This window comes from Micromonospora sp. NPDC005324, assembly GCF_040607155.1.
In the GTDB taxonomy this organism is placed as follows: Bacteria; Actinomycetota; Actinomycetes; order Mycobacteriales; family Micromonosporaceae; genus Micromonospora; species Micromonospora trifolii.
Genome location: NZ_JBEXGE010000025.1, coordinates 1 through 57,671 on the forward strand (window position 1 = coordinate 1; position 57,671 = coordinate 57,671).

The window sequence follows — 57,671 nt, forward strand, 5'->3', positions numbered from 1 at the left end:
CGCGCCGGGGCAACCGCCGCGCCGCGGCGTGCAGCCGGTGCCCGGCGCCCGCGCCGCCGTGCCGCCGTCGCCACCCACCGCTCGCCCGGGCGGGGATGACCCGGCCGGCCCGCAGGGGCCTCGCCCGGCACCCGGCCCGCCCGGCGGCCCGACCCGTGCTCGCGGTGCGGCGGCCCCTCCCGGCCCACCCGTGGGCCCACCGACCTCAGGCCCCCCGGCAGGTCGTCGTCCGGACGCCGCCGCTGCGCCGGGCCGTCGTCCGGACGCCGCTGTTCCGCCGGGCCGTCATCAGGACCCCGCCGCGCCCGGCGGTCATCCCGACGCCATGCCGCCGCTGCGCCGTCCGGACGCTGGCCCGCCGACCCGCCGACCCGGCCTGGAGCAGCCGGTCGAGCCCGGCCGTGCCCGGCCCTCCGCCGACGGCGCCCCCGTCGGTCGACGCGCCGTCGGCCCGACCTCCGACCCGGCGCGGGCCGCCGGAGCAGCCGCCGCCCCCGGGCCGGCCCGCTTCGACGGCGCACCGGCTGGCGTCGTGCCGCCGACCACTGATGGCCTGCGGCCCGACCCCGCCATCGACGGTGACCCGCGTACCGCCCGGCGTCGTCCCGGCCCGGCCGACCCCGGCGCACCCGAGCCCACCGGGCGGCGCGCCGCCGAGGCTCCCCGTCCGGCAGCGGGCGGGCGTCGCCGCGCCGCGGAACCCGACGAGCCGGTGGTGCCCCGCTCCGGCAACGCGCCACCCGTGCCCCGCTCGGGAAACGCGTCGTCGGTGCCCCAGGCAACTGGCGCGCACAGCGGCGCCCTGCCCACTGCCGGCCCCGCCGACGGCACCGGTCGCCGCCGGGTCGTCTCCGGTGAGCCGGAACGCCGAACGCCACCCGGCGGCGAACCCCGCCTGGACCGGCCGGAGCGACCCGCGGACTGGCTCCGCCAGGCCGGCCGCCTGCCACACACCGACCCTGGCCTGCCGGTGGTCAACCGCCGCGACGGCAGCCCGCAGGCCGGGGGTCGCCGTCCGGCGCCGCCCATCGGGCCGGGAGACCTCACCGACCAGGCGTCCGGTCGGCTCGCCGTGCCCGACCCGGCCGCGGAGCGCACCGCCGCCCGCCGGCCCGCCGGTCCGCCGGTCGACCCGGGCGCGGACGCGCCGACCGGTCGTCGCGCCGTCCGGCCCGACGCGTCGGGATCCACCGGAGAGCAGGCGCTGACCTACCCGACGCCGCCCGGTGACCGGCCCGCCCGAGGGCGGGGCGCTGCTGCGGTACCCACACCTGACCCCACCGGCCAGCGCGGCCGTGCCGTGGCGGGCCCCGGCGCCGGTACCGCGGCGCGGGGTGCCGCCCGCTCCGCCCCACCCGGCCGGGCCCGCCCCATCCCCGGCGACGCGCCCACACCTGGCACCGGGCGCCGTGGAGTCGACGGGCCACTGCGCCCCGGCCCGGGCGGCGAGGCCGCCCCCCGGGACGCGACCCGTCCGGACGGTCCGGCTCGTGCGGCGGTGCCGCCGGGTGTGGATGGTCCGCCACGGTCGCGTCCGGATGGTCCGGCTCGTGCCGCCGTCCGCCCACCCGGTGGGCCGCTGCCCACCGACGACCGGACGACCGCTGACCCGGGGCCGGCCGGCCCGGCCCGTGGCGCTGCGCCGTCCGGCCGACCCGCGCCGGCCGACCGTGCCGCCGGACGTGCCCTGCCTCCGAATCGGGAGCCAGGTCGTGCCGAGCCGAGCGGTGTCGCGCCCGTGCCGCCGCCCGGACGCGCCGGCGAGCCCGTCGGCGTGGCCCGCGCCGCCGCCGTGGTGCCCTCCGTGTCCGGCCCGCTGGACCGGCCGGAACCGGAGCCCACCGACGGGCCGGCGCTGCGCTCGGCAGGTCAGGACGCGCCGGACGACGACGCCGCACCGGGTGCCCGTTCCGAGGAACGCCGGCAGACCCATGAACGACGCCGACTGCGCGCGGCGGTGTTGGTGCTGGTCAGCGTCGTGCTGCTCGGCGCGGTGCCGCTCTTCTTCGGGATCCGGACGCTGAGTCGTGACCCGGTCTTCGACAACCTGGACCAGCTCGGTGTGCCCGCCTGGGCGGCCGCGAAGACGGTCGACGACGTCAGCGGCAGCCGCTGGTGCCTGCTCGACTGTCGGCTGCGTGAGCGCACAGTGACCTCGGAGAAGGCGCCCAAGGAGACGGCGCAGGCCTACGAGGACGCGCTGCGCCGCGACGGGTGGCAGCCGTGGAAGGTGAGCCGCTGCCCGGAGCAGCAGACGAAGGGCAGCTACACCTGCTGGCGTCGCGACGAGTTGACCCTCGACCTGTGGGTACGCGAGCCGACCTGTGTGCCGCCGCCGGTGGACGGCGAGCCCGCAGTCGTACCGTCCGCCGACCCGTCGGCCGCTGCGACCGAGTGCACCGGCTCGTTGGTGTCGGTGAAGGTGCGCAACGCGATCGACGACGAGCGGACCAGGCCGCAGCCGACCACCGACCCGTCACTGACCGGGGAGGATCCGTTCCCGACGGTCAGCGCGGATCCGTTGGGTGAGCTGACACCCTCACCGTCCTGAGCCGGTCTCCATCACGGACGGTAGGGTCTGGGGCTGGCGGGCCAGCCCGCTACCGGTGACCGCCGACGGCTCGGCGGCCGGTACGGGTGGCATGGTTGTGCGTTCCGGGGACGTCGGGTCCTGCGGAACTCTGCTTGAGGAGGACAGGCGTGGGCGACATTGGAGCGATCGCGGCGCTGATCGCGGCATCCGCGTTCGCGGTGCTGGTGCTCATCCTGACGCTGCCCATCCTGCGGCTGCGGCACACGGTTGACGCCACCACCCGCATGATCAACGATTTGAACGATCGGACCGGACCGCTGCTCGGTGACGTGAACACCACTGTGCGGAACGTCAACACCGCGCTGGAGCAGGTGCAGACCTCGCTCGACGGTGTGAACCTCCAGCTGGCGAAGGTCGACACCATGACCAGCCACGCACAGAACGTCACCGCCAACGTCGCCAACCTGGCCACCGTCGTCTCCGCCGCAGCAGCCAACCCTATGGTCAAGGTTGCCGCGTTCGGCTACGGCGTGCGTAAGGCCGCCGCCGGTCGTCGGCACGCCGAGACCGAGCGCGAGGTACGCGACACCATCAAGCAGCAGCGACGGGCCGCGCGACGCGGCAACAGCTGACCGCCCGGCGCACCAGGAGGTTGCGGGACATGAGGCGCTTGTTCTGGCTCGGCATCGGAGTGGCCGTCGGTGTGATCGTGGTCCGCAAGGCGACCCGGACCGCGCAGGCGTACACGCCGGCGGGCATCGCCAGCTCGCTGAGCGAATCCGCTGGCGGGCTCGTCGAGTCGCTGCGTAGTTTCGTGGAGGACGTCCGGGTCGGGATGGCCGAACGCGAGCAGGAGATCCACCACGCGTTCGCCCAGGGCGAGGCGTTCGACGACAAGTTCGCCGACCTGCGGGAAGACCCGCGGATCGGCGATCGACAAATCTTTCCGGAGGAACACCAGCGATGAAGACGGCGGAGATCAAGCGGCGGTACCTCGCGCACTTCGAGGCGAATGGCCACACCGTGGTGCCGTCCGCTCCGCTGCCCGCCATCAGTGATCCGAACCTGTTGTTCGTCAACGCCGGCATGGTGCAGTTCGTCCCGTACTTCCTGGGTCAGCAGACGCCCGCGTACCAGCGGGCGGTCAGCGTGCAGAAGTGCCTGCGCACCCCGGACATCGACGAGGTCGGTAAGACCAGCCGGCACGGCACGTTCTTCCAGATGAACGGCAACTTCTCCTTCGGTGACTACTTCAAGGCCGGCGCGATCCCGCTGGCCTGGGAGTTGTCCACGAAGCCGGTCGCCGAGGGTGGTTACGGGCTGGATCCGGAGCGGATCTGGCCGACTATCTACCTCGACGACGACGAGGCGTACGAGATCTGGCGGTCGGTGGGGGTGCCGGCCGAGCGGATCGTGCGCCGGGGCAAGGCGGACAACTTCTGGTCGATGGGCATTCCCGGGCCGTGCGGTCCGTCGTCGGAGTTGTTCTACGACCGGGGCCCGGAGTACGGCCGGGAGGGCGGCCCGGCGGTCGACGAGGACCGGTACATGGAGTATTGGAACCTCGTCTTCATGCAGTTCGAGCGGGGTCCGGGCACGACCAAGGAGGACTACCCGATCCTGGGTGACCTGCCGGCGAAGAACATCGACACCGGCATGGGCCTGGAGCGGATGGCCTCGATCCTGCAGGGTGTGGACAACCTGTACGAGATCGACGAGGTCCGGCCGATCCTGGCCCGGGCGGCCGAGCTGACCGGTAAGCGCTACGGCGCGCACTCCGGGCACGTGGCCAGCGAGTCGCACCCGGACGACGTGCGGCTGCGGGTGATCGCGGATCACGTGCGCACGGCGCTGATGCTGATCGGTGACGGTGTGACCCCGTCGAATGAGGGTCGCGGGTACGTGCTGCGCCGGATCATGCGCCGGGCGATCCGGTCGATCCGGCTGCTGGGCTGGCAGGACCGGGCGCTGCCCGAACTGCTGCCGGTGGCCCGGGACTGCATGGCGCCGTCGTACCCGGAGCTGGCGACCGACTTCGACCGGATCGCGGATTACGCGTACGCGGAGGAGGAGGCGTTCCTGTCCACACTGCGGGCGGGCACCACGATCCTGGACACCGCGATCGCGGAGACCCGCACGGCGGGCGGCTCCGCGCTGTCCGGGGCGAAGGCGTTCCAGCTGCACGACACCTACGGCTTCCCGATCGATCTGACCCTGGAGATCGCCGCGGAGCAGGGCCTCACTGTCGACGACGAGGGGTTCCGGCGGCTGATGGCCGACCAGCGGACCCGGGCGAAGGCGGACGCGCAGGCCCGCAAGACGGGGCACGTCGACCTGTCGGCGTACCGGTCGGTGCTCGACGCGGGTGGTCCGGTGACGTTCACCGGGTACAGCGAGGTGTCCCGCGAGTCGACGGTGCGGGCGCTGCTCGGCGCCGACGGCCCGCGCCAGGCGGCGACCGAGGGCGACACCATCGAGCTGGTGCTGGACACCACCCCGTTCTACGCCGAGGGCGGTGGGCAGCAGCCCGACCAGGGCATGATCACGGTTGGTGGCGGGCAGGTCGAGGTGCTCGACGTGCAGCAGCCGGTGCCCGGCCTGATCGTGCACCGCGCCCGGGTGATCCGGGGCGAGGTACGCGCTGGCGAGGCCGGCTTCGCCGAGATCGACACGACCCGGCGTCGGGCGATCTCCCGGTCGCACACCGCCACGCACCTGGTGCACCAGACCATGCGCAACTTCCTCGGTGAGTCGGCCACGCAGGCGGGGTCGCTGAATGCCCCCGGTCGGCTCCGGTTCGACTTCAACACCCCGACCGGGGTGTCGCCGAGCGTCCTGCGGGACGTGGAGCAGCAGGTCAACGAGGTGCTCCTGGCTGACCTGGAGGTGCACGCCTTCATCACGTCGTTGGAGGAGGCGCGGCGCATCGGCGCGATGGCGCTCTTCGGCGAGAAGTACGGCGAGGAGGTGCGGGTCGTCGAGGTGGGTGACTACGCCCGGGAGTTGTGTGGCGGTACGCACGTGGCCCGCTCGGCCCAGCTCGGCCTCGTGAAGATCCTCTCCGAGTCGTCGATCGGCTCCGGTGTCCGCCGGGTCGAGGCGCTGGTCGGCATGGACGCCTTCGGCTTCCTGGCCAAGGAGCACCTGCTGGTCTCCCGGCTGGCCGAGCTGTACCGGGTGCCCAACGATCAGGTCGCCGACCGGGTGGAACAGACCGTCACCCAGCTTCGGGACGCCGAGAAGGAGCTGGAGAAGCTGCGTGCCCAGCTGGTGCTGGGTGGCGCGGCGGCGCTCGCGGCGCAGGCCAAGGACGTGCGCGGAGTCGCGTACGTGGGCACCGAGGCGCCGGAGGGCGCGGCCGGCAACGATGTGCGCACCCTGGCTCAGGAGATCCGCGGCAAGATCGATCCGGCGCGGCCGGCGGTCGTCGCGGTCGCGGCGCGTTCAAACGGCAAGGCGTCCCTGGTCGTGGCGGTCAACGCGGCGGCGCGCAGCCGTGGCCTGGCCGCGTCGGATCTGGTGAAGGCGGCGTTCTCCGGGCGCGGCGGTGGCAGCCCCGATCTGGCTCAGGGCGGCGGTCTGCCGGCGGCCGAGGCGCCGAACCTGCTGCTCACCGTCGAGAAGGCGATCACTGAGGCGTGATAGATCATTACTGTGAGTCAGGGCGGGCCGTTTGGTCCGCCCTGGCTCGTATCCGGCCGGTGGTGACTGTCGGTGGCTGAGCTGACGCGTGGTGTGCGGATCGGCGTGGATGTCGGTCAGGTGCGCGTGGGCGTCTCCCGCTCGGATCCGGACGGGATCCTGGCAACGCCGCTGGTCACACTGGCCCGCGACCTCACGGCGGCGCCGGACGCGGTGCCGAGCGACCTCGCCGAGCTGGCCGCGTTGGTGGCCGAGCACGAGGCCGTCGGGGTTGTCGTCGGTCTTCCGGTCAATCTCGCCGGCAAGCACGGTCCTGCGGCCGTCCATGTGAAGGCGTACGCTGACCGACTGGTCGATGTGATAGCGCCTGTCCCGGTAACGCTCACTGACGAGAGGATGTCGACCGTGGTCGCTTCTCGTAGGCTTGCCGAGCGTGGCGTCCGAGGTAAACGTCAACGTGCGGTTGTCGATCAGGCGGCCGCGGTGGAGATCCTGCAGAGCTGGCTGGACGCGCAGCGGAGGCGGACGTAATGATCGACGATCTGGACCTTGGGTTCGACGAGCCGGAGCGGGGGGAGAAGGGTCGGCACCGGCGCGGCTTCCGCAAGGGCAAGGGCAAGGGCGGGTCCGGCGGCGGCCGGGGCAAGACATTCCTGGCTCTGCTGATGGCCCTGCTCCTGTTGGGCGGCATCGGCGGCGGTGCGTTCTACGGCTTCGACCGCATCCAGAACTACTTCGTCACCCCCGACTACGACGGCAGCGGGGCCGGTGAGATCACCGTCGAGATCAAGAACGGCGCGCTGCTTGCCGACATGGCCGACGCCCTCGTGGCGGCCGACGTGGTGAAGAGCCAGAAGGCTTTCGTCGAGGCGGCCGAAGCCAACACACGCAGCAAGAACATCCAGCCGGGCACGTACAAGCTGCGCAAGCAGATGAGCGGCGCGAGCGCCGTGACCGCGATGCTCGACCTGAAGAACAAGATCGTCAACGGGTTGACCATCCCCGAGGGCCGCACGAGCTTCAACATCTACAAGCTTCTCTCCGAGAAGACCAAGATCCCGGTCAAGGACTTCCAGGCCGCCGCCAAGGACCCGGAGGCGCTCGGCGTCCCGGACTGGTGGTTCAAGCGCGACGACGGCAAGAAGGTCGTCAAGTCCGTCGAGGGCTTCCTCTTCCCTGACACGTACGAGATCCCGCCGAAGTCCACGGCCGAGAGCATCCTCAAGCTGATGGTGAACCGCTTCCTCTCGGTGAGCGGGGAGATGAAGTTCGCCGACCGGGTGCAGGAGGAGCGCAAGGTCAGCCCGTACGAGGCGCTGATCGTGGCGTCGCTCGCCCAGGCCGAGGCGGGCAACAAGGACGACCTCGGCAAGGTCGCCAGAGTCGCCTACAACCGGGCGTACGGCGAGTTTCCGTGCAACTGCCTGGAGATGGACGTCACTGTCAACTACTACCTGGAGTCGATCGGCAAGCCGACCAAGTCGTCCAAGCAGATGACGGCGGCCGAGCTGGACGACCCGAAGAACCCGTACAACCGCAAGCTGCGGGGCATGATCCCCACCCCGATCAACAACCCCGGCAAGCAGGCCCTGGAAGGGGCGATGGACACGCCGGTGGGCAAGTGGCTCTACTTCGTGGCGATCGACAAGCAGGGCCACTCCGAGTTCGCCGAGACGTACGAGCAGCACCAGCGCAACGAGAACAAGGCCCGGGAGGCCGGCATCATCTGACCAGCCGGGTCATTCCATAAAGGCTCCCTTCCCATGACGACCGCAATTACGGTCGCCGTCGGGAAGGGAGCCTCTATTGGTCAGCGTGACGCGCAATTACGGCGTCATTGTCAGTGGCTGGTGCCGGTCCACGTGCCGGTGCGCGGGTTGAGGAACGTCCACACGCCGTTGCTGTTCTGCTTGCGCAGACCGAACGTGCGGTTGTAGCCGTAGTAGAAGTACCCGGTCTGGGTGCTCGTGTCGAACCCGGTGTTGCGGTTGACCGCGCCGTACGCCTCGCCCCAGGTCTCCGGCCCGACCGAGCCGTCGATGCCGACGTTCATCACGTCTTGCCAGGTCCTGGTCTTGGCGGCGGTGTTGGAGCCGAACTCCCCGTCGATGAAGCTGGTGCCGACGTTGCCGGTCAGGTCGTCGGCCCAGACGATGGACTGCCAGAGCCGCACGATGTTGCCGCTACGGACGCAGGAGCTGGACTGGCACAGCTGGTGGTTGTCCGACCAGCTGCCCGCTGCGGCGTCCGCCCTCGCGGGAGCGGCGGTCATCAGCGAAAGACTGAAAACCGCGGCAATCGCGATAAGGGCACGGAGAATGCTTTTGTTCAAGGTTTCCCCTTTTTCGATCGGCGCTTCCGTCCCCGGAATGCTTTCACCAACGTCGATGGGGGTCAAGCGACAACCCGGTCACCCGGGGCGGCCGCAGGGCCGGTTCTCTGGTGCCCGGGCCGGGGTGCTGGGTAGTGTCGATCCCGACGTGCGGGGGAGAGCGGGGACGTGATGTCGACCATGACCGGGCCGTCGGCTGCGACCGGCGGTGATCGTGTCGACCCGTAGGGCCGCGGTGCTGGGCAAGCCGATCGCGCACTCACTCTCCCCGGTGATCCACACCGCTGGTTACGTCGCCGCCGGGCTGACCGGGTGGTCGTACACCCGGATCGAGTGCGCGGCGGCGGAGCTGCCGGATCTGGTCGCCGGCCTGGGCCCGGAGTGGGCCGGGTTGTCGGTGACGATGCCGGGCAAGGAGGCGGCGCTCGCCGTGGCCGACGCCGCGTCGCCCGTCGCCGCCGCCGTCGGCGCGGCCAACACGTTGGTACGCCGTCCGGGCGGCTCCTGGTACGCGGACAACACCGACGTCGCCGGCATGGTGCGGGTGCTCACCGACGCCGGTGTGACCGCCGGCGCCGCCGTGACGGTGCTCGGCGCCGGCGGGACGGCCCGCGCCGCGCTCGCCGCCGCCGCGCAGCTCGCCTGCCCATCGGTGACAGTGGTTGCTCGTCGGCCCGAGGCGGTCGACGAGCTGCGGCCGGTCGCGGACGCCCTCGGTGTCGCGCTGACGCCCGTCGACTGGGCCGACGCGCCCCGACCTGTCGCCGCCGCCGACGTGGTCGTCTCCACGGTGCCCAAGGGTGTGGCCGACCCGCTGGCCGGCGCGGTGGTCTGGCGGCCGGGCGCGGTGTTCTTCGACGCCCTCTACGACCCGTGGCCGACGCCGCTCGCTGCCTCGGCTGTCACGGCCGGCCTCCGGGTGGTGTCCGGGTTGGACCTGCTGCTGGCTCAGGCGGTCGGGCAGTTCGAGCAGTTCACCGGCGTGACCGCGCCGAGGGCGGCGATGGCCGCCGCGCTGACTGCCGCTCGTGCCGCCTGACGGATCGGACAGGCAGCCCCAACCATCGAGGACGTTGACTGTAAACGGCTCCCTGAACGGTTTGCGGGCCGGCGGGCCGCGGTACTACTGCGGCATGCGGGCGAACGAGCGGGCTGAGGGACCGTACAGCAGGAGCACGATGCGAATTCTCGGTGCGGCGTCCGTCGTTCTGAGCATTCTCATCGTGGTCTGGGGAGCGGTGGAGGTGGCCACCGGCGGCGAGAGCGGTGTCCGGATGATCGTCATCGGGGGGATCTGCGCGGCGGTGACCGCCATCGTCATCCCGCTGGCGATCCGCCGCGGTCGTCTGTGGGTGCGCGGGATGGCACCGAGCAGGCGGGCGATGCAGATTCGGGGCGTGCTGGTCATCCTGGTGGCGATTGTCGTTGCTCTCGGATCGACCTTGATGATCGTGCACGCCGATGGGAGCCTGACCGCCTACCTCGTCGGCGGGGTGCTGCTCCTGCTGGCGTTGTATGCCGTCGCCAGCGCGCTGCTGCGCTGGAAGCAGGCGACAAACGTGCCCCGTTGACTCGGCGTACGCCTGCCCGGCATCGTGGATGAGACTCCGCCGGTGCCCCGAGGTGCGAGGCTGGTGGTGGCTTTCTTAGCTGACGGTTAAGACGCGCTTACGGAAAACTGTCCTACCTGCCACATGTCCTGGTCATCGATACGCTGCTCAGCGTTACGGACGCAGACACAGGGAGTTTCCTTGACCAGGCACGGACTGCACCGCATCACCCGGTTCCGCCCCGGACCCCGGCGTAAGGCGATTGCCATCGGCGTGGTCGGCGGTTCGGTGGTGGCCGGCATCGTGGCGACCATGATGCCGCTGCTGGCCAGCGACGACCTGTCGATCCGGGCGGCTGCCGACACCACCGCCACCGCAGTGGCGCAGGACGGTGACAACGCGGCCAAGTCGACGCTGGCCACCTGTGCGACGCGCTGCGACGGCAACCCGCGTGGTGGCCGCGAGGGGGTCATCGAGTTCGCGGTGACCACGGTGCCGACCACTGCGGTCAACATCCGGGCGACGCTGCGGGTGCACGCCTGGCAGCAGTTCGCCGCCACGGTGACGGCGCACGCGTCGCCGCTGAGCGCCCGCGAGTCGCGGCCTCCTGTTACGTCGGCCGGTGCCGCACTGGACAGCGTGACAAGTGTGTCCAAGGGCTTCAACGAGTGGGACGTCTCCAAACTGGTCACCGGCAACGGCACCTGGACGGTCTCGCTGGCGCAGAGCGGCCTGGAGAGCCGGATCTACTGGGCGTCGGTCGAGAACCGCAACCCGGACCTGCGACCCAGCCTGCTGATCAGCTACGACCTCGGTGCCCGGCCGTCGCCGGTGACGACCACCCGGCCGGCACCGCCGCCGTCGCCGAGCGCGTCGCCGACCACCGCCGCGCCGAAGCCGTCGCCGACCATCGCCCCGACCCGGACGGCGACCCCGAGCGCCAGCGGCACCCTCCCGTCCGGCAGGTGTGGCTCCGTCTCGGACAAGCTCGTCCCGTCCTGCGGCGCATGGTGGGGCATGTACACGCCCACCGCCGCGGCCGGTGGCTGGGACCACGGCAAGGCCGTCACCGACGTGGAGACGCAAATCGGGCGCAAGTTCGACATCGTGCACCGCTACCACGACTTCTCCAACGCCGGCAGCAACGGCGCCTTCCCCGACGTGTACGAGCAGCAGCAGATGCGCGAAGGCCGGTTGATGTTCTTCGCCTGGGAGTCCCGTGACTTCTCCGCTGGCATCACCCTCAAGTGGTCGGACGTCTACGGCGGCAAGCAGGACGACACCATCGACGCGGTCGCGGGTCGGATCAAGGCCGCCGGTGTGCCGGTCTTCATCGGGTTCGACCACGAGCCGGAGGACGAGCCGAACAAGGGCAGCGACGCCGACTTCGTCCGGGCCTGGCGCTACGTCCACGATCGTTTCGCCAGCGCCGGCGCGACCAACGCGGTGTGGGTCTGGACGATGATGGGTTGGTCCGGGCACCACTCCCGGTACGCCGGCCTGTACCCCGGTGACCGGTACGTCGACTGGGTGGCCTACGACCCGTACAACTTCCACGTCTGCAACGGCAGCACTGTGTGGAAGAGCCCGAGCACGACCATTGGCGATTTCTACCGCTGGCTGGACGACAACGGCATCGGCGCCAGCAAGCCTCGGATGCTCGCGGAGTTCGGCACCAACTTCAACTCTGCCGACCCGGGCGCCAAGCAGCGCTGGTTCCAGGAGTTCCCGGCGGCACTGAAGGCGCACCCGAAGATCAAGGCGGCGATGTACTTCAACTCGGCCGGCATGACCAGCCGCACGTCGACGTGCGACATGACGATGAACCACGACACCTCGGCGGTGGCCGGCTTCGCCAAGGCTGGCCAAGACCCTTACCTGCGGCAGCCCACCGGGGGGAGCCGCTAACTTTGGGCGACTCGGGGCGGTCGGCACACCAAGTCACCCGGACTCGGGCCCCCACCTGGTCGATGTCGCGAATCCGACCCTGTCACGACGTGTGAGCGTGGCTGACGGAACAGCACCGACAGATGTCGAAGTCTCGACGTTGGGATGACGGAGAGCGGACAGATCCGCGACTATCGCGGAGCGTTCGAGTCCCCTAACGTGTCACCTCGAATGCCATGTGGCGGTGCCAGCAGACCCTGCGAACGGGTGGTCGCTCGGTGCCCGGGTGAGAGGGGACCGATGACGTCGGCGGAATTCAGGTGGCTGCGTGCCACGGACCTGGCGTGGTCAACCGCCGGTCAGCCGGGCGACGGTGCTTTCCGGTGATCCTCATCTACGCTCTCGGGGCGTTGTCTGTGCTGGTGCCCGCGGTGCTGGTTCCTGTGATGGCGACGCGTTGGGCGCCGGCGGTGCGGGACAGCCGCCTCGCCGACCGCCTGCGCGTCGCCGTGGCCGGGCTCACCGACGCTTTCGGCCGGTTGGGTGCCGCGTTTGTCGTCCTGCTCGCCGGCTGCGCGGCCGTGGTGGCTATCTGCTGGCCCCTCGGCGAGCTGCTGTCCAGGCTTGAACCGTCCGTCGACCATGCGGTCTTCGACTACGTCCATGCCCGCCGGGTCGACGTGTGGGCCGACATCAACGCGTTCATCACCGCCATCGGGGACCGGTACCCGCTCAAGTGGGTGACGGTGGTCGCGGCCATTGCCTTCGCCATCGCCTGGCGCCGCCGCCGATGGTGGATCCCGCTGGTCGCGATGCCGTTGCAGTTCGTCATCGAGCAGTACACGCAGCAGATACTGGCGCTGACGGTCAACCGCGGCCATCCGCCGACCGACCTCGGCACCTACCCCTCCGGTGGCTGTGCCCGGGTCATGCTCACCTTCGGCACGATCGCGGTGCTAGCGGGGTTGACCTGGAACATCCCGAGGCGCGGCCGCATCGCCCTCGCGACGGCGCTGACCGTGCTGGTCTCCGTGGAGGGCTACACCCGCCTGTATGCCGAGCGGCACTGGTTCACCGACGTGATCGGTGGTTGGATCTTCGCGACCCTGCTGCTCGGTGTGATGGTGCTGACCGTGCTGGTGGCCGAGAATCGGGTGCGTCCGCCCGTTCGGTCGGTGGACGATCTGCCCATTGAGGCCACCAGTACCGTCTGAGCGATCGTCGCAGCACCGTCCGACGGCGGTGTGTCGAGGTGGGCCTGACACCCGATACGGAAGCCGTCCGTCCTTGTCGCGTGGGGTCTGGCGACAGCCCAATCGGCGGATATCGCAAATCATGATCGGCGAGGCACGCTACGCGGGTTCTCGTCCTACTTGGAGGCGCAGCGTGCCCAAAGTTCCGCTCTCTCGGTCGTCCACCGGATTCCGTATCCGGGTGGCTGCGGTCGGTCTGATGACCGTCGCCGCGGTGCTGGTCGCCCCGTCCGCCACCTCTGCCGCCGTGGTGCCGGCGCCGGAGACGGCGACCCTGGTGTCCACCAATCCCGCCGACAACACCCCGCACGGCCGCGACGGCGAGACCCGTGCCTTCGCGCAGGTCGGCTCGCAGGTGTACGTGGGAGGCAGCTTTACCCAGATCCGACAGAACTCCAGCGCCGCCTGGGTCACGCGGAGTTACCTGTTCGCTTACGACAGGACCACCGGAACCATCTCGACCACGTTCCTGCCGGTTCTCGACGGTCCGGTCAACTCCCTGATCCCTGGCCCGAATGGCACGCTCATCGTCGGTGGCGGGTTCAAGAACGTCAATGGCGTGGGCCGGTTGAACCTGGTGGCTCTGGACCCCACGACCGGGGCGACCATCGGTAGTTGGGTCGGTCGCTCCGACGGCGGCATGGTCCGGGACATGGTGCTGCGTGGCAACTGGCTCTACGTCGCCGGCGCCTTCAACTGGTTGAATGGCACCTCGCACTCGGGGCTTGGCCGATTGAACGCCACCACCGGCGCGATCGACCCGACTTTCACCATCAACGCCACCGTCGGGCGGCACGGCACCGGCTCTTACGGCTGGACGATCGATGTCACCCCGGATGGGCAGACGATGATCGCCGGCGGCAACTTCACCCTGGTTAACGGGCTGTCCCGCAACCAGATGGCGATGATCGACCTGTCCGGCACGCCGACGGTGCTGGACTGGAGCACCGAGAAGTTCGTTGCGCCGTGCGCCGCGCCGGAGACCTTCGTGCACTACGTGCAGGACCTGAAGTTCGGCCCGGACGGCAGCTGGTTCGTCGTCGGCACCAACGGCGGCGCCGGCTGGCCGGCGGCCTACTGTGACGCACTGATCAGGTTCGAGACCGCAGACCGGGGCAGCGGCAAGCTGGGTACCTGGGTCGACTACACCGGCAACGACACCATTACCTCCGTGGAGGTGGCGGACAACGTCATCTACCTGGGGGGCCACTTCCGGTGGCTGAACAACCCGAACGCCAGCGACGCCGCCGGCAACGGCGCGATCGATCGTCTTGGCATCGCCGCCGTCACCCCGGCGACCGGCCTGCCGGTCGCCTGGAACCCCGGCCGTCGCGGCAGTGCGTCCATGCCGGCCGGCACCAGTACCTGGGGCTCGCAGGTTCCCGTGCTCTGGCGGGGCAGCGACGGGCTCTACTTCGGGCACAACTCGGACGGGATGGGCAGCGAGTACCACGGCCGGCTCGGCATGTTCCCGCTTGCCGGTGGTCGCACCTTCGCCCCGAAGAACCCGCCGACGGGGTCGACCGGCAACCTCTACCTGGGCACCGGCGAGGGCCAGCTGGCCAAGGCGTCGTTCAACGGCACGACTGTCGGTGCCGCCACTACGGTCAGCCAGCCCAACTACACCGACGCCGGAGCGACGTGGCGGGTGAGCGACCGCATCTACTGGGCGCACACGGTGGCCGGCACTCCCACCGGCAGCCGGCTCGACGTGTCGATGTTCAACGGCGGTGCCATCGGTGTCCCCTGGGAGTCGTCGGGGTTCAACGACTGGTTCAACCCCGCGACTATGACCGGTGCGTTCTACCTGAACGGCCGGCTCTACTACACCCGCAGTGGTGCCAACGCGTTGTACTACCGCTACTTCGAGATCGACGGCAACTACCTGGGAGCCACCGAATTCACCCTGCCCACCACGGCGGTCACCTGGTCGTCGGTTCGCGGCATGGCCTGGGTCAACGGCCGGATCGTGTACGGCGCAGCGGACGGTACGCTACGGAGCGTGGCGTTTGATCCCACAGCTGGTCCGGCTGTCGATGGCGCGACCAGCACGGCGATCGCGCCTGCGGGCGGTGGGCTGACCTGGTCCACGCCGCGGATGTTCTTCTCTGTGCAGTGACGACTGGTCCGATCGTCACTGAGGATCGATAGCAGCACGGTCGGGCCGGCGGCGGAGCACGCCGCCGGCCCGAAGCATCACAAGGGGATGTACGAGCTGCCGCCGCAGGCGTCGCTACATCTTGGCAACTAAGAACAGACGGTGAAGTTTCATGGCTGATGCACCTCCCGGTTCCTGGCCCGCCGACGCATTCGGTGGTGGGGGCACGCCGGCCCGTACGGTGACCCTGACGGACCTGCTCCGCGTCCCGCTGCACCGGATCCGGCTGGTAGGGGCGGTCGCCGCGTTCGGCTTCCTCGCCGCCCTCGGTTATGTCCTCATCCTTCCGGGCGCGGTCACCGCGAGTGCCGTGGTGGCGGTGCGCCCGGTCGTGACCGATGCGTTCACCCCGAGCGGTGCCGCCGCTGACCGGGCAGTGAACATGAACGTGGAGAGCGGCATCGCCACGGGGACAGAAGTCGTGCAACGACTGGTGGCAGAGGGCGGGGATCAGCGCGATGTGCGCGACGCCCTGGAGGTGGAGGTCCCGACCGGCGGGCAGATCCTCCGTTTCTCCTACACCGACCACTCCACCGATGACGCGGTCCGCAATGCCAATCTTGCCGCGCAGACCTACCTCGACGTGCGCCGGACGATGTACGAAAAGCAGCGGTCCGAGATGCTCAAGCGCTACGACGAGAGCATCGTGGACGTGGAGAAGCAGCGGGACGCGTTGCAACGGCGGATCGCCAGCGCGAAGGACGGCTCGTTGGACGCAGCCATCGCCGAACTGGGCGGCACCAACAATCAGCTGACCCAGTTGAAGTCGTCCCGCACCGAGATCGCGGCGGTCGATGTCAACCCTGGCTGGATCACGCAGAGCGCGGAGAACGTCCTGGTGTCCAGCAGCGGCCACGTGCTGCTCTACGTGCTGGCCGGGCTCCTCGGTGGAGCGCTGCTGGGGGTGGTGCTGGCGTACGCCTGGGAGTCGGCGGACCGCCGCGTCCGCTCGGTGCACGACGGACGTGACGTCACGGGCCTGCCGCTGCTCGGCACAGTGCGCGGCCGAAGGTTTCGCGGCCGGGGTAAGGCGGTGGACGCCGACATCCGATACGCCGCCATGGCCATCGCCGAGCGGGTTCGCGAACCGGCCAGGGTGGCGCTGCTGACCACCCGCGAGGACCAGACCGCCATCACCGCGGGTCTGGCGGTCGCGCTCGCCGCGACAGGTCGAGACGTCTACGTAGCCGACGACAGTGGTCGGCTCGAGCGGCTGCGCGCTTCTGTGCTGGCGGACCGCGATCAACTGCCCGCTACTGCTAATCCGGCACGCCCCGTCGTGCCGAAGCCCCGCACCGCGGATCCGGTGAGCGGCAAGGACGCCACCGAACCGATCCCCACCCGTCGTCCGTCTCCGTACCCGGTCGGCACCTACTCCTCCGGAGATCCGGACGCCACAATGACCCTGCCGAGGGCGAGCCCGAGCGCGGCTTCGAGCGACATGAGCATGGTCGCAAGCAGCGCGGAGAGGGTGACTGTGGGCGCCGGTGGCGTGCGTTTCGGCACGTGGCGCCAGCGCACCGCCACGGGTGTCGTGCTCTTCAACGCGCCACCCTCAGAGGCGGACGAGCGCGGCGTCGCGGCAGCCCGTCAGGGCAGCGCTGTCGTCGTGGTGGAACAGGACAGAACGCGCCAGGTCGACCTGCGTCGGCTTGTGGAACGGCTGCTCGCGGCCGGCGTGACCCCGCTCGGGTTCGTGCTCACCCGCAGCGGGCGGGGCTGACGGTGTCCGTCGCTGTTGCCCTGGCCAGCAGCGAGCCGGACCGGTACGGGTCGCCGAGCGCCTTTGCGCCGCCGCCACCCCGGCTGCCCCGCTGGCCGCTGTTGATCATGTTTGGCCTGGTCCCCCTGTGGTGGCTGGCCGGCGCGTTCTACCTGATCTGGCCACTGTTCGGCGCGGTGCTGCTGGCGTTGCTGATCGTCCGGGGGCGGGTGCCGCTGCCACCGGCAACCGGCATCTGGTTGTTGTTCCTGACCCTGGTGCTGCTCAGCGCCACCCAACTACCCACGCCGGTCTCACTGTTGCCCTTCGGTCTGCGGCTGGGTTACTACGTCACCGCCCTCGTGGTCGGCGTGTACGTGTATGTCTACGCGCGCGAGCGGGGCGACGTGCCCGGGGCGCTCGTGCCACTGTGCATGTTCTGGTTCGGTCTGGTGGTGTTGGGCTGGCTGGGCGTGCTGGCACCTCGATTCGAGCTGACCACGCTGATGGAGATCCTGCTGCCCGGCGGTGTCGCCCACCACCCGTACATACAGGATCTGGTTCACGTGAGCGCCGCCGAGTGGAGCAAGTTGTCGCTCAGCCCGATCTACCGGCCCACGGCACCGTTCCCGTACACGAACAACTACGGTGGCGCGTACGCGATGACGTTGCCCTGCGTCGTGGCGTACACGATGTTGTGCCGTCGCGGGATCCTTCGCTGGGCCCTGATGGTGTCGCTGCCGCTGTCCCTGGTGCCGGCCTTCCTCACCCTGAACCGCGTGATGTTCGCGAGCCTCGGGGCGGGCCTGGCCGTGCTCGGGGTGCGAGCCGCGCTTCGCGGAAACGTCAGGGTCGGCGCGTCCGTCATCGGAGTGATCATCATTGGCGGGTTGACGACCCTGCTGATCCCTGTCGCTGACATGATCAACAGTCGGGTCGAGGCGAGCGACACGAACACCGACCGGTTCTCCCTCTACGCCGAGGTCATTCGTCGCATGTGGGACTCCCCGTGGCTCGGGTACGGCGCGCCGGTCACCGTGGACACGGTCACCGCCGAAGTGCCGGTCGGCACCCAGGGGCAGCTCTGGACGGTGCTGTTCAGCCACGGCGTACCAGCGCTGCTCTGCTTCCTCGCCTGGTTCGTGGTCGCCGCGGTGAAGACCGCCCGGGCTCGCTCAGCGCCGGGGCAGTGGCTGGCGGTGATCCCCATCATCTGCATGGTGCAGATCCCGTTCTACGGCATGGCCGACCCCACCATCACGATCGCGTACTACGGGGTCGCCGTCGCGATGGCGCTCACCGAGCGTGAGGCGGGTGCCAGGAGGGCCAGCCCGGAGCGTCCGGTCCGAAGTCCGACGGTGGTGACGGGTTGACCGCCGAGACTCGCCCGGCCGCCGGTCCTGGCGCCACTGCCTCCCCGAGTGCCGGTACGACCGAGACGCGGCGCAGCGCCCGCACCGGTCTCGCGGGGCTTGCCGGGGCCGCGACGAACGGGTTCTTCGGTTTCGTGCTCGCTGTGGTGATCACCCGCAGCTACGGCACCGTCGGCTCGGGCGCTTTTTTCGCGGCGATCGGAGTCGTCACGGTGACCGCGGCCATCTGCACCCTGGGCGCGGAGACGGGGCTCATCTGGACACTGCCCCGTCGGCGGGTCGGCCGGGGAGGCGACGCGGCACGACTGCTCCCGGTGGCGTTCCTGCCCCCGCTGGTGGCCGCCGCCGCCGTCGCCGTCAGCGGGGTGTTCGCCGCCGACGCGCTCGCCCCCCGCCTCCTGGACGGGCGCGGCGGCACCGACACGGCCCTCCTCACAGCCAGCTTCGTCGCGGTGCCGCTGGTGGTGGCGATGACACTCCTGCTGGCCGTCCTGCGCTGCGTCCGTCCGATCCGGGCGTACGTCGGTGTGCAGTCAGTCCTGGTGCCGGTTGCCCGGCCGGCACTGGTCGGCGCGGCGGCCGTCGCCAGCGGGGGAGTGCTGGTCGGCATGGTCGGCTGGGTCATTCCGGCGGCGATCGCCATCCTGGCCTGCCTCGTGTTGGTGACTGGTCCACTGGGCGTCGGCCGAGGTGCGGCTCTGCGCCCCGAACGAGCCGACTGGTCGACGTTCTGGCGTTTCGCGTTGCCCCGCTCCGCGTCCGCGGCTATCGATGCCAGCGCGGTGTGGGTGGGCGTGCTGCTGACCTCGGTGCTCGCCGGGCAGGCCGACGCCGGTGTGTTCGGTGCGGTCGGCCGGTACATCCTGGCCGGGCAACTGGCCATGCAGGGCTTGCGGGTGGCGGTGTCGCCCCAGATCTCCCGCCTGCTCGGAGGTGGTGAGCGGGCCGCGGCCGCGGCCGTGCACCGGCAGATGACCACCTGGGCGCTGGTGTTGTCGTGGCCGGTCTACCTCCTGCTCGCGGTGTTCGGGCTGGCGTTCCTGCAACTCTTCGGACCGGGTTTCACCGCGGGAGCCACCGCGATCACCGTGCTGGCCCTGGCCATGCTCGTCAACACCGGCGTGGGTAACGTCCAGACCTTGCTGCTGATGAGCGGCCGCAGTGGCCTACACCTGGTCGCGACGGTGGCCGGGCTGGTGGTCACCGTCTCGCTCGGACTGTGGCTGATCCCGCAGCACGGGGTGACGGGTGCCGCCCTGGCCTGGGCGGTCGGCATCGCCACCGAGAACCTGATCTCCTTCGTCTGCGCCCGGGTGGTGATCGGCGAGCCGCTTGTCGACGCGGCGTTGGCACGGGCGGCGACGGCGGTCGTCGTCGGGGTGGGGATCGCGGCGCTGGCCGGCGTGCTCACCGGCGGTCGGGACATCGCCGGCCTGGTGGTGGCACTGATCGTGCTGGTCACCGGGTGCGTCGGCTTGTTGACGGTGCCCGTGGTGCGACGCCGCATCCGGGTGACCATGAAGCAGTTCCGTCGCGATCGGGCGGCGGCGCCGGTCGCCGCAGCCGACGCCGCGACGTCGACGAAGGACAGGTGAGAACGCTGTGTCGTCCATCCGAGATCGGGTGAAGCAGCTCGTGCCGGCCCAGGTGACCAATCGGTTGAAGGACTCCCTGGTCGACTACGGGATGCGGACCAGCGACCGTCGGGCGCTTCCGGACTTCCTCATCATCGGCACCAAGCGGGGCGGCACCACCTCGCTGTGGAACTACCTCGTCCAGCATCCGCTGGTGCCGCGGCTCTTCCCGGCCTGGAACACCAAGTCGGCGCACTACTTCGAGGAGCACTGGGGTCGCGGCGAGGCGTGGTATCGCTCGCACTTTCCGACCGAGCGGCAGCGCGAGGCCCTGACCAAGCGCCACGGCGGGCCGGTCCGGGTCGGTGAGGCCGCCCCGCTCTACATGTTTCACCCGCTCGCCGCGGAGCGCGTTGCCGCGCTGATGCCGACGGTGAAGCTCATCGTGCTGCTGCGGGACCCGGTGGAGCGGGCGTACTCGCACTGGAAGGAACGCCGCACCCACGGCGTCGAACCGCTGGACTTCGCCGCCGCCCTCGCTGCCGAGCCGGAGCGCACGGCGGGGGAGCGGGAGCGGCTGATCGCCGAGCCGGAGTCGTTCAGCGAGCCGTACGACTGGTACACGTACCGGGCCCGGGGACGCTACCTGGAGCATCTGGAGCCGTGGCTGGAGCGCTTTGACTCCGGCCAGATCCTCTTTCTGCCCAGCGAAGACCTGTACCGCGACTCGCGGGCGAGCTACCGGCGCACCCTCGACTTCCTCGGTCTACCGGCGTACGACCTACCCAACTTCAAGGTCTACAACGATCGCCGCTCGGCACCCCTGGAGCCGACAGTGCGCGCCGAGCTGACCGACTACTACCGGCCGTACAACGACGCGTTGCGTCAGCGGCTCGAGCTGGACCTCGACTGGGCGGACCGGGCGGCGTGACCGCGCGGGTCGCAAGGACGGCGGATCCCCGGTCACGGACGGACGGCCTTGGCTGGGTGAGCCGGGCGGTGTTCCCCGACCGTCGGGTCGCGTTGAGCGTGGGCGGCGACCCGCCGGTCGGCCATCGCGCGGTGGCCCACTACGCCGTCGTACCCTCGCCGGCCAAGGCCCGGTTCCTGGTGCCACTGGGCGCGCCCCGCGCCGCCGCTGCGTCGCTGCTGGCGTACAACGCGTTGCGGCCTCCGAAGGTGCGGGCGTTGCGGGCCGCGGTCGGCGGGCTGGCCCGGGTCGGCGCGGTGGGCCTGGCCCCGTTCCCGACCCTGACCGTCTCGGTGCCCGCCGGGGTGTCTGCGGGCGATCTGCTGCTGACCGAGCGGCTCGCCAGCGTGCTCGGCGGCACCCCGCTGCTGGCCGCTTTCGGCGTCCGCCCGCCGGACCCCAATCACAAGCCCACGCTGCAGCTGTTCAGCGCCGACGGCCGCCCCCGCGGGTACGCCAAGATCGGCTGGAATGACGCCACCCGCGCGCTGGTCAGCGCGGAGGCGGCCGCGCTGCGGGCGCTGGGGACCGTTGCCGGTGCGGCCGACCATCCGGTACCACCCGGCCTGCTGGCCGAGCTGACCTGGGCCGACCAGGTGGTCGCGGTGATCGAACCGCTGCCCCCTGCGGTACGCGGAGTACCGGTCGACGACCCGCCCCGGATCGCGGCGCTGCTCGCGGTCGCCCGACGCGGTGGGCCGAGCACGCCACCTCGACAGCTGACCGGGTCGGCTTTTCTGGCGCGGATGACGGCGCAGGCCCGGCGGGCCGACGCCGACGTGACAGGTGGCCGGGCCCTGGACGCGGTCGAGGCGCTCACCCGCCGACATGGCACCGCCTCAGTGGAGTTCGGGCACTGGCACGGTGACTGGGTGCCGTGGAACCTGGGCGAGCACGCCGGACGGTTGGTCGCCTGGGACTGGGAGCACAGTGGCCCGGACGTGCCGGTCGGCTTCGACCTGGCGCACGACGCGTTCCAGCGGGCCCTGGTGCTGCGCGGCGATCCGGCTGTGGTGGCTGCCGGTGCCGTCGACGCGTACCTGGACCGGCACGGTGACCGGCTCGGCCTGGGCCCGGCGCAGCGCCGGTTGGTGGCCGACGGCTACCTGGTGGAGATGTGGCTGCGGACCTGGCGGCTGGCGGACGCGGGCGCAGGCTGGAACACCGCACTGCACCCCGCGCTGTTGGACGTCATCGAAAAACGACATAGCGGCTGATTCAGGGGAATCGCCAAGGGTGGCGTCGGGGGCGGCGCCGCAGAGTAACGAGAAAGACGCAGGTCGTGACGATCGTCGATGGAGTTGGGCAACTGATGAGACCGACCACCTCGCACGTGGGCAGGCGATAACCAGTCGCGCTATTCAGCGGCCGGCAAACGTGTGATCTGCTCATGCATGGCGTGGACCTTAATTCCAAGCGGACTTGTGGGGAGTCGCGTGGACACGAAAATCGAGGCCGAAGAACCGTCGGTGCTGCTGCTGGTCGGATCCAGCGGCGGGCACCTGGCTCAACTGTTGGCCCTACGGCCCTGGTACGAGAGCCGGCGTCGCTGTTGGGTCACCTTCGACACACCGGAGGCGGTGTCGCTGCTCGCTGGCGAGGACCTGGTGCCGGCACACCACCCGACCACCCGCAACCTGCCGAACCTGTTGCGCAACGCGGTGCTCGCCTGGCGGGTGCTGCGCGAGCGGCGCGTCGAGGCGGTCGTCACCACCGGTGCCGGGGTGGCAGTGCCGTTCGTGGTGCTTGCCCGGCTACGGCGGATCCCGACCATCTACATCGAGGTGTACGACCGCATCGACACCCCGACGCTGACCGCCCGACTGTGCCGCCCGTTCCTGTCCGCGATGCTCGTGCAGTGGGATGAGCAGCGGCGGCAGTACCCGGAGGCCACAGTCGTCGGGACGCTGTTGTGAGCGGGGAGGCGACGACCGGCACCACCCGACGTCCCCTGCCGCCCGAACCTCAGCCGGCCACCGACGCCGAGCACGGTCGCCTGCCCCGGCAACGTGACGCGGCGTCGACCGACCAGCTGCGGGTGCTGGTCGCCGTCGGCACCGACAAGCATCCCTTCGGCCGGCTCGTGGACTGGCTGACGCAGTGGCCGGCGGAGACCGCCGGAGCGGTGGAACTGACCCTGCAACACGGACACACCCGGGCGCCCGCAGTGCCCGGCGCGGTGTCGTTTCTCGGCCACGCCGCCCTGCAGGAGGCGATGTCTCGCGCCGACCTGGTGGTCTGTCACGGCGGCCCGGCGACCATCCTGGAGGCTCGTCGGCACGGCCACCTGCCGATCGTTGTGCCTCGCGACCCGGAACGCGGCGAGCACGTGGACGACCACCAGCAGCTCTTCGCCCGCCGGCTCGGCGCGGCCGGCATGGTGGCGCTCTGCGAAACCCGGGAGCAGTTGTACGACGCGCTTGACGCCGGGCTCAACGACCCGTCCCGGTACGCGGTGGCGGCCGACCCGCAGGCGCACCGGGCGCAGGTCGCCGCCGTGGCCCGGGTCGGTGCGATCGTCGAGGAGTTGGTGGCCCGATCGGCGCGGCGCCCGCCGCGTCGGCGGGTGTGGGTGCGGCTTCGCCGCGGTGCGGAGGAGACCAGGTGACCCGGCAGCCGAGCGTCAGCGTCGTGGTGCCCACCCGGGACCGCCCGGAACTCCTGCTGGCCGCGGTGCGCGCGATCCTCGGCCAGGAGTACGCCGGGCCGGTCGAGGTGGTGGTGGTCCACGACCAGTCGGTGCCCGACGAGTCCCTGGCCGAGTCGGCGGACCCGGAGCGCGTGGTCCGGGTCATCCGTAACACGCGTACACCGGGCCTGGCCGGTGCCCGCAACAGCGGCACCCTGGCCAGCGGCGGCGAGTTGATCGCCTTCTGTGACGACGATGACGAGTGGCTGCCCGGCAAACTGGCCGCGCAGGTGGCCGCGCTCGCCGCCGACCCGGACGCGGAGTTCGTCTGCTGCGGCATTCGGGTCAGCTACGACGGGACCACAGTTGACCGGGTGCTGGACAAGGACCGGATCACCCTCGACGACCTGCTGCGCGACCGGATGACCGAGCTTCACCCGTCCACCTTCCTGATCCGTGCCACTGCGCTGCGCGACGGGTTCGGGCTGGTCGACGAGGAGATCCCGGGCAGCTACGCCGAGGACTACGAGTTCCTGCTGCGGGCCGCGCGCAGCGCGCCGCTGCTCAACCTGCGTACGCCGTCGGTGTTGGTGCGGTGGCACAAGCGGTCCTACTTCGCGCAACGCTGGGACACCATCTCCGAGGCGTTGCAGTGGTTGCTGGAGCGCTACCCGGAGTTCGGCAGCCAGCCGGCCGGCGAGGCCCGGGTGACCGGGCAGATCGCGTTCGCGCGGGCCGCCTCCGGTGACCGGCGGGGCGCGCTGCGTTGGGCCCGGCGGACGCTGCGGCGCAACCCCCGGGAGCCGCGCGCCTACCTCGCACTCGCGGTGGCCGGGCGGGTGGTCCGGGCCGACGCGGTGCTGCGCACGCTGCACAAGCGTGGCCGGGGCATCTGACCGAGCCCGGACGACGCACCGCATCCCTCAACGAGCCGACAGCAGATCAAAGGACAACCACTCATGGGACTTCACTCACTCAGGTTCCGTCTCGTCGACTCGCCGACCTCGCTCGGCGCGAAACGGCGTGCGCGGCGTGCGGCCTGGCTGTCGGACACCTTCCCGGACCTGGCCGACATGACCGTCCTCGACCTGGGCGGCCGGGTGGACAGTTGGGCGCGCGTTCCCGTCCGGCCGGCACACGTTCACGTGGTCAACCTGGAGCCGCTGCCCACGGAACTGCCCGACTGGGCCGAGGCCGACCACGCCGATGCCTGCGAACTGCCCAAGAGCATTCTCAGCCGCAAGTACGACCTCGTCTTCAGCAACAGCGTCCTGGAGCACGTCGGTGGGCACGAGCGCCGGCAGCGGATGGCCGACGCGGTCCGTGAGCTGGGGCGGGCGTACTGGGTGCAGACGCCGTACCGGTACTTCCCGGTCGAGCCACACTGGGTGGCCCCGGGTATGCAGTTCCTGCCCGTGTCGGCACGGGTGGTGATGGCGCGCCGGTGGCCGCTCGCGTACAACCCTGGTAAGTCGTACGAGGCGGCGATGAGGCAGGTCCTGACGACCGAATTGATCGGCCGCGCCGAACTTCGATACTTGTTCCCCGACGCCGTTATTCGCAACGAGCTTCTGTTGGGTCTAACGAAATCGATCATCGCTATCCGACGCTGAGCAATTCGGCTGCGGCTTTCTTCGGCTGCGGCAAAGAATTTTACACTCCGACACTGGGAAGGGTTGGCTCGGTTCGAGCGAACCCTTCCCAGTCGACGGTATCCGTCATTCCCGCCGGAATGGAGTTGCTAGAGCAGGCTTGCGACGAGCAGTACGGCCATGGCAACGAACGCAACGCTCGCCGTCATGTACAGGATTTTCCTGGTCGATTCGGCCGAGGCGCGCCGGGCGGTGAGCGCCAGCACGACGCCGACCAAACCGAGGATTGCTCCTACAACAGTCATGCCCAGATACTCCCTTGATCCGCTCCGAGCCGCACGACGTGTCTCTTGCTGGTCAACAACGACTCATCAATCGCAGAAGATCTCGGCGAGGAACGCCGCCCCTGCGCCGGCACCGCCCATCGCGGCTGCGATGCCGCCAGCGGTTGACGCGGAGATCGCCACGCCGAGGATCACGCCCCCGCCGGTCGCCGCGAGAACACCGAACACCGCCGCACCGAGTGCGTAAACCGCTGCCTGGATGGTCAGCGAGCAGATGCCCTGCCCAGTGGGATCGATGTAACTGGTTGGATTGCAACCGGCATAGGCGTAGCGGTTGCCGTTCTGCGGGTCACCGATGAAGCTCAGGCTGTCCTGTTGGGTGAATCGGCCCTGGTTCGAGTTGTACCAGCGCTTCCCGAACTTCGTGAACTTCGTCGCCGGATCGTACGTGCCGCTGGCGTACCGGAGGATGTTGGTCTGACCGAGACCCGTCTCCGACGCGGTGAGCCCGATGCCGTACGGGTCGTAGGTGTAGCTGGCCGACACCGAACCGTCCGCCTTGACAAGCGCGACGACCGAGCCGAGCCCGTCCAGGACGTAGGCGTGATCGGTGGTGCCGATACGCACGCCGAGCGGGGTGCCAAGCCCGTCACGCTCGACGAAGACCGCGGCGCTGCTGCCGTTCTTCCACGACTGGAGCCACGGCATGCCGTGCTGGTCGGCGGTGCCGTACGTGAGGTTGATGCCACCCGCTCGGGTCAGCTCGACCTGGTCGGTGCCGGCGTAGACATACGTGTTGGCGGTGCCGGCCGTGGCGGTTGTCATCTGCTTGGCGGTGTTGTAACCCATGCCGCTGACCGCCGGGGTGTTGGTCTTCGTCTGGTTGCCCCGGGTGTCGTACGTGTTGTCGGTCGTGGTGACCTGGTTGGCCGAGTTGTAGGTCAGAGTCTGCGTGGTGACGGCGTCGACCTTGGCACTGGTGCGGTTGCCGTTGGTGTCATAGGCGTAGTCGTAGGTCTTGCCGTGGTGGTTGGCGGCCTTGGTGAGCCGGTCGCCCTTGTCATACGTGAGTTGGGTGATCTGCCCGCTGATTTCGTTCTTCTGCCACTGGCGCAGGCCGGTGTCGTCGGCCTTGGCGGTCGAGCAGGGCTGGCCGGAGACGTACTTCGCGTGGCAGTAGGTCACGTCGAAGACGGTCGCCGGGCTCGCCGAGTTGCGGGTGGCGGTGATGCGCAGCGGCCGGTCGGACTTGTCGTACGTGGTGGTGGTTCGCAGCGCCCAGGCGCTGTTGGTTTCGTTCGTGGCGAACCACGTGGAGGTGCGGTTGCCATCCTTGTCGTAGGCGAAGTTGTAACGGGTGCCCCCGGCGGTGTCCATGCGGACGAGCCAGTTGCGAGTGTTGTAGTAGTACTTCGTGGTGCCCCGGCCGTCGATCAGACTGTCCAGATTGCCCGACGTGTCGTACCAGTAGACCTGCTGCGGCCCGGTCGGCGGGTTGCGCTTGTGCAGCCGATTGAGCTGGTCGTACTCGTAGGTGGTGGTGCCGGTGGCGTCGGTGCGGATCAGCAGGTTTCCGGAGCCGCCGTACTCGTAGGTGACCGCAGTCGTGGCGGCGCAGCCGGAGTAGCTCGTCTTCGTCGGCCGGTCCTCGAGGCTGTACTCGTAGGTGCTGGTGCAGCCGCCCTCGACGGCGGTACGGAGCCTTCCGAAGGCGTCGTAGGTGAAGGTCTTCGCCGACAGGCTGTTGCCGGTCGGCGGGGACAGAGTCGTGAGCTGCTTGTTGGTGTCGTACGAGTAGGTGGTGGCGTTGGTGCCGTTGCCCGGGTCGGTGGACGACCTGACCGTGCCGTCGCTGTTGAAGTCGACCTTTGCCTCGGCGGCCAGCGCGTCCTTGCTGGATGTCTGGTTGCCGGCACCGTTGTACACGTATGTCGAGCTGTTGCCCTGCGGGCTGATACCCGACGAAGGCTGGAAGTTCGCCGTCGGATTGGTCGACGTCGGCGTGTTGGCGTAGGCCGCCGAGGCGCTGGCTCCGGTCGGTGCTTCCGACTTCGTCTGGGACTGGCCGCTGTTGGCCCCGTACGTGTTCGTGATGGTGCCACCCTCGGCCGACACGCTGGTGGCGACGTCGCTGAACGGCGTGTAGGTCAGACTGCGGCTGTTGCCCCCCGGGTCGGTGACCTTGGTGATCCGCTTCTCGGAGTTCACCGTGTACGTCGTGTGCGGCACCGAGGTGACCGGCTGGGAGAGGTCCTGGCGGGGATCGGCGACGTCGGTCAACGTCGAACTGGTGTACGCCAGTCGGGTGGTCGCGCCCTGCATGGTGGCGTTGTCCGTCACCTGCGTGAACGACGTGACCCGGTGCTGTCCGTCGTAGGTGATGGTGGCGAAGGTGTTGTCCTCCATCAGGATCTTCGTCAGATCACCCGCCGTGTTGTACTCGAACGACACCTTGCGCCAGGTGGCACTTTGGATGGTCTTCAACCGGTTGGCGGAGTCGTACTCGTAGGACACGTCACGCCAATTGCCGTCGCTGCCGGTGTGCCGGTATCGGGTGATCCGGTCGCCGGTGTAGGTGACCGCGGCCGAGCGCACCGATCCGACGCCCCGGTTGGACGTCACGGTAGTCATCTTGCCGCTGCTGTACGCGAAGTCGATGACGTTGCCGTTGCGGTCCTCGGTCTTGTCCAGCAGACCGTCGGAGGTGAAGAACAACTCCTTGCCGCTGTCGTTCTCGGTGAGGATCCATCCGGTGCCGTTCTGGGCCAGCTTGGCCTTGAACTCGCTCGGCGAGGTGTAGCCGGAGCCGGAGGCGGTGAACTTGCCAACCACGCCGTCGGCCGCCGCGTACGTCACCGTGCCGTCGTCGGCGGGGAACAGTCGGACGTCGATGCCGGACCGGGTCCGCCAACCCGGGCCGTGGGCGCCGTTGGCAATGCCGCTGCCGAGCAGGAGGCTGTTGAACGACGCGCCCAGTGTGACGTTCTCGGCGATCCCTGGCAGATTCAGCTCCGTGCTGGTCAGCACCAGGTTGCCGGAGCCGACGTTGACTCCACCCTGTAGGCGGTCGGTCAGCGAGAAGTCCAGGAAGCTGCCGCTGCGGACCGGACCGGTGCCCTTCGGCACTGATGGCGCCGCCGCCGCGGCGACGGCCTGCTGCGCGGCGGCCGGAGCCGCCCCCGCGTCGAACAGCCACACGTCCGAGCCGGAGCGTGGCGACACCACCGGTTTGGCTGCTGCCCCAACCGCCGTGGCGGCGACCGGCACCGCTCGCGCCGGCACTGCTACCAGCACTGACGTGGCGGTAACCGCCAACGCCACCCCCATACGTACCGCGGTGGATCTCACATATTCTCCCTATATCGTCATCCGACGGGCTGATTCCCGCCGAACAATGAGCCGAGACGGGCTTACGGAATTTGCGCAGGACGATTTGCCGCCAGATCGGTTGGCCTGGCGGCATGGCGGTGCGATCAGAAGTGGTGGAAGCCGATGGTGAACGCCCTCATGGGCGGCAAGCGGCGCAGGACGACCAAACTCCCCGTGCGGACGTCGTTACTTGCTGTTGAACAACTTATGGGCCTGGCTCGATGGAAACAAGAGCAGATCGAATTTGCTCAAATGGATTTCGCATCTGGCGGAACGGGACGGGACGCGGCGCTAGGGCGGGCGCGGACGCGATGCAGGGGCAGATCTGACTCCTGGTTGAAGTCCGCCACAACGTCCGCCACAACGTCCGCCACAACGTCCGCCACAACGTCCGCCACAACGTCCGCCACAACGTCCGCCTCAGCGGCCGGCGCGCGGACGTCCGTGTCCGCAGGGCGGGACGCGGCGGGCGGTGCGGTGGGCCGGCCACCGGCCGTGACACACTGACCGCTGTGTTGCGCTGGCTGACTGCAGGTGAATCGCATGGTCCCGCCCTCGTCGCGATGATGGAGGGGGTGCCGGCCGGCATCGAGGTGACCACCACCGAGATCGCCGACGAGTTGGCCCGTCGACGGCTGGGCTACGGCCGGGGCGCCCGGATGGCGTTCGAGCGGGACGAGGTCGAGGTGATCGGCGGCCTGCGGCACGGCGTGACCCTGGGCAGTCCGGTGGCGATCCGGGTCGGCAACTCCGAGTGGCCGAAGTGGCAGACAGTGATGGCCGCCGACCCGGTCGACCCCGACGAGCTGGCTCGGCAGGCCCGCAACGCCCCGCTGACCCGGCCCCGCCCGGGCCACGCGGACCTGGCCGGCATGCAGAAGTACGGCCACACCGACGCCCGGCCGATCCTGGAACGCGCCAGCGCACGGGAGACCGCAGCCCGGGTGGCCGTCGGCACTGTCGCCAAGGCGCTGATCCGTCAGGCGCTCGGCATCGAGATCGTCTCGCACGTCGTCGAGCTGGGCCCGGTGGCGGCGAAGCCCGGGCTGCGTCCCACCCCGTCCGACACGGCCCGGATCGACGCCGACCCGCTGCGCTGCCTCGACCCGGAGGCCAGCGCCCTGATGGTCGCCGAGGTCGATGCCGCGAAGAAGGCCGCCGACACCCTCGGCGGTGTGGTCGAGGTGCTGGCGTACGGGGTGCCACCGGGGTTGGGCAGCCACGTGCAGTGGGACCGCAAGCTCGACGCCCGGCTGGCCACCGCGCTGATGTCCATTCAGGCGATCAAGGGCGTGGAGATCGGCGACGGCTGGCAGCAGGCCCGGTCCCGCGGCTCGGAGGCGCACGACGAGATCATCCCGTCGGCCACCGGCGTCCGCAGGGTCACCGACCGGGCCGGCGGGCTGGAGGGTGGCATCACCACCGGCGAGCCGCTGCGGGTCCGCGCCGCGATGAAGCCGATCTCCTCGCTGAACCGGGCGCTGGCCACCGTGGACGTCACCACCGGCGAGCCGGCCACCGCGATCAATCAGCGCTCCGACGTCTGCGCGGTGCCCGCCGCCGCGGTGGTCGCCGAGGCGATGGTGGCGCTGGTGCTGGCCGAGGCTGCCACCGAGAAGTTCGGCGGAGACTCGATCGCCGAGATCCGCCGCAACCTGGCCGGGTACCTCGACGCGCTGGTCATCCGCTGATGGCACCGGTCGTCGTGCTGGTCGGCGCGCCCGGCTGCGGCAAGACCACAGTCGGGCGGGCGCTCGCGGCCACCCTCGGCGTGGAGTTCCGCGACACCGACACCGACATCGAGCAGATGGCCGGGAAGCCGATCCCGGAGATCTTCATCGACGAGGGTGAGGCGCACTTCCGTACCTTGGAACGGGCCGCAGTGGCCGCGGCGCTTGCCGGCGGCACGGGCGTGCTCGCCCTCGGCGGCGGCGCGGTGCTGGCCGAGGAGACCCGGGCGGCCCTGTTCGGGCACCGGGTGGTGCACCTCTCGGTCGAGCTGCCCGACGCGGTGCGGCGGGTCGGGCTCGGCGCCGGCCGGCCGCTGCTGGCGATCAACCCACGGGCCACCCTCAAGCACCTGCTGGATCAGCGCCGGCCGCTCTACGCCGAGGTCGCCACCGAGACGGTGGTCACCGACGGCCGGGCCCCGGCGCAGGTCGTCGCCGAGATCGCCGCCCTGCTCCCGCGCTGACGCCCACCCCCCCTGCCCCGCCACCCCCTTGCGCCGATCTTGCACTTACTGTCCCGACGTAGGGGGCATGCCCCGCATCTCGGCAACCGCAACCGCAAGATCGGCGCAGTGGCGGTCCTCAGCTACGGGCGATCACGTCGAGGACATCGGTCAGAGCCTTCGGCTCGCTGAGCATCGGCCAGTGCCCGGTGGGCAGCTCATGCAGCGGGCCGTCGGCCAGGCCGGTGAAGAACGGATGCTCCTGTTGGATCATCTGCCGCACCACGCTGAGCGGGAAGGTGCTGGCGACCAGCGCGGTCGGCACCCTGCGCCCTCCGGTGCGTCGGACCGGGTCGGTGGCGGCCCGCAGCGGCTGCGGGGTGGCCCGGGTACGCAGCAGCGCGAGCGTCGGCTCGTCCAGGCCGGCCAGGTTGGTCGGGTCGGCGGCCGGGTCCCAGGCCGGCGGCGGCAGCAGGTGCCCGCTGCCGATCGCGGCCCGCAGCCGCTGCTGCTCCTCCGGCGGCAGAGTGTCGAACTGCGCCGTGCCGTCCGGCAACGGCCCACTCTCCACATAGACGATCCGGGCGATCCGGTCCGGGATGCGGTCCACCGCCTGGGCGGCCGGCATCCCCGCGCCGGAGTGCCCGACCAGCAGTACGTCGCGCAGGTCCTCGACCTCGATCAGTCGGACGATGTCGGTGGTGTGCGTGTCCAGGCTGACCTCCGGCCCGGCGAGGTGGTCGCGTTCGGCCACCCCGGTCAGCGTCATCGGGTAGACCTCGTGCCCCTGCGACCGCAGCGCGACGGTCACGTCCCGCCATGCCCAGGCACCCAACCAGAATCCCGGCACCAGCACGAATGTCGCCATCGGTAGCTCCTTCTCTCGGTTACCGACAGACCGTACGATCGATTCCGGACAGGATCCGCCCGGTTTGAAGGAGTGGCCCGTGTCACATCCCGCGGGACGGGTGCTGGCCCTTCTCGAACTGCTGCAGACCCGGCACCGGTCGACGGCCGCCGACCTCGCCGGCCAGCTCGGCGTGGACGAGCGCACCGTGCGCCGGTACGCGACCACGCTGGTCGAGCTGGGCATTCCCGTCACCGCCGACCGGGGCCGCTACGGCGGCTTTCGGCTGCACTCCGGGTACAAGCTGCCGCCGCTGATGCTCACCGACGACGAGGCGGTGGCAGTGCTGCTCGGCCTCGTCGTCGCCGAACGGGTCGGGCTCGCCACCGAGCAGCCCGCCACCGCCACCGCGCTGGCGAAGATCCGCCGGGTGCTGCCGGCGGCGCTCGCCGACCGGCTCGCCGCCGTCCAGGAGCACCTGGGCTTCACCCTGCGTCGCGCGGAGCCGGAGCGCGGACCGGCGTCGGGCACCCTGCTCGCGCTGGCCTCGGCGACCCGGCACCGGCAGCGGGTGGCGCTGGACTACCGCTCGTGGCGGGGCGAGCAGTCGCACCGCGAGCTCGATCCGTACGGGCTGGTCTTCCACGCCGGCCGTTGGTATGTCACCGGCCACGACCACCGGCGCGGGGAGATCCGTACCTTCCGACTGGACCGGATCGGCGCGGTGACGCCCGGCGTGGCGACGTTCACCGTGCCGGACGGCTTCGAGGCGGTGGCCTGGGTGACCCGGTCGCTGGCCGGCGTGCCGTACACGCACGAGGTGGAGGTCGTGCTGGAGACCGACCTGGTCGCCGCCCGCCGCCGGATCCCGCCCAGCGTGGCCGAGTTGACCGCCACCACCGACGGGGTGCTGCTGCGGGCCCGAGCGGAGAGCCTGCCCGGAATGGCGGCGCTGCTCGCCGGGCTGGGCTGTCCGTTCACGGTGCGGCACCCGGACGCGCTGCGCGCCGCGGTGGCCGAGCACGCCCGCCGGTTGGCGGACTGGGCCGCTCGGCCAGCAGGTGGACAGCCGCCCTCGCCGCGCCGCCCGCTGGACTAGGCTGCCGGCGATGGACGAGGTGACCCGGATTCCGGTCGGCGGCGAGCGGCCGTACGACGTCTTGGTGGGACGTGACCTGCTGGGTGCGCTGCCTGGCCTGCTGCCCGGCGCGACCCGGGTGGCGGTGCTGCACGCGCCTCCGCTCAAGGCCCTCGCGGACGCGCTCGGCGAGCGCCTGCGCGCCGCGGGTTTTGAGCCGCTGCCGATCGAGGTGCCCGACGCCGAGTCGGGCAAGCACATCGAGGTGGCCGCCACCTGTTGGGACCGGCTCGGAGCGGCCGGCTTCACCCGTACCGACGCGGTGGTCGGGGTGGGCGGCGGCGCGGTGACCGACCTGGCCGGCTTCGTCGCGGCCTGCTGGTTGCGGGGGGTGCGCTGGGTGCCGGTGGCTACCTCGCTGCTGGGCATGGTCGACGCCGCGGTGGGCGGCAAGACGGGCATCAACACGGCTGCCGGCAAGAACCTGGTGGGCGCGTTCCACCCGCCGGTCGGGGTGTTGGCCGACCTGGCCACTCTGGACAGCCTGCCCGCTGTCGACCTGGCGGCCGGGTTGGCCGAGGTCGTCAAGTGCGGGTTCATCGCCGACCCGACAATCCTGGACCTCATCGAGAATGATCCGGAGGCCGCCACCGACCCCCGGGGGACGGTGAGCCGCGAGCTGATCGAGCGGGCCATCCGGGTCAAGGCCGACGTGGTCGCCGGCGACCTGCGCGAGTCGGGTCTGCGGGAGGTGCTCAACTACGGCCACACCCTGGCCCACGCCATCGAGCAGAACGAGGGTTACCGCTGGCGGCACGGCCACGCCGTCGCCGTCGGCCTGGTGTACGCGGCCACGCTGGCCCGGCTCGCCGGGCGGCTGGACGCGCCGACCGCCGACCGGCACCGGGTCACGTTGAACGCGCTGGGACTGCCGGTGAGCTACCCGGCCGACGCCTGGCCGCAACTGTTGGCCGCGATGCGGGTGGACAAGAAGACCCGGGGTAGTCGGCTGCGCTTCGTGGTGCTCGACGGGCTGGCCCGTCCGGCGATGTTGGAGGGCCCGGACGACGGGTTGCTGGAGGCCGCCTACCGCGAGGTGGCGAGCCCGTGAAGGTCTACGTGTTGAACGGGCCGAACCTGGGCCGGCTGGGCACCCGCGAGCCCGACGTGTACGGCGCGACCACCTACGCGGATCTGGTGGCGCTCTGCGAGAGCACCGGCCGGGAGTTGGGGCTGGCGGTGACGGTCCGGCAGACCGACGCGGAGCACGAGCTGCTCGGCTGGCTGCACACGGCGGCCGACGAGGGCGCCGCGGTGGTGCTCAACCCGGCCGCCTGGTCGCACTACTCGTACGCGGTGCGGGACGCCTGCGCCATGCTGCGGGGGCCGCTGGTGGAGGTGCACATCTCCAACATCCACACCCGTGAGGAGTTCCGGCACCACTCGGTGGTCTCGGCGGTGGCGACCGGGGTGATCTGCGGTCTCGGCATCGACGGCTATCGTCTCGCTCTGCAGCATCTGGCCACCCGCTGAGAGCCCGTCGACTGGGCGCTCCGAACGGGGGGCCGTCCGATTCGACGCAGCTTGTAGACTTGCCAGGTCTGTCCGCCAATTGATGATCAAGGCAGGAAATGGCCTCCACCAACGACCTCAAAAACGGCCTGGTACTCAACCTGGACGGCGAGCTCTGGGCCGTCGTCGAGTTCCAGCACGTCAAGCCCGGTAAGGGTGGTGCCTTCGTGCGCACCACGCTGAAGAACGTGCTGTCCGGGAAGGTGGTCGACAAGACCTTCAACGCGGGCACCAAGGTCGAAACCGCGACCGTTGACAAGCGCACGATGCAGTACCTGTACGCCGACGGCGAGGACTTCGTCTTCATGGATCTGGAGACCTTCGACCAGATCACCGTGCCCGGTGGCACCGTCGGTGAGGCAGCCAACTACCTGTTGCCCGAGGCGGAGGCGACCGTCGCCCAGCACGAGGGTGTGCCGCTCTACATCGAGCTGCCCACCAGCGTCGTGCTGGAGGTCACCTACACCGAGCCGGGCCTGCAGGGCGACCGTTCGACCGGCGGCACCAAGCCGGCGACCGTGGAGACCGGCGCCACAGTGCCGGTTCCGCTGTTCATCACCACCGGCGAGAAGATCAAGGTCGACACCCGCGACGGCCGTTACCTCGGCCGCGCCTGATGGCTGAGGGTTCCAAGCAGCAGATGCCGGCGCGCCGCAAGGCACGCAAGCGGGCGCTGGATGTCCTCTACGAGGCCGACCTGCGGGACAAGCCTCCGGTGGAGGTGCTCGCCGGCTACGTACAGCGGATCGAGCAGCCCCGACCGGAGCATCTGGGCTACGCGGTGGGCCTCGTCGAGGGGGTTGCCGAGCACCTCAACCGGATCGACGAGCTGATCGCCAGTTACGCCGAGGGTTGGACGCTGGAGCGGATGCCGGTCGTCGACCGTAATCTGGCCCGGATCGCCGTCTACGAGTTGCTCTACGTCGATGAGATCGACGACGCGGTGGCGATCAGCGAGGCGGTGGAGTTGGCCCGGCAGATGTCGACAGACGATTCGCCGCGCTTCCTCAACGGGGTGCTCGGGCGGATCGCCGAGTACGCCACCCGCTGAGCGTCCGCACCGGACACCGCAATCCGAAAAGGGCCCGTGCCAGTCGGCACGGGCCCTTTCGGTGGAGCGGCAGATCAGGTGGAGCGGCAGATCAGGAGGCGAAGAACGCCCGAGGGTCGGCCACCAGCACGCCGTGCTCGGTGAGCCGCTCGATCAGACCCGACGGTGAGGCGTCGTAGACGATCGCGAGCGCCCGCAGGTCGTCGGCGCGGATGGAGAGCACCCGGCCGTTGTAGTCGCCGCGCTGCTGCTGGATGGCGCGGGCGTAGCGGGCGACGTAGGCCAGGTCCTCGGAGGCCTCGTCGTAGAGCCGCTCCAGGTCCAGGACAATCTTGCTGGTGGGCTCGTGGCGGACGCCACTGCCGTCAGGCAGCAACTCCGAGACGGGTACGCGGTAGAACTCGGCCAACTCGGCCAGACGGGACACCGTCACGGCCCGGTCGCCACGCTCGTACGAGCCGACCACCACGGCCTTCCACCGCCCGTTCGACTTCTCCTCCACACCCTGCAGGGAGAGACCCTGCTGCTGGCGGATGGAGCGCAGGCGGGCGCCCAGAGACTTGGCGTATTCAGAGGGCATTCGGACACTCCCAGTGCTGCTCGGGGTTCTCCCGTCGATCGCTACGGAGCGTGACGGTACGGGGAATGCGACACGTGGTCAAGTGGTCGTGCCCCTACCGTTGCGGAGCGTCCGGGGAGTTTTCCCCTTTTCCGACGCCTGACCCGGTGGTCAGCAGCCGCCGTCCATCACCCCGGTGACCACTGGTAACGTGGCGGAAGCCCCGGCCCAGGTCTGCTGAGCGGTCCGGCCGGAGGTGCCCGACATCCTTTAACGACCCGTCCAGTGAGGCGGGGAAGGAGGTCCGCCGTGGCATACCCACCGGCTGCCCGCTCGTCACCACCGCGACAACCCTCGGTGAAGGTGATCCTCGCCAGCGCCGACGTGCAACGCGTGATCGACCGCATCGCCCACCAGATCCTGGAGAAGACCCAGGGCGCCGCCAACACGGTGCTGCTCGGGATTCCCACCCGGGGCACCCCCCTCGCCCGGCGGCTCGCCGACCGGATCAGCACCTTCGAGGACGTCGCCGTTCCGGTAGGTGTGCTCGACATCACCCTCTACCGCGACGACCTCCGTCGGCACGCCACCCGCGCGGTGGGTCCGACCGAGCTGCCTCCCGGCGGGATCGACGGCAAACGGGTCGTCCTGGTCGACGACGTGCTCTTCTCCGGCCGCACCGTCCGGGCCGCGCTCGACGCGCTCAACGACGTGGGACGCCCTGCCTCGGTGCAGCTCGCCGTCCTGGTCGACCGGGGCCACCGGGAGTTGCCGATCCGCGCCGACTACGTCGGCAAGAACATCCCGACCTCGCTCGCCGAGAGCGTCAAGGTGACGCTCGCCGAGATCGACGGGACGGACGAGGTCAGGCTCTACGGGGGAACCGCCTCATGATCAAGCATCTGCTCTCCGGCGGGGACCTGGACGCCGACACCGCCACCGAGATCCTGGACACCGCCGCCGAGATGGCCACCGTCGCCGGCCGGGAGATCAAGAAGCTTCCCGCGCTGCGCGGACGGACAGTGGTGAACCTGTTCTACGAGGACTCCACGCGTACCCGGATCTCCTTCGAGGCGGCCGCGAAGCGGCTCAGCGCCGACGTGATCAACTTTTCCGCGAAGGGGTCCAGCGTCACCAAGGGTGAGAGCCTGAAGGACACCGCGTTGACCCTGCAGGCCATGGGCGCGGACGCCGTGGTCATCCGACACCCCGCCTCCGGAGCGCCGCACCGCCTGGCCAACTGGGTGGACGGGTCGGTGGTCAACGCCGGCGACGGCACCCACGAGCACCCCACCCAGGCGCTGCTGGACGCGTACACCATGCGGGCCCGGCTGGGCCGGCTCGCCGGCCTGTCGGTGGCGGTGGTCGGGGACGTGCTGCACTCCCGGGTGGCCCGGTCCAACGTGCTGCTGCTCTCCACCCTCGGCGCCAAGGTCACCCTGGTCGGCCCGCCGACCCTCATCCCGGTCGACATCGCTGGCGCTCTCGCGCCCGGCACCGACGTCTCCTACGACCTCGACTCCGTCCTGCCGAACGTCGACGTGGTGATGATGCTGCGCGTGCAGCGGGAGCGGATGAACGACTCCTACTTCCCCTCCGCGCGCGAGTACGCCCGCCGCTACGGGCTGGACGGCCCGCGGATGCGCCGGCTGCCGGAGCACGCGATCGTCATGCACCCCGGCCCGATGAACCGGGGGATGGAGATCACCCCCGAGGTCGCCGACTCACCCCGCTCCACCATCGTCGAACAGGTCACCAACGGGGTCTCCGTGCGGATGGCTGTCCTTTACCTGCTGCTCGGAGGGAACAACCGGTGACCGCGTACCTGATCACCAGCGTGAGTGTCGTCGGCGCCGCGCCGACCGACCTGCTGATCCGCGACGGCGTGATCGCCGCTGTCGGTCCCGACCTGACCGCGCCGGACGCCACAGTCGTCGACGGCACCGGCCTGGTCGCCCTGCCCGGTCTCGTCGACCTGCACACCCACCTGCGCGAGCCCGGTCGGGAGGACGCGGAGACCGTCGAGTCCGGTTCCCGGGCGGCGGCGCTGGGTGGCTACACGGCGGTCTGCGCGATGGCCAACACCTCTCCGGTGGCGGACACCGCCGGGGTGGTCGAGCAGGTCTGGCGGCTCGGCCGGGAGGCCGGCCTGGTCGACGTGCAGCCGATCGGCGCTGTCACCGTCGGGCTGGCCGGCGAGCGGCTGGCCGAGCTGGGCGCGATGGCCGACTCGGCGGCGCGGGTGCGGATCTTCTCCGACGACGGGCACTGCGTCGCCGACCCGAAGCTGATGCGCCGAGCCCTGGAGTACGTCAAGGCGTTCGACGGGATCATCGCCCAGCACGCCGAGGAGCCCCGGCTCACCGAGGGCGCCCAGATGCACGAGGGTGAGGTCTCCACCCGGCTCGGTCTGATCGGCTGGCCGGCGGTCGCCGAGGAGGCGATCATCGCCCGGGACGTGCTGCTCGCCGAGCACGTGGGCAGCCGACTGCACGTCTGCCACGTCTCCACCGCCGGCAGCGTCGAGGTGCTGCGCCAGGCGAAGGCACGCGGGGTACGCGTGAGCGCCGAGGTGACCCCGCACCACCTGCTGCTCACCGACGAACGGGCGGAAAGCTACGACCCGGTCTTCAAGGTGAACCCGCCGCTGCGCACCGCCGCTGACATCGCCGCGCTGCGTGCCGCCCTCGCCGACGGGGTGATCGACGCGATCGCCACCGACCACGCCCCGCACGCGGTGGAGGACAAGGAGTGCGAGTGGGCGTACGCCCGGCCGGGGATGCTCGGTCTGGAGACGGCCCTCTCCATCGCGCTGGACGTGCTCGGCCCCGAGTGGGACCTGATCGCCGAGCGGATGTCGCGCACCCCCGCACGGATCGCCGGCCTCACCGGGCACGGCGTCGACCCCGCGCCGGGTGTGCCGGCCAACCTGACAGTGATCGACCCGGCCGCCCGCCGCACCATCGACCCGGCGGAGCTGGCCAGTCGCAGTCGCAACACCCCGTACGCCCGCATGACGCTGCCAGGTCGCATCGTGGCGACCTTCCTGCGTGGCGAGCCGACGGTCCTGGACGGAAAGGCAGTCAAGTAATGGTCAAGCGCAGACCCGCAATCCTGGTCCTGGAGGACGGGCGTACGTTCCCCGGCGAGGCGTACGGCAGCGTCGGAGAGACCTTCGGCGAGGCGGTCTTCAACACCGGCATGACCGGTTACCAGGAGACCCTGACCGACCCGTCCTACCACCGTCAGGTGGTGGTGCAGACCGCGCCGCACATCGGCAACACCGGCGTCAACGGCGAGGACGACGAGTCCGGCCGGATCTGGGTGGCCGGCTACGTGGTGCGCGACCCGGCCCGGATCGGCTCGAACTGGCGGGCCACCGGCGGCCTTGAGGACCGCCTCGCCACCGAGGGCGTGGTGGGCATCAGCGGTGTGGACACCCGGGCGCTGACCCGGCACCTGCGCGAGCGGGGCGCCATGCGGGTGGGCATCTCCAGCATCGACAACGACCCGCAGAGCCTGCTGACCCGTGTCCGCCAGGCGCCGCAGATGGTCGGCGCCGACCTGTCCGCCGAGGTGAGCACCCCCGAGCCGTACGTCGTCGAGGCCCTGGGCGAGCACCGGTTCACGGTGGCCGCCCTGGACCTGGGCATCAAGCGCAACGTGCCGCGTCGGCTGGCCACCCGAGGCGTGACCACCCACGTGCTGCCGGCGTCATCGAGCATCGACCAGATGCTCGCCACCGGCGCCGACGCGATCTTCCTGTCGCCCGGCCCGGGCGACCCGGCCACCGCCGACGCCCCGGTGGCGCTGGCCCGGGAGGCGCTGCGGCGGGAGGTGCCGCTGTTCGGCATCTGCTTCGGCAGCCAGATCCTCGGTCGGGCGCTCGGCTTCGGCACCTACAAGCTGGGCTACGGCCACCGGGGGATCAACCAGCCGGTGCTCGACCGGGTCACCGGCAAGGTCGAGGTGACCAGCCACAACCACGGCTTCGCGGTCGACGTGTCGGGCCGCGAACAGCGGCTCGGCGCCGTCGAGGTGCCCGGTGTGGGCGCCGGCGCGGTCGTCCCCGACCAGGTGATCGACACCGACTTCGGTGGCGTACGGGTGTCGCACGTCTGCCTCAATGACAACGTGGTCGAGGGGCTGCGGGCCGTGGACCTGCCCGCGTTCACCGTTCAGTACCACCCGGAGGCGGCGGCCGGCCCGCACGACGCGGACTACCTCTTCGACCGATTCGCCGAGCTGATCGAGGGCCGTGCCCTCGACCGGCGGCCCAGTGAGGGCCGGACCCACAGCAGGGGGCGCAGCAATGCCTAAGCGGACCGATCTCAAGCACATCCTCGTGATCGGCTCCGGGCCGATCGTCATCGGGCAGGCCTGCGAGTTCGACTACTCCGGCACCCAGGCGTGCCGGGTGCTGCGCAGCGAGGGGATCCGGGTCAGCCTGGTCAACTCCAACCCGGCGACGATCATGACGGACCCGGAGTTCGCCGACGCGACCTACGTCGAGCCGATCACCCCGGAGTTCGTGGAACTGGTCATCGCCAAGGAGCGCCCGGACGCGATCCTCGCGACCCTCGGTGGCCAGACCGCGCTGAACACGGCCGTCGCCCTGCACGAGGCCGGCGTCCTGGAGAAGTACGGCGTGGAGCTGATCGGCGCGAACATCGACGCCATCAACCGCGGCGAGGACCGGCAGCTGTTCAAGGAGATCGTGGCGAAGGCCGGCGTACGGCTGGGCGTGGACGACCCGACCGGGCTGGTGCCCCGCTCGCGGGTCTGCCATTCGATGGACGAGGTCGAGGCGACCGTCGCCGAGCTGGGCCTGCCGGTGGTGATCCGGCCGTCGTTCACCATGGGTGGCCTGGGCTCCGGCATGGCGCACAACCCGGAGGACCTGGCCCGCATCGCCGGTGACGGCCTGTCCGCCAGCCCGGTGCACGAGGTGCTCATCGAGGAGAGCGTGCTCGGCTGGAAGGAGTACGAGCTCGAGCTGATGCGCGACCGGAACGACAACGTGGTGGTGGTCTGCTCGATCGAGAACATCGACCCGATGGGTGTGCACACCGGCGACAGCGTCACAGTGGCCCCGGCCATGACGCTCACCGACCGGGAGTACCAGCGCCTGCGTGACCTGGGCATCGCCGTGCTGCGCGAGGTCGGGGTGGACACCGGCGGCTGCAACATCCAGTTCGCGGTCAACCCGGTCGACGGCCGGATCGTCGTGATCGAGATGAACCCGCGGGTGTCGCGGTCCTCGGCGCTGGCCTCCAAGGCGACCGGCTTCCCGATCGCGAAGATCGCCGCGAAGCTGGCCATCGGCTACACCCTCGACGAGATCCCCAACGACATCACCCTGAAGACCCCGGCGGCGTTCGAGCCGACCCTCGACTACGTGGTGGTGAAGATCCCCCGTTTCGCGTTCGAGAAGTTCCCCGGCGCGGACCCGGAGCTGACCACCACGATGAAGTCGGTGGGCGAGGCGATGAGCCTCGGGCGTAACTTCACCGAGGCGCTGAACAAGGCGATGCGCTCGATGGAGACCCGATCATCTGGTTTCTGGACCACTCCAGATCCGCAGGGCGCCACCCTGGCGGACACCCTCGCCGCGCTGCGGATCCCGCACGACGGCCGGTTGTACACGGTGGAGCGGGCGCTGCGGCTCGGGGCGTCGATCGCGGAGGTGGCCGAGGCGTCCGGCGGGATCGACCCGTGGTTCCTGGACCAGATCGCCGCGCTGATCGAGCTGCGCGGCGAGATCGTCGACGCGCCGGTGCTCGACGCCGACCTGCTGCGCCGCGCCAAGCGGGCCGGTCTGTCCGACCGGCAGCTCGCCGCGCTGCGCCCGGAGCTGGCCGCCGAGGACGGCGTACGGACCCTGCGGCACCGCCTCGACGTGCGCCCGGTCTACAAGACGGTGGACACCTGCGCGGCCGAGTTCGAGGCGACCACGCCGTACCACTACTCGACGTACGACCTGGAGACCGAGGTCGTGCCGTCGGACCGGCCGAAGGTGCTGATCCTGGGCTCCGGCCCGAACCGGATCGGGCAGGGCATCGAGTTCGACTACTCCTGCGTGCACGCCGTCCAGGCGTTGCGGTCGGCCGGTTACGAGACCGTCATGGTCAACTGCAACCCGGAGACGGTCTCCACCGACTACGACACCGCCGACCGGCTCTACTTCGAGCCGTTGACCTTCGAGGACGTCCTGGAGGTCTGGCACGCCGAGGACTCGTCCGGCCGGGCGGCCGGCGGGCCGGGCGTGGTCGGGGTGGTCGTCCAGCTCGGCGGGCAGACCCCGCTGGGGCTGGCGCAGCGGCTCAAGAACGCCGGTGTGCCGATCGTCGGCACCTCCCCGGAGTCGATCCACCTGGCCGAGGAGCGCGGCGCGTTCGGCGCGGTGCTGGCGCGCGCCGGCTTGCGCGCGCCGGCGCACGGCATGGCCACCTCGTACGACGAGGCGAAGACGATCGCCGACGAGATCGGCTACCCGGTGCTGGTCCGGCCGTCGTACGTGCTGGGCGGGCGGGGCATGGAGATCGTCTACGACGACCCGACGCTGCGCGACTACATCGGCCGGGCCACCGACATCTCCCCGGATCACCCGGTGCTGGTGGACCGGTTCCTCGATGACGCCATCGAGATCGACGTGGACGCGCTGTGCGACGCCGACGGCGAGGTCTACATCGGTGGCGTGATGGAGCACATTGAGGAGGCGGGCATCCACTCCGGCGACTCGTCCTGCGCGCTCCCGCCGATCACCCTCGCGGGTTCACACCTGGTCGAGGTCCGCCGCTACACCGAGGCCATCGCGCGTGGCGTCGGGGTCCGTGGCCTGCTCAACGTGCAGTACGCCCTCAAGGACGACGTGCTCTACGTGCTGGAGGCCAACCCGCGCGCGTCGCGGACCGTTCCGTTCGTGTCCAAGGCCACGGCGGTGCCGTTGGCCAAGGCGGCGGCCCGGATCGCGCTCGGGGCGAGCATCGCCGAGCTGCGCGCCGAGGGTCTGCTGCCGGCGACGGGGGACGGGGGCACGATGCCCGCCGACGCGCCGGTCGCGGTCAAGGAGGCGGTGCTGCCGTTCAAGCGTTTCCGGACCCGCGCGGGCAAGGGGATCGATTCGCTGCTCGGGCCGGAGATGAAGTCGACCGGCGAGGTGATGGGCATCGACACCAACTTCGGGTACGCCTTCGCCAAGAGCCAGTCGGCCGCGTACGGTTCGCTGCCGACCGCCGGGAAGATCTTCGTCTCGGTGGCCAACCGGGACAAGCGCGGCATGATCTTCCCGATCAAGCGGCTGGCCGATCTGGGCTTCGAGATCGTCGCCACCGCCGGCACCGCCGAGGTGCTGCGCCGGCACGGCATCGCCTGTGAGCAGATCCGTAAGCACTACCAGGCCGGTGCGGGCGACGACGCGGTGTCGCTGATCGGCGGCGGCCACGTGGCGCTGGTGATCAACACGCCGCAGGGTTCGGGTGCCAGCGCCCGCTCCGACGGCTACGAGATCCGCAGCGCGGCCGTCACCGCGGACATCCCCTGCATCACCACGGTCCCCGGCGCCGCCGCGGCGGTGATGGGCATCGAGGCGCGGATCCGCGGCGACATGCAGGTCCGCCCCCTGCAGGACCTGCACGCCATCCTGCGGGCGGCCCAGTGACAGTGTTCGAGCAGGCGGTACGGCCGTTGTTGTTCCGGCTCGGGGGCGGGGACGCCGAGGCGGCGCACGAGTGGACGCTGCGGCGGTTGGCGGCCCTGTCGCGGCGGCCGGCCGCGCTCGCCGCGCTGCGGGCCCGCTACGCGGTCGACGCGCCGCGCACGGTGTTCGGGGTGCGGTTCCCCAACCCGGTCGGGTTGGCCGCCGGTATGGACAAGGACGGCGCGGCGCTACCGGCCTGGCCGGCGCTCGGCTTCGGCTTCGTGGAGGTCGGCACTGTCACCGCGCACGCCCAGCCGGGCAACCCCCGGCCGCGGCTGTTCCGGCTGCCGGCCAGCGAGGCGGTGGTCAACCGGATGGGCTTCAACAACGCCGGGGCCGCCGCGCTGGCCGCCCGGCTGGCGGCGGCGCCGCGCCCGCTCGGGGTGCCGCTGGGCATCTCGCTGGGCAAGTCCAAGGTGACCCCGCTGGACGAGGCGGCCGAGGACTACCTCGCCTCGTACCGGGCGCTGCGCGGGCACGGCGACTACTTCGCGGTGAACGTGTCCTCGCCGAACACCCCGGGTCTGCGGTCGTTGCAGGACCGTGCCCACCTGGACGCGCTGCTCGCCGCGCTGGTGGGGGAGAAGCCGGTGCTGGTCAAGATCGCACCAGATCTGACCGAGGCGGCGATCGCCGAGCTGCTGGAGGTCTGCCTGGCCCGGGGCGCCGCCGGGGTGATCGCCACCAACACCACGCTGTCCCGGGACGGGCTCGCCGGCGTCGACGTCGAGCGTGGCGGGCAGGCCGGTGGCCTCTCCGGTCGGCCGCTCACCGGGCGGGCCCGCGACGTGGTCGCCTTCGTCCGCCGAGAGACCGGCGGCCGGCTGCCGATCATCGGCGTGGGCGGGGTGCTGGACCCGGACGACGCGGCGCGGATGTTCGATGCCGGCGCCGCCCTGGTGCAGCTCTACACGGGCTTCATCTACCGAGGACCGGCCCTGGTCCGCGCCGCCGCCCGCGCGGCGGCCGCAACGGCGGCACCGGACGCGGTCGCCGGCCGGTGATCGGCCCCGGCCCGGTGCCGGTCCGGCCCTCAGTGCCGAGCCGGACCGCGCCGGGCCGGCTCTGGGCCGAGCCGGATCCAGGCCGGGGTGCCCACCCCCTTCGCGTCACCTTTGCTCTGCTTCAACCCACGCACCGGCCGGCGTCCGATATCCGGACACTGGGCGTTGCGTCCGGTGAAGCAGAGCAAAGGCGGAGAGGGACCCGCCCGACCCGACCGCCTGACCACCACGGCCCGGCACGTCCGTGCCGGACAGAGGAGTACGCGTGACACCCGAGGAGATCCTGGCCGCTGACCGGGCGCACGTCTGGCACCCGTACGCCGCGCTGCCGCCGGCCAACCCGCCGTACGTGGTGCGCGGCGCCGAGGGGGTACGGCTCACCCTGGCCGACGGGCGGGAGCTGGTGGACGGGATGTCGTCCTGGTGGGCGGCGATCCACGGGTACCGGCACCCGGTGCTGGACGCGGCGGTGACCGACCAGCTCGGCCGGATGAGCCACGTGATGTTCGGCGGGCTCACCCACGAGCCGGCGGTGCAACTGGCCCGGACGCTGGTCGAGCTGACCCCGGACGGCCTGGAGCACGTGTTCCTGGCCGACTCCGGCTCGGTCAGCGTCGAGGTGGCGGTGAAGATGTGCCTGCAGTACCAGCGGGCCGTCGGGCGGCCGCAGCGGCGCCGGCTCGCGACCTGGCGGGGCGGCTACCACGGCGACACGTTCCACCCGATGAGCGTCTGCGACCCGGAGGGCGGGATGCACCACCTGTGGGGCGACGTGCTTCCCCGGCAGGTGTTCGCCCCGGTGCCGCCGGGCGGCTTCACCGACCCGCCCGACGACGCGTACGTGGCGGCGCTGGTGGAGACGGTCGAGCGGCACGCCGACGAGCTGGCCGCCGTGATCGTCGAGCCCGTCGTGCAGGGCGCCGGCGGGATGCGCTTTCACCACCCGGGTTACCTGCGGGTGCTGCGCGAGGTGACCCGAGCGCACGGGATCCTGCTGATCTTCGACGAGATCGCCACCGGGTTCGGCCGTACCGGCGAGATGTTCGCCGCCGAGCACGCCGCTGTGACGCCGGACGTGCTCTGCGTGGGCAAGGCGCTGACCGGCGGGTACCTGACCCTCGCGGCGACAGTGTGCACCGCGGAGGTCGCCCGGGGCATCTCGGCGACCGGCGTGCTGGCGCACGGGCCCACCTTCATGGGCAACCCGTTGGCCTGTGCGGTGGCGAACGCCTCGATCGGGCTGCTGCGGGCCGGAGACTGGGCCGGCCAGGTCGCCAGGGTCGGCGCCGGCCTGCGCGCCGGTCTGGAGCCCCTGCGCGGTACGCCGGGCGTGGCCGACGTACGGGTCCTCGGCGCGATCGGCGTGGTCCAGCTCGATCACGAGGTCGACCTCGGCGCCGCGACCGCGGCCGCTGTCGCCCAGGGGGTGTGGCTGCGTCCGTTCCGCGACCTGATCTACACGATGCCGCCGTACGTCACCGACGACGTCGACCTGGCCCGGATCGCGACCGGGGTGGCGGCGGCGGTGGCGGCTGGCTGAGTCGGCCCGGCCACCGGGTCGACGGGTTACCCGGGCGGGTCAGCCGTCCGGACGAGAAGAGGGGAACACTCCGATGGAGAGCTTCGGTACCCGGCTGCACCGGGCGATCACCGAGCGGGGCCCACTCTGTGTGGGCATCGACCCGCATCCCGGTCTGCTGGCCCAGTGGAGCCTCCCGGACGACGTTCAGGGGCTCGACCGGTTCAGCCGCACAGTGGTCGAGGCACTCGGTGACCGGGTTGCGGTAGTCAAGCCTCAGTCGGCCTTTTTCGAGCGGTTCGGGTCCCGAGGTGTGGCGATTCTTGAGTCAACTATCCGACAGTTACGAGATGCCGGCTCGCTCGTTCTGCTCGACGTCAAGCGCGGCGACATCGGCTCGACGGTGAGCGCGTACGCCTCCGCGTACCTTGATCCATCCAGTCCCGTGTATGTCGATGCGGTCACCGCGAGCCCCTACCTCGGGGTCGGTTCGCTGGCGCCGATGTTCGAGCTGGCCGCCGAGCACGGCGGCGGGGTGTTCGTGCTGGCTCTCACCTCCAACCCCGAGGGCGCGGCCGTGCAGCGGGCCGTCACGGCCGACGGCCGCACCGTGGCGCAAACCGTGGTCGACGAGATTTCCCAGCTCAACAGGGGTGCGTCCCCGCTCGGGAGCTTCGGTCTGGTGGTCGGCGCGACCATCGGTGACACCGGTCACGACCTCTCCGGTGTGGGCGGCCCACTGCTCGCTCCGGGGCTCGGCGCGCAGGGTGCCGGCGCTGCCGATCTGCGTACCGTCTTCGGTTCGAGCCTCGCCTCGGTGCTCCCGTCGTACTCCCGGGAAGTGCTCTCGGCAGGCCCTGATGTGGCCGCGCTGCGGGCCGCCGCCGACCGCGTGTTGGTCGACTGCCGGGCCGTTCTGCCTGCCCGGTGACTGACTGACGGGTCGGTCACTCTACGGTGATCATGCGGCCCCCACGTTGCCGAAAGCTCCGTTGGCCGCTAGTTTTCCCCGCGCTGGGAACCACGGACCCCTTGGTTCACAGCGACACCACGTTTCACAGATGCGGCGGTGCGCCCCGCCCGCCGCGATAGGGACCTGAGGAGAACTGGTGCCGCTCCCGTCACTGACCCCCGAACAACGCGCTGCCGCGCTCGAGAAGGCCGCGGAGATCCGCAAGGCCCGTGCTCAGCTGAAGGAGCAGCTCAAGCAGGGCAAGACCACCCTCGGTGCCGTCCTCGAGCGGGCCGAGAGCGACGACGTCGTTGGCAAGCTCAAGGTGTCGGCCGTCCTGCAGGCCATGCCGGGCATCGGCAAGATCCGGGCTACCCAGATCATGGAGAAGCTCAAGATCGCCGACAGCCGTCGCCTGCGTGGCCTCGGCGAGCAGCAGCGCAAGGCACTGCTTGGAGAGTTCGCCGCCAACTGAACCTGGCAGCGTGTAGAAACAAGCAGTGAGCACGGATGACGAGGCGCGCCCGGCGGCTCGGCTCACTGTCCTGGCTGGACCTTCGGGTTCCGGCAGGGAGAGTGTCGTCGAGCTCGTCCGGGCGCGTTCTCCGTCCGTGTGGGTCCCGGTTGCGGCAACCACCAGGCCGCGCCGGGAGTCGGAGACCGACGGGGTGGACCGCGTCTTCCTCGCCCCCGCTGAGTTCGATCGGCGGATCGTCGACGGCGAGCTGCTGGAGTGGTCCCGGATCGGTGCGCACCGCCGGGGCACCCCGTACCCGCCGCTGCGCGCCCGGCTCGACGCCGGGCAGCCGGTGCTGCTCCCGCTCGACCTGCGCGGCGTCCCACTGGTCCGGGCGCGACTGCCCGACGCCCGGCTGGTGTTGCTGAGCCCACCCGGGTACGCGCCCGACGCCACGGTGGCCGCCACCGTCGAGCACGCGCTGACCCACGACCACACCGAACGGGTGGTCGAGGAGCTGGTAGGCTTACTCGGTTCTTCTTATCCGGATCCGGCCTGGTCGCGCGTGCGTGGCTGACGGCCGGCCGCCGTTGAGACTCAGCACCGCGTCCGCGCGGCTCGAAAGACGCAGAGGTTAATTCGTGGGATCCATCGCCAACCCCGAAGGCATCACCAACCCGCCGATCGACGAGCTCCTCGAGAAGACGACGTCGAAGTACGCGCTGGTCATCTTCGCAGCCAAGCGCGCGCGCCAGGTCAACGCCTACTACAGCCAGCTCGGTGAGGGTCTGCTGGAGTACGTCGGCCCGCTCGTCGAGACCACCCCGCAGGAGAAGCCCCTCTCGATCGCCATGCGCGAGATCAACTCGGGCCTGCTCACCGCCGAGCCGACCGACCAGCCGTAAGCCCCCGCTGGCCGATGTCCGCCTCGATCGTCCTCGGGGTCGGTGGCGGCATCGCCGCCTACAAGGCGTGCGAGCTGCTGCGACTCTTCACCGAATCGGGTCACCGGGTTCGGGTCGTGCCAACCGCGTCGGCGCTCCGCTTCGTTGGAGCGCCGACCTGGGCCGCGCTCTCCGGTCAACCGGTCGCCGACGACGTCTGGACCGACGTCCACGAGGTGCCGCACGTCCGGCTCGGTAAGCAGGCCGACCTGGTGGTGGTCGCGCCGACCACCACCGACCTGCTCGCCAAGGCCGCCCACGGCCTCGCCGACGACCTGCTGACCAACACCCTGCTGACCGCCCGCTGCCCGGTCCTGCTGGCCCCGGCCATGCACACCGAGATGTGGGAGCACCCCGCCACAGTGGCCAACGTCGCCACGTTGCGCTCCCGGGGGGTCCGGGTCATCGAGCCCGCCGTCGGCCGGCTCACCGGCGCCGACACCGGCAAGGGTCGACTGCCGGACCCGGCGGAGATCTTCGCCGTCGCCGGTCGGCTCCTGGCCCGCGGCGACTCCGCCCCCGCCGACCTGGCCGGTCGCCGGGTGGTCGTCACCGCCGGTGGCACCCGCGAGCCCCTCGACCCGGTGCGTTTCCTGGGCAACCGCTCGTCGGGCAAGCAGGGTTACGCGTTCGCCCGCGCGGCGGTCGCCCGGGGTGCCCGGGTCACACTGATCGCGGCCAACGTCGGCCTCGCCGACCCGGCCGGCGTCGACCTGGTCCGGGTGGGCACCACGGCCGAGCTGCGGGAGGCGACCGTCGAGGCCGCCGTCGAGGCCGACGCGGTGGTGATGGCGGCGGCTCCGGCCGATTTCCGGCCCGCGACGTACGCGACTGGCAAAATCAAGAAGTCGGACGACGGTGTCGCACCCACCATCGAGCTCGTCACGAACCCGGACATCGCGGCGGAGCTCGGCCAGCGCAAACGACCAGGACAGGTGCTGGTGGTGTTCGCCGCCGAGACCGGCGATGCCGAGGCCAACGGCCGGGCGAAACTCGCCCGGAAGCGGGCCGACCTGATCGTGGTCAACGAGGTCGGTCCGGACCTGGTCTTCGGCGCCGACACCAACACGGTGACGGTCATCGGCGCGGACGGCTCGGTCAGTCGGCTGCCCGAGCAGGCCAAGGAAGCTGTGGCCGACGCCGTCTGGGATCTCGTCGTGGCGCGGCTGGCCAGCCGCTCCTGACGGGTGGAACAGGGCGCGACCGATCCCGACACCGGCCGCAGTGGTGATTAGACTGCCGCGGAACGACCTCACACGCTTAGGAGTGCCGTGACACGCCGTCTCTTCACGTCCGAATCGGTCACGGAAGGCCACCCGGACAAGATCGCTGACCAGATCAGCGATGGCATCCTCGACGCGCTGCTGGCCGAGGACCCCCACAGCCGCGTGGCGGTGGAGACCATGATCACCACCGGTCAGGTGCACATCGCCGGTGAGGTGACCACCAAGGCGTACGCCGACATCCCGACGATCGTCCGCCGGACCATCCTCGACATCGGCTACGACTCGTCGAAGAAGGGCTTCGACGGCGCATCCTGCGGGGTCAGCGTCTCCATCGGCGCGCAGTCCGAGGACATCGCGCAGGGTGTGGACAACGCCTTCGAGCTGCGCACCGGGGCGTCGGAGAGCGCGCTGGACGCGCAGGGCGCCGGCGACCAGGGCATGATGTTCGGCTTCGCCTGCTCGGAGACGCCCGAGCTGATGCCGCTGCCGATCGCGCTCGCCCACCGGCTGGCCCGCCGCCTCTCGGCGGTGCGCAAGGACGGCACGATCCCCTACCTGCGGCCGGACGGCAAGACCCAGGTCACCATCGAGTACGAGGGGCTGCGCCCGGTCCGGCTGAACACCGTTGTGGTGTCCAGCCAGCACGCCGCGGACATCTCGCTGGACTCGCTGCTCACCCCGGACGTGCGCGACCACGTGATCGCCCCGGAGCTGGAGAGCCTCGGCCTGGACACCGACGGCTACCGACTGCTGGTCAACCCAACCGGCCGGTTCGAGATCGGCGGCCCGATGGGCGACGCCGGGCTGACCGGCCGCAAGATCATCGTCGACACCTACGGCGGGTACGCCCGCCACGGTGGCGGCGCGTTCTCCGGCAAGGACCCGTCCAAGGTGGACCGCTCGGCCGCGTACGCGATGCGCTGGGTTGCCAAGAACGTGGTCGCCGCCGGCCTGGCCGAGCGGTGCGAGGCGCAGGTCGCCTACGCCATCGGCAAGGCGCACCCGGTGAGCCTGTTCATCGAGACGTTCGGCACCGAGACGGTGCCCGTCTCCTCGATCGAGAAGGCCGTCACCGAGGTGTTCGACCTGCGCCCGGCCGCGATCATCCGGGACCTCAACCTGCTCCGCCCGATCTACCAGCAGACGGCCGCGTACGGCCACTTCGGCCGGGAGCTGCCCGACCTCACCTGGGAGAGCACCGACCGGGCCGCCGACCTCAAGTCGGCCGCGGGAGCCTGACCGCCACCAAGCGCAGCGACCGGCGACCCGCGGACTCCTCGCCGGTCGCGCGCGTCTGCGTGGATGTCGGCCTGGCGCACCTGGACCGGCCGTTCGACTACCTGGTGCCGGCGGAGCTGGACGAGGTGGCGGTGCCCGGTACCCGGGTGAAGGTGCGCTTCGCCGGGCAACTCGTCGACGGGTGGTTGCTGTCACGCGCCGACGACTCCGGGCACACCGGCCGCCTCGCGTACCTGGAGAAGGTGGTCTCGCCGGAGCCGGTGCTGGCCCCGGAGGTCGCTCGGCTGGCCCGGGCGGTCGCCGACCGGTACGCGGGCAGCCTCGCCGACGTGCTCCGGCTCGCCGTGCCACCCCGGCACGCCCGGGTGGAGAAGGAGCCCCGCGACGACCAGCCTGCCCCGGCGGCCCCCACCGGGGCGGTCGACCCGCGCGGGTGGCGCGACTACCCGACCGGCCCGGCCCTGTTGCGGGCGCTCACCGACGGCCGGGCGCCCCGCGCGGTCTGGTCGGCGCTGCCCGGTGAGGACTGGGCGGCCCGCTACGCGGACGCGGTGGCGGCCACCGTCGCCGGTGGGCGCGGCGCGGTGGTCGTGGTGCCCGACGCGCGTGACCTCGACCGCCTCGACGCGGCGCTCACCGGCCTGCTCGGCCCTGGGCGACACGTCAGCCTCTCCGCCGCGCTCGGCCCGGCCCGGCGGTACCGGGCCTTCCTCGCCGCTCGCCGTGGCCAGGTGCCGGTGGTGATCGGCACCCGGGCGGCGATGTTCGCCCCGGTGGCCCGGCTCGGCCTCGTCGCCGTCTGGGACGACGGTGACGACCTGCACTCCGAGCCTCGGGCGCCCTACCCGCACGCCCGCGACGTGCTGCTCACCCGCGCCCACCTCGCCGAGGCCGGCGCGCTGATCGGCGGGTACGCCCGGACGGCCGAGGCGCAGCTGCTGGTGGAGACCGGCTGGGCCCCGGAGGTGGTCGCCGACCGGGCCACCGTGCGCGCGCGGATCCCGGCCATCGCGCCGACCGGGGACGACCCGCAACTGGCCCGCGACCCCGGGGCCGCCACCGCCCGGCTGCCCAGCCTGGCCTGGACGGCTGCCCGCGACGCGCTCCGGCAGGACCTGCCGGTGCTGGTGCAGGTGCCCCGACGTGGCTACCTGCCGTCGATCTCCTGCGCCGAGTGCCGCACCCCGGCCCGCTGCGCGCACTGCGCCGGCCCGCTCGCGCTGCCCTCGGCCGGCGGCATTCCGGCCTGCCGGTGGTGCGCCCGGGTGGCGGCCGCGTACGCCTGCCCGGAGTGCGGTGGGCGGCGGCTGCGGGCCGCGGTGACCGGCGCCCGGCGGACCGCCGAGGAGCTGGGCCGGGCGTTCCCCGGTGTGTCGGTGCGCACCTCGGGGCGCGAGGAGGTGTTGACCGACGTGCCCGGCGGCGCGGCCCTGGTGGTCGCCACCCCGGGCGCCGAGCCGGTCGCCGAGGGCGGTTACGGCGCGGTGCTGCTGCTCGACTCGTGGGCCCTGCTGACCCGGGCCGACCTGCGCGCCGGCGAGGAGGCGCTGCGCCGGTGGCTGGCGGCGGCGGCGCTGGCCCGCCCGGCGCCGGCCGGTCGGGTGGTGGTGGTCGCCGACGGCGCGCTCGCCCCCGTGCAGGCGCTGCTGCGCTGGGACGCCGGCTGGTTCGCCGGTCGGGAGCTGGCCGAGCGCCGCGAGTTGGGCTTCCCGCCGGCCGTGCGGATGGCGAGCGTCACCGGAGCGACCGAGGCGGTGGCGGATTTGCTGGCGGCGGCCCGGCTGCCGGACGACGCCGAGGTGCTCGGGCCGGTGCCGGCCGAGGAGGGTCGGGAGCGGATGTTGGTCCGGGTGCCCCGGGCCCGGGCTGCCGCGCTCGCCGAGGCGTTGCACTCGGCCGCCGGCGTTCGGGCCGCTCGCAAGGCCGCTGATCCGGTTCGTCTCCAGGTCGATCCGCTGAGCCTGTTCTGAGGCGTTTCGGCCGGTGCCGACGGTCGCGGACCTCGCCCGCCGCCGGGGGCCCTCGCACACCGCGTCCGGCAAAGCGGTGGCGCCCGAGTGGTAGCATCGCCCGTCATGCCAAGGCGTACGACGGGCTCCAGGTCTCGAGGGGGCGTCAGCCGCGCCGAGCTGGAGCCGTCGCGCGATGGCGCGACGATGGCGGGAGCGCGTCGGTCGGGCGCGAGGTCGATGATGTCAATGAGCCGGTGATCAGGGGTGGACCAGTCGTGACCGTTGGACAATCGATCGTCTTCAACGGCGACCTCGGCAGCGGCAAGAGCACCGTGTCGGTCGAGATCGCCAGGCGGCTCGGCATGCGCCGGGTCAGCGTGGGGGACCTCTACCGGGAGATGGCGCAGCAGCGGCAGATGACCGCGCTGCAGCTCAACCTGCACGCCGAGCTCGACCAGGCCGTCGACGGCTACGTCGACCAGCTCCAGCGGGACATCGCCGCCTCCGGTGAGCCCTTGATCATGGACTCCCGACTGGCCTGGCACTTCTTCACCGACGCGCTCAAGGTGCACATGATCACCGAGCCGGGCGAGGCGGCCCGCCGGGTGCTCGCCCGCCCCTCCGGGCCGGCGGAGAGCTACGCCTCCCTGGAGGAGGCCAAGGCCAAGCTCCGGGAGCGCAGCGCGAGCGAGCGCAGCCGGTTCATCATCCGTTACGGGGTGGACAAGGCCCGGCTGCGCAACTATGACCTGATCTGCGACACCACCCGAGCGTCCGCCGCCGAGGTGATCGAGCACATCGTGGCCGCGTACGAGGGCACGCTCGGTGCCGAGGTGCTGCGCGACGGGCCGCCGCTGCTGCTGCTGGACCCGGCCCGGGTCTACCCGACCGAGGACATCGCCACCCTGCGGGGTCTGTGGGACACCGGCTTCGTCGGTGGGGTGGCCGAGGCCGGCGACGAGGCCCTCGAACCGTTGAGGATCGGGTTCACCGGCGAGTACTTCTTCGTCGTCGACGGTCACCGCCGCCTCAGCGCCGCCCTGCAGAACGGGTTCTCCCTGGTCCCCGCCCAGTTGGTCGCCGAGGTCGACGAGCCGGTAGTGGGTGGGATGACAGCTATCGACTACTTCGCCGCCCAGGTGCGCCCCGGTCTGATCTACGACTGGGAGGCGGCCCACAAGATCCAGCTGCCGCTGCCCGAGCCCGCCCTGCTCCGCGGCGACGCGGTGCTCGCGGGCGACCCGGGCGCCAGCGTCTGAACCCAGCGCGGGGCCGGGCCGACGCGCGCGGTTCGCGCGCCGGCCGGCCACCGAGTCGTACGGCGATCGCCGGTACGGCTCAGCCGAGGACGACGCCCGAGGCGCCGACGCCGGCCATGCCGGAGAAGATGTCCTCGTAGTAGAACCGCCAGGCGCAGACCCGGCCGGTGGTGACGTAGCCGGTACAGGCCGTCGACGTGAAGGTGTCGTCGATGGCGGTGTTGGTGCCGGTCGCCCAGACCTGGAGCGTGTTCGCCGCGTTAACGATCTCGACCGGGCCGCCGCTGTCGCCCTGACCGACGGCGTTGGTGCGGGTGGTGTTCTCCGCCTGGACCTGGCCGCAGACCTGGCCGAAGTTGCGGACGTTGATGCAGAGGTTGCGGGCCTTCACCTGGATCGAGCAGCGGGTGCCGGAGTACGCGCCGGAGGTGCACACCCAGTTGCCGACCTGACTGGCTGACGCGCCGATCACCTGGTTGCTGAACTCACTGACGACGTTGCCGGCCGCGTCGGTGCTGTTGTTGAAGACCCGGCCGCCCGAGCTGCCGGACAGCAGCAGGGTGTCGGTGCCGACGTTGCGGGTGCCGACGATGCCCATCGCCTGCCCGGTCGGGTCGGTTGCGACGTTGTTGATGTTGCCGCAGTGCGCGGCGGAGAGGATCCGCGCCGCTCCGCCCTGGAAGACCCCGAAGCCGGTAGAGCAGCCGCCGCCGGTGGTGGCGTTGCGCCAGGCGGCACCGCCCCACCACGGCGCCGTGTCGTCCCACCGGGTCGCCGGCGCGGCGGCGACCCTGGTCTGCACGGTCACCGGCACGCCGGCCAGCGCGGCCGCGCCGGGTAGCCCGTCCTGGGTGCCGACGAGCAGGCCGGCGCCGTCGGCGCGCGGCCCGACCGTGGTGATCTTGTTGCCGGCCGCGGCCCGCAGCCGGTCCGCCGCGACCATGAGTTCGCGCTGTGAGTACGCGGCGGGCAGCACCTGGGTGGCGACGGTGGCCCGGGCGGTGGCCACCAGGTTGGCGGGCGGCTCACCCTTCCAGTAGACCTGGAGCTGGTGGGTGGTGGGGTCGGCGACGATACCGGCGAAGCCGGAGTTGGCGCTGCGCTGTGCCGCGTTCGTGATCCGGGCGGCGGCGGTGTTCATGCGCTGCTGCAACCGGAGCAGCTCCGACCAGGAGGCGAAGCCGCCGGGGACCGCTGTGCTGTCGACGAAGGATCCGGTGGTGGCGGCCTTGCCGCCCGGTGCGGCGGTGGCCGGGGTGGCTGTCACGCCTGCGGCGAGCAGCGTGAGACCGATCGCGGCGACGGCGACGCGACGCAGCATCGCCACGGGACGCCGGATGGTCGGGTGTGGACGGATCATCGGGTACCTCTTCCCCCAGGGATCGTGGAGCGGGCCGAGCCCGCACCAGGACGGTGGCAGGGGCATCGGCGCCACGGGGCGGATCCTGGACGGGGCTGGACACCGTTGGACACCGCCGAACGGTCCGCAGTGGAACTGTCATACATTGGCAGCCGTCTATCGAGTGGCGCCGGCTCGGAATTAACCTGCCCGTGCGCATCCGGGGGGCCGGATGACCGGGGGTGGGGGTCGCATGTCACACGGGTCTCCCGAACTGGCCCGCGCCGGCACCCAGGCGCAGACACTGCCCGAGTTGGCCGGGTTGCTGCGCCAGCTGCGCCGCCGCGAAGCCCGTCAGCAGGGCGAGACCCTGCTGACGTACCGGCAGTTGGCCGCGAAGACCGGCTGGTCGCGCGGAATCATCGGGGAGTACTTCGCCGGCAACATCCTGCCGCCGCCGGAGCGGTTCGACGCCCTCATCCGGCTGCTCGGGGCCACCCCCGCCGAACAGGGAGTGCTGGCCACCGCGCGGGACCGGGTCGAGGAGCGACGTCGACGCCCCAACCGCGACCACGCCACCACCGGACGGGCGGTGGCGCGGGCCAGGACCGGCGGCCCACGCGCAGGCGCCACGTCTCCCCGGTTCCCGATACCCCGCCAACTGCCACCGGCGCTGCCCGGGTTCGTCGGGCGTGCGGCCCAACTCGCCCAGCTCGACGCCGAATGCGCTCGCGTCGTGGCGCCCGGGGACGACGGCGTGGCGTCGGTCACCGTCATGACGTTGTCCGGGACGGCCGGGGTCGGCAAGACGACCCTCGCCGTCACCTTCGCGCACCGGGTCGCCGATCGCTTCCCGGACGGCCAGCTCTACGTCGACCTGCGCGGATTCGACGCCACCGGAACGGTGGTGACGGCCGCAGAGGCGGTCCGAGGCTTCCTGGAGGCCCTCGAGGTACCGCCCGAACGCATCCCCACCCACCTGCCCGCGCAGGTGGGCCTCTACCGCAGCCTGCTCGCCGGCCGTCGGATGCTGGTGCTGCTGGACAACGCCCGCGACACCGACCAGATCCGGCCCCTGCTGGTCGGCAGCCCGAACTGCCTGGTGCTGGTCACCAGCCGCAACCGGCTCGCCGGCCTGATCGCCGCCGAAGGTGCCCGGCCGATCGGCGTCGACCTGCTCAGCACCGCCGAGGCCTGGCAACTGTTGGCCCGGCGGCTCGGCACGGACCGGTTGGCGGCCGAGCCGCAGGCGGTGGACGAGATCATCGAGCGGTGCGCGCGGCTGCCGCTGGCGCTGGCCGTGCTCGCCGCGAGAGGTGCGGAGAAGCCGACGTTCCCGCTGGCCACCCTCGCGGCCGAACTGCGAGCTTCGCCGCGGCCACTCGAATCGTTCGACGGAGGGGACGCCGGCACCGACGTGCAGGCCGTCTTCTCCTGGTCCTACCGGAGTCTGACCCCGGCGGCGGCCCGTCTGTTCCGGCTCTTCGGCTGCCATCCCGGACCGGACATCGGGTTCGCCGCGGCGGCCAGTCTGGCCGGGCTGCCCCGGGCCCAGGTGCCCCGCCTGCTGGCCGAGCTGGCCCACGCGCACCTCGTCACCGAGCGCGCCCCCGGCCGGTTCGGCGCCCACGACCTGCTCCGGGCGTACGCGGCCGAGCAGGTCGAACGTCTCGAACCGGAGCAGGCCCGGCGGGCCGCGATCCGGCGTGGGCTGGACCACTACCTGCACACCGCGCACGCGGCGGCGCTGCTGCTGCAACCGGGTCGGGACCCGGTCACCCTCACCGCCGCCGCACCGGGCGTGCTGCCCGAGGAGATCACCGACCTCGGTCAGGCGCTCGCCTGGTTCAGCGTCGAGTATCCGGTGCTGCTGGCGGCGGTCGCCCACGCGAGGCGGGCCGGGTTCGACGGCCACGCGTGGCAGCTGGCCTGGACACTGGTGGACTTCCTGCA

Annotated in this window: 49 protein-coding genes (1 of these 49 running past the window's edge); 43 read left to right on the top strand and 6 right to left on the bottom strand. The window is 71.1% G+C overall.

Annotated features, from left to right (window positions below; genetic code table 11):
* Positions 1-1,855 precede the first annotated feature (1,855 nt).
* From ABZS40_RS23990 to mltG, 6 genes are all read left to right on the top strand, one after another.
* Positions 1,856-2,551: a hypothetical protein gene (locus tag ABZS40_RS23990; RefSeq protein ID WP_354945737.1), complete on the top strand. Its 696-nt coding sequence runs from the start codon at positions 1,856-1,858 to the stop codon at positions 2,549-2,551.
* Between the two features lie 149 nt (positions 2,552-2,700).
* Positions 2,701-3,165, top strand: a complete 465-nt coding sequence (locus ABZS40_RS23995) for a DUF948 domain-containing protein (protein ID WP_354945645.1) — start codon at positions 2,701-2,703, stop codon at positions 3,163-3,165.
* Between the two features lie 29 nt (positions 3,166-3,194).
* On the top strand, positions 3,195-3,500 hold the full coding sequence (locus ABZS40_RS24000) for a hypothetical protein (protein ID WP_354945647.1): 306 nt from the start codon (positions 3,195-3,197) through the stop codon (positions 3,498-3,500).
* Entirely contained in the window at positions 3,497-6,175 is a 2,679-nt protein-coding gene (gene alaS / locus ABZS40_RS24005; RefSeq protein WP_354945649.1) for an alanine--tRNA ligase, read from the top strand. The genes ABZS40_RS24000 and alaS overlap by 4 nt, the downstream gene beginning before the upstream one ends.
* 72 nt (positions 6,176-6,247) lie before the next feature.
* The gene (gene ruvX, locus ABZS40_RS24010) at positions 6,248-6,706 is read left to right on the top strand and encodes a Holliday junction resolvase RuvX (RefSeq protein WP_112677948.1); all 459 of its coding nucleotides are present in this window, start codon (positions 6,248-6,250) and stop codon (positions 6,704-6,706) included.
* Positions 6,706-7,905 carry an endolytic transglycosylase MltG gene (gene mltG / locus ABZS40_RS24015; protein WP_354945651.1) on the top strand — a complete coding sequence of 400 codons (1,200 nt, stop codon included), beginning with the start codon at positions 6,706-6,708 and terminating at the stop codon, positions 7,903-7,905. The genes ruvX and mltG overlap by 1 nt, the downstream gene beginning before the upstream one ends.
* A 110-nt stretch (positions 7,906-8,015) precedes the next feature.
* Here the strand turns inward: mltG and ABZS40_RS24020 are convergent, their stop codons facing one another.
* Positions 8,016-8,447 (bottom strand): hypothetical protein, encoded by a 432-nt coding sequence (locus tag ABZS40_RS24020; RefSeq protein WP_354945652.1) that lies wholly within the window; start codon positions 8,445-8,447, stop codon positions 8,016-8,018.
* Between the two features lie 271 nt (positions 8,448-8,718).
* Here ABZS40_RS24020 and ABZS40_RS24025 point away from each other — a divergent pair, with 271 nt between their 5' ends.
* The 14 genes from ABZS40_RS24025 to ABZS40_RS24090 all read left to right on the top strand — a co-directional run bounded on the left by ABZS40_RS24025 (position 8,719) and on the right by ABZS40_RS24090 (position 25,216).
* Positions 8,719-9,546: a shikimate dehydrogenase gene (locus ABZS40_RS24025; RefSeq protein WP_354945738.1), complete on the top strand. Its 828-nt coding sequence runs from the start codon at positions 8,719-8,721 to the stop codon at positions 9,544-9,546.
* Between the two features lie 139 nt (positions 9,547-9,685).
* Complete coding sequence (locus ABZS40_RS24030; protein WP_354945653.1) at positions 9,686-10,078, top strand: hypothetical protein; 393 nt, start codon at positions 9,686-9,688, stop codon at positions 10,076-10,078.
* Positions 10,079-10,258: 180 nt separating this feature from the next.
* Positions 10,259-11,965 carry a glycoside hydrolase gene (locus tag ABZS40_RS24035; RefSeq protein ID WP_354945655.1) on the top strand — a complete coding sequence of 569 codons (1,707 nt, stop codon included), beginning with the start codon at positions 10,259-10,261 and terminating at the stop codon, positions 11,963-11,965.
* Between the two features lie 362 nt (positions 11,966-12,327).
* A complete protein-coding gene (locus tag ABZS40_RS24040) occupies positions 12,328-13,158 on the top strand; it encodes a phosphatase PAP2 family protein (protein ID WP_354945657.1) in 831 nt (276 codons plus the stop codon).
* Positions 13,159-13,396: 238 nt separating this feature from the next.
* On the top strand, positions 13,397-15,316 hold the full coding sequence (locus ABZS40_RS24045) for a hypothetical protein (RefSeq protein WP_354945739.1): 1,920 nt from the start codon (positions 13,397-13,399) through the stop codon (positions 15,314-15,316).
* A 151-nt stretch (positions 15,317-15,467) separates the two neighbouring features.
* On the top strand, positions 15,468-17,078 hold the full coding sequence (locus ABZS40_RS24050) for a lipopolysaccharide biosynthesis protein (RefSeq protein WP_354945659.1): 1,611 nt from the start codon (positions 15,468-15,470) through the stop codon (positions 17,076-17,078).
* A 20-nt stretch (positions 17,079-17,098) separates the two neighbouring features.
* On the top strand, positions 17,099-18,430 hold the full coding sequence (locus ABZS40_RS24055) for an O-antigen ligase family protein (RefSeq protein ID WP_354945740.1): 1,332 nt from the start codon (positions 17,099-17,101) through the stop codon (positions 18,428-18,430).
* Positions 18,427-20,025 (top strand): polysaccharide biosynthesis C-terminal domain-containing protein, encoded by a 1,599-nt coding sequence (locus tag ABZS40_RS24060; protein ID WP_354945660.1) that lies wholly within the window; start codon positions 18,427-18,429, stop codon positions 20,023-20,025. Before ABZS40_RS24055 ends, ABZS40_RS24060 begins: the two co-directional genes overlap by 4 nt.
* A gap of 7 nt (positions 20,026-20,032) precedes the next feature.
* Positions 20,033-20,935, top strand: coding sequence for a sulfotransferase domain-containing protein (locus tag ABZS40_RS24065; protein ID WP_354945661.1), 903 nt, complete (start codon positions 20,033-20,035; stop codon positions 20,933-20,935).
* Positions 20,932-22,191 carry a hypothetical protein gene (locus tag ABZS40_RS24070; protein ID WP_354945663.1) on the top strand — a complete coding sequence of 420 codons (1,260 nt, stop codon included), beginning with the start codon at positions 20,932-20,934 and terminating at the stop codon, positions 22,189-22,191. Before ABZS40_RS24065 ends, ABZS40_RS24070 begins: the two co-directional genes overlap by 4 nt.
* Before the next feature lie 219 nt (positions 22,192-22,410).
* A complete protein-coding gene (locus ABZS40_RS24075) occupies positions 22,411-22,890 on the top strand; it encodes a UDP-N-acetylglucosamine--LPS N-acetylglucosamine transferase (RefSeq protein ID WP_354945664.1) in 480 nt (159 codons plus the stop codon).
* A gap of 122 nt (positions 22,891-23,012) precedes the next feature.
* Positions 23,013-23,582, top strand: coding sequence for a glycosyltransferase (locus ABZS40_RS24080; RefSeq protein WP_354945741.1), 570 nt, complete (start codon positions 23,013-23,015; stop codon positions 23,580-23,582).
* Positions 23,579-24,499 (top strand): glycosyltransferase, encoded by a 921-nt coding sequence (locus ABZS40_RS24085; protein ID WP_354945665.1) that lies wholly within the window; start codon positions 23,579-23,581, stop codon positions 24,497-24,499. Before ABZS40_RS24080 ends, ABZS40_RS24085 begins: the two co-directional genes overlap by 4 nt.
* Positions 24,500-24,562: 63 nt before the next feature.
* On the top strand, positions 24,563-25,216 hold the full coding sequence (locus ABZS40_RS24090; protein WP_354945666.1) for a class I SAM-dependent methyltransferase: 654 nt from the start codon (positions 24,563-24,565) through the stop codon (positions 25,214-25,216).
* Positions 25,217-25,344: 128 nt separating this feature from the next.
* On the opposite strand, the gene ABZS40_RS24095 is transcribed toward ABZS40_RS24090, so the two are convergent.
* Both ABZS40_RS24095 and ABZS40_RS24100 read right to left on the bottom strand, forming a co-directional pair.
* On the bottom strand, positions 25,345-25,500 hold the full coding sequence (locus ABZS40_RS24095) for a hypothetical protein (RefSeq protein ID WP_354945667.1): 156 nt from the start codon (positions 25,498-25,500) through the stop codon (positions 25,345-25,347).
* A gap of 66 nt (positions 25,501-25,566) precedes the next feature.
* A complete protein-coding gene (locus ABZS40_RS24100) occupies positions 25,567-28,827 on the bottom strand; it encodes an RHS repeat-associated core domain-containing protein (protein WP_354945669.1) in 3,261 nt (1,086 codons plus the stop codon).
* Between the two features lie 533 nt (positions 28,828-29,360).
* Between ABZS40_RS24100 and aroC the strand changes: the two genes are divergently transcribed.
* Both aroC and ABZS40_RS24110 read left to right on the top strand, forming a co-directional pair.
* Positions 29,361-30,539 carry a chorismate synthase gene (aroC, locus tag ABZS40_RS24105; protein WP_354945670.1) on the top strand — a complete coding sequence of 393 codons (1,179 nt, stop codon included), beginning with the start codon at positions 29,361-29,363 and terminating at the stop codon, positions 30,537-30,539.
* On the top strand, positions 30,539-31,042 hold the full coding sequence (locus ABZS40_RS24110; protein WP_354945671.1) for a shikimate kinase: 504 nt from the start codon (positions 30,539-30,541) through the stop codon (positions 31,040-31,042). The genes aroC and ABZS40_RS24110 overlap by 1 nt, the downstream gene beginning before the upstream one ends.
* A gap of 118 nt (positions 31,043-31,160) precedes the next feature.
* Here ABZS40_RS24110 and ABZS40_RS24115 read toward each other — a convergent pair whose 3' ends face one another.
* Positions 31,161-31,889 carry an alpha/beta hydrolase gene (locus ABZS40_RS24115; RefSeq protein ID WP_354945672.1) on the bottom strand — a complete coding sequence of 243 codons (729 nt, stop codon included), beginning with the start codon at positions 31,887-31,889 and terminating at the stop codon, positions 31,161-31,163.
* 79 nt (positions 31,890-31,968) lie between these two features.
* On the opposite strand from ABZS40_RS24115, the gene ABZS40_RS24120 reads away from it, so the two are divergent.
* From ABZS40_RS24120 to nusB, 5 genes are all read left to right on the top strand, one after another.
* A complete protein-coding gene (locus ABZS40_RS24120; RefSeq protein ID WP_354945673.1) occupies positions 31,969-32,967 on the top strand; it encodes a YafY family protein in 999 nt (332 codons plus the stop codon).
* Between the two features lie 10 nt (positions 32,968-32,977).
* Positions 32,978-34,057 carry a 3-dehydroquinate synthase gene (gene aroB / locus ABZS40_RS24125; RefSeq protein WP_354945674.1) on the top strand — a complete coding sequence of 360 codons (1,080 nt, stop codon included), beginning with the start codon at positions 32,978-32,980 and terminating at the stop codon, positions 34,055-34,057.
* Positions 34,054-34,479, top strand: a complete 426-nt coding sequence (gene aroQ, locus ABZS40_RS24130) for a type II 3-dehydroquinate dehydratase (RefSeq protein WP_354945675.1) — start codon at positions 34,054-34,056, stop codon at positions 34,477-34,479. Before aroB ends, aroQ begins: the two co-directional genes overlap by 4 nt.
* A gap of 98 nt (positions 34,480-34,577) precedes the next feature.
* Positions 34,578-35,135 (top strand): elongation factor P, encoded by a 558-nt coding sequence (gene efp / locus ABZS40_RS24135; protein WP_007458344.1) that lies wholly within the window; start codon positions 34,578-34,580, stop codon positions 35,133-35,135.
* A 23-nt stretch (positions 35,136-35,158) separates the two neighbouring features.
* The gene (nusB, locus tag ABZS40_RS24140) at positions 35,159-35,569 is read left to right on the top strand and encodes a transcription antitermination factor NusB (RefSeq protein WP_184188983.1); all 411 of its coding nucleotides are present in this window, start codon (positions 35,159-35,161) and stop codon (positions 35,567-35,569) included.
* Positions 35,570-35,660: 91 nt separating this feature from the next.
* Here the strand turns inward: nusB and ABZS40_RS24145 are convergent, their stop codons facing one another.
* The gene (locus tag ABZS40_RS24145; RefSeq protein WP_007458348.1) at positions 35,661-36,149 is read right to left on the bottom strand and encodes a transcriptional regulator; all 489 of its coding nucleotides are present in this window, start codon (positions 36,147-36,149) and stop codon (positions 35,661-35,663) included.
* Positions 36,150-36,437: 288 nt separating this feature from the next.
* Between ABZS40_RS24145 and pyrR the strand changes: the two genes are divergently transcribed.
* The 15 genes from pyrR (at position 36,438) to ABZS40_RS24220 (ending at position 54,379) form a co-directional block, all read left to right on the top strand.
* Positions 36,438-37,022, top strand: a complete 585-nt coding sequence (gene pyrR, locus ABZS40_RS24150) for a bifunctional pyr operon transcriptional regulator/uracil phosphoribosyltransferase PyrR (RefSeq protein ID WP_354945676.1) — start codon at positions 36,438-36,440, stop codon at positions 37,020-37,022.
* The gene (locus ABZS40_RS24155; protein WP_091401900.1) at positions 37,019-37,945 is read left to right on the top strand and encodes an aspartate carbamoyltransferase catalytic subunit; all 927 of its coding nucleotides are present in this window, start codon (positions 37,019-37,021) and stop codon (positions 37,943-37,945) included. The genes pyrR and ABZS40_RS24155 overlap by 4 nt, the downstream gene beginning before the upstream one ends.
* Positions 37,942-39,219 (top strand): dihydroorotase, encoded by a 1,278-nt coding sequence (locus ABZS40_RS24160; RefSeq protein ID WP_354945677.1) that lies wholly within the window; start codon positions 37,942-37,944, stop codon positions 39,217-39,219. The genes ABZS40_RS24155 and ABZS40_RS24160 overlap by 4 nt, the downstream gene beginning before the upstream one ends.
* Complete coding sequence (carA, locus tag ABZS40_RS24165) at positions 39,219-40,448, top strand: glutamine-hydrolyzing carbamoyl-phosphate synthase small subunit (protein WP_354945678.1); 1,230 nt, start codon at positions 39,219-39,221, stop codon at positions 40,446-40,448. Before ABZS40_RS24160 ends, carA begins: the two co-directional genes overlap by 1 nt.
* Positions 40,441-43,788 carry a carbamoyl-phosphate synthase large subunit gene (gene carB, locus ABZS40_RS24170; RefSeq protein WP_354945679.1) on the top strand — a complete coding sequence of 1,116 codons (3,348 nt, stop codon included), beginning with the start codon at positions 40,441-40,443 and terminating at the stop codon, positions 43,786-43,788. Before carA ends, carB begins: the two co-directional genes overlap by 8 nt.
* Entirely contained in the window at positions 43,785-44,831 is a 1,047-nt protein-coding gene (locus tag ABZS40_RS24175) for a quinone-dependent dihydroorotate dehydrogenase (RefSeq protein WP_354945680.1), read from the top strand. The genes carB and ABZS40_RS24175 overlap by 4 nt, the downstream gene beginning before the upstream one ends.
* A gap of 265 nt (positions 44,832-45,096) precedes the next feature.
* Entirely contained in the window at positions 45,097-46,371 is a 1,275-nt protein-coding gene (locus ABZS40_RS24180) for an adenosylmethionine--8-amino-7-oxononanoate transaminase (RefSeq protein ID WP_354945681.1), read from the top strand.
* A 73-nt stretch (positions 46,372-46,444) separates the two neighbouring features.
* A complete protein-coding gene (gene pyrF / locus ABZS40_RS24185) occupies positions 46,445-47,281 on the top strand; it encodes an orotidine-5'-phosphate decarboxylase (protein ID WP_354945682.1) in 837 nt (278 codons plus the stop codon).
* Between the two features lie 178 nt (positions 47,282-47,459).
* Positions 47,460-47,777: an integration host factor, actinobacterial type gene (gene mihF / locus ABZS40_RS24190; protein ID WP_030335662.1), complete on the top strand. Its 318-nt coding sequence runs from the start codon at positions 47,460-47,462 to the stop codon at positions 47,775-47,777.
* Between the two features lie 25 nt (positions 47,778-47,802).
* Entirely contained in the window at positions 47,803-48,336 is a 534-nt protein-coding gene (locus ABZS40_RS24195; protein WP_354945683.1) for a guanylate kinase, read from the top strand.
* Positions 48,337-48,400: 64 nt separating this feature from the next.
* Positions 48,401-48,664 carry a DNA-directed RNA polymerase subunit omega gene (rpoZ, locus tag ABZS40_RS24200; RefSeq protein ID WP_030335666.1) on the top strand — a complete coding sequence of 88 codons (264 nt, stop codon included), beginning with the start codon at positions 48,401-48,403 and terminating at the stop codon, positions 48,662-48,664.
* A gap of 14 nt (positions 48,665-48,678) precedes the next feature.
* Positions 48,679-49,887 (top strand): bifunctional phosphopantothenoylcysteine decarboxylase/phosphopantothenate--cysteine ligase CoaBC, encoded by a 1,209-nt coding sequence (coaBC, locus tag ABZS40_RS24205; RefSeq protein WP_354945684.1) that lies wholly within the window; start codon positions 48,679-48,681, stop codon positions 49,885-49,887.
* Between the two features lie 87 nt (positions 49,888-49,974).
* A complete protein-coding gene (metK, locus tag ABZS40_RS24210; protein WP_354945685.1) occupies positions 49,975-51,168 on the top strand; it encodes a methionine adenosyltransferase in 1,194 nt (397 codons plus the stop codon).
* Positions 51,169-51,227: 59 nt separating this feature from the next.
* Complete coding sequence (locus ABZS40_RS24215; RefSeq protein ID WP_354945686.1) at positions 51,228-53,138, top strand: primosomal protein N'; 1,911 nt, start codon at positions 51,228-51,230, stop codon at positions 53,136-53,138.
* A 257-nt stretch (positions 53,139-53,395) separates the two neighbouring features.
* Positions 53,396-54,379, top strand: coding sequence for an AAA family ATPase (locus tag ABZS40_RS24220; protein ID WP_354945687.1), 984 nt, complete (start codon positions 53,396-53,398; stop codon positions 54,377-54,379).
* Between the two features lie 79 nt (positions 54,380-54,458).
* Here ABZS40_RS24220 and ABZS40_RS24225 read toward each other — a convergent pair whose 3' ends face one another.
* Positions 54,459-55,739: a hypothetical protein gene (locus tag ABZS40_RS24225; RefSeq protein ID WP_354945688.1), complete on the bottom strand. Its 1,281-nt coding sequence runs from the start codon at positions 55,737-55,739 to the stop codon at positions 54,459-54,461.
* A gap of 232 nt (positions 55,740-55,971) precedes the next feature.
* Between ABZS40_RS24225 and ABZS40_RS24230 the strand changes: the two genes are divergently transcribed.
* A protein-coding gene (locus ABZS40_RS24230) for a tetratricopeptide repeat protein (RefSeq protein ID WP_354945689.1) crosses the window boundary here: on the top strand, positions 55,972-57,671 show its 5' portion. The gene runs 748 nt beyond the window's last position; 1,700 of the gene's 2,448 nt are visible here — the first part of the coding sequence; it begins with the start codon at positions 55,972-55,974; its stop codon lies beyond the right edge, outside the window.

What these genes read in the sequence shown, in the direction of transcription:
- ABZS40_RS24000 (WP_354945647.1), top strand. Translation starts at nt 3,195, where the DNA reads ATGAGGCGCTTGTTCTGGCTCGGCATCGGAGTGGCCGTCGGTGTGATC.
- ABZS40_RS24095 (WP_354945667.1), bottom strand. Translation starts at nt 25,500, where the DNA reads ATGACTGTTGTAGGAGCAATCCTCGGTTTGGTCGGCGTCGTGCTGGCG.
- nusB (WP_184188983.1), top strand. Translation starts at nt 35,159, where the DNA reads ATGCCGGCGCGCCGCAAGGCACGCAAGCGGGCGCTGGATGTCCTCTAC.
- aroB (WP_354945674.1), top strand. Translation starts at nt 32,978, where the DNA reads ATGGACGAGGTGACCCGGATTCCGGTCGGCGGCGAGCGGCCGTACGAC.
- ABZS40_RS24110 (WP_354945671.1), top strand. Translation starts at nt 30,539, where the DNA reads ATGGCACCGGTCGTCGTGCTGGTCGGCGCGCCCGGCTGCGGCAAGACC.
- coaBC (WP_354945684.1), top strand. Translation starts at nt 48,679, where the DNA reads ATGTCCGCCTCGATCGTCCTCGGGGTCGGTGGCGGCATCGCCGCCTAC.
- ABZS40_RS24020 (WP_354945652.1), bottom strand. Translation starts at nt 8,447, where the DNA reads ATGACCGCCGCTCCCGCGAGGGCGGACGCCGCAGCGGGCAGCTGGTCG.
- efp (WP_007458344.1), top strand. Translation starts at nt 34,578, where the DNA reads ATGGCCTCCACCAACGACCTCAAAAACGGCCTGGTACTCAACCTGGAC.
- carA (WP_354945678.1), top strand. Translation starts at nt 39,219, where the DNA reads ATGGTCAAGCGCAGACCCGCAATCCTGGTCCTGGAGGACGGGCGTACG.
- mltG (WP_354945651.1), top strand. Translation starts at nt 6,706, where the DNA reads ATGATCGACGATCTGGACCTTGGGTTCGACGAGCCGGAGCGGGGGGAG.
- alaS (WP_354945649.1), top strand. Translation starts at nt 3,497, where the DNA reads ATGAAGACGGCGGAGATCAAGCGGCGGTACCTCGCGCACTTCGAGGCG.
- ABZS40_RS24145 (WP_007458348.1), bottom strand. Translation starts at nt 36,149, where the DNA reads ATGCCCTCTGAATACGCCAAGTCTCTGGGCGCCCGCCTGCGCTCCATC.
- ABZS40_RS24225 (WP_354945688.1), bottom strand. Translation starts at nt 55,739, where the DNA reads ATGATCCGTCCACACCCGACCATCCGGCGTCCCGTGGCGATGCTGCGT.
- ABZS40_RS24090 (WP_354945666.1), top strand. Translation starts at nt 24,563, where the DNA reads ATGGGACTTCACTCACTCAGGTTCCGTCTCGTCGACTCGCCGACCTCG.
- ABZS40_RS24115 (WP_354945672.1), bottom strand. Translation starts at nt 31,889, where the DNA reads ATGGCGACATTCGTGCTGGTGCCGGGATTCTGGTTGGGTGCCTGGGCA.
- pyrF (WP_354945682.1), top strand. Translation starts at nt 46,445, where the DNA reads ATGGAGAGCTTCGGTACCCGGCTGCACCGGGCGATCACCGAGCGGGGC.
- ABZS40_RS24155 (WP_091401900.1), top strand. Translation starts at nt 37,019, where the DNA reads ATGATCAAGCATCTGCTCTCCGGCGGGGACCTGGACGCCGACACCGCC.
- ABZS40_RS24030 (WP_354945653.1), top strand. Translation starts at nt 9,686, where the DNA reads ATGCGAATTCTCGGTGCGGCGTCCGTCGTTCTGAGCATTCTCATCGTG.
- ABZS40_RS24045 (WP_354945739.1), top strand. Translation starts at nt 13,397, where the DNA reads ATGACCGTCGCCGCGGTGCTGGTCGCCCCGTCCGCCACCTCTGCCGCC.
- ABZS40_RS24050 (WP_354945659.1), top strand. Translation starts at nt 15,468, where the DNA reads ATGGCTGATGCACCTCCCGGTTCCTGGCCCGCCGACGCATTCGGTGGT.
- carB (WP_354945679.1), top strand. Translation starts at nt 40,441, where the DNA reads ATGCCTAAGCGGACCGATCTCAAGCACATCCTCGTGATCGGCTCCGGG.